The sequence below is a fragment of the Nitrospira sp. genome (assembly GCA_029194665.1).
GTDB lineage: Bacteria > Nitrospirota > Nitrospiria > Nitrospirales > Nitrospiraceae > Nitrospira_D.
Genome location: JARFXO010000001.1, coordinates 459,573 through 517,243, shown reverse-complemented (window position 1 = coordinate 517,243; position 57,671 = coordinate 459,573). Strand labels below are relative to the sequence as shown.

The 57,671-nt window shown below is 56.3% G+C and carries 46 protein-coding genes and 1 riboswitch (2 of these 47 cut by a window edge); of the genes, 33 read left to right on the top strand and 13 right to left on the bottom strand.

Annotation, left to right across the window (positions count from 1 at the left end):
• The 3 genes from P0119_02395 to P0119_02385 form a co-directional block, all read left to right on the top strand.
• Positions 1 to 2,425, top strand: the 3' portion of a protein-coding gene (locus tag P0119_02395) for a DNA translocase FtsK (GenBank protein ID MDF0664906.1). Its footprint begins 14 nt before the window's first position; the window shows 2,425 of its 2,439 coding nt (coding positions 15-2,439); its start codon lies off the left edge, out of view; its stop codon occupies positions 2,423 to 2,425.
• Positions 2,422 to 3,129 carry an outer membrane lipoprotein carrier protein LolA gene (locus tag P0119_02390; protein ID MDF0664905.1) on the top strand — a complete coding sequence of 236 codons (708 nt, stop codon included), beginning with the start codon at positions 2,422 to 2,424 and terminating at the stop codon, positions 3,127 to 3,129. Before P0119_02395 ends, P0119_02390 begins: the two co-directional genes overlap by 4 nt.
• Before the next feature lie 92 nt (positions 3,130 to 3,221).
• Positions 3,222 to 3,980: a 2OG-Fe(II) oxygenase gene (locus P0119_02385; GenBank protein ID MDF0664904.1), complete on the top strand. Its 759-nt coding sequence runs from the start codon at positions 3,222 to 3,224 to the stop codon at positions 3,978 to 3,980.
• Positions 3,981 to 4,161: 181 nt separating this feature from the next.
• Here the strand turns inward: P0119_02385 and P0119_02380 are convergent, their stop codons facing one another.
• The 7 genes from P0119_02380 to P0119_02350 form a co-directional block, all read right to left on the bottom strand.
• Complete coding sequence (locus P0119_02380; protein ID MDF0664903.1) at positions 4,162 to 4,671, bottom strand: DUF4149 domain-containing protein; 510 nt, start codon at positions 4,669 to 4,671, stop codon at positions 4,162 to 4,164.
• Positions 4,672 to 4,774: 103 nt separating this feature from the next.
• Entirely contained in the window at positions 4,775 to 6,160 is a 1,386-nt protein-coding gene (locus P0119_02375; protein MDF0664902.1) for a radical SAM protein, read from the bottom strand.
• A gap of 88 nt (positions 6,161 to 6,248) precedes the next feature.
• A complete protein-coding gene (locus tag P0119_02370; GenBank protein ID MDF0664901.1) occupies positions 6,249 to 8,315 on the bottom strand; it encodes a universal stress protein in 2,067 nt (688 codons plus the stop codon).
• 499 nt (positions 8,316 to 8,814) lie between these two features.
• Positions 8,815 to 10,071 carry an NAD(P)/FAD-dependent oxidoreductase gene (locus P0119_02365; GenBank protein MDF0664900.1) on the bottom strand — a complete coding sequence of 419 codons (1,257 nt, stop codon included), beginning with the start codon at positions 10,069 to 10,071 and terminating at the stop codon, positions 8,815 to 8,817.
• Positions 10,072 to 10,657: 586 nt separating this feature from the next.
• Positions 10,658 to 12,970, bottom strand: coding sequence for a 5-methyltetrahydropteroyltriglutamate--homocysteine S-methyltransferase (gene metE, locus P0119_02360; protein ID MDF0664899.1), 2,313 nt, complete (start codon positions 12,968 to 12,970; stop codon positions 10,658 to 10,660).
• A 68-nt stretch (positions 12,971 to 13,038) separates the two neighbouring features.
• Positions 13,039 to 14,061 (bottom strand): ribonucleotide-diphosphate reductase subunit beta, encoded by a 1,023-nt coding sequence (locus tag P0119_02355; GenBank protein ID MDF0664898.1) that lies wholly within the window; start codon positions 14,059 to 14,061, stop codon positions 13,039 to 13,041.
• Complete coding sequence (locus P0119_02350) at positions 14,058 to 16,553, bottom strand: ribonucleoside-diphosphate reductase subunit alpha (GenBank protein MDF0664897.1); 2,496 nt, start codon at positions 16,551 to 16,553, stop codon at positions 14,058 to 14,060. The genes P0119_02355 and P0119_02350 overlap by 4 nt, the downstream gene beginning before the upstream one ends.
• Before the next feature lie 253 nt (positions 16,554 to 16,806).
• A riboswitch (cobalamin riboswitch) is annotated at positions 16,807 to 17,009 on the bottom strand.
• 310 nt (positions 17,010 to 17,319) lie between these two features.
• On the opposite strand from P0119_02350, the gene P0119_02345 reads away from it, so the two are divergent.
• A complete protein-coding gene (locus P0119_02345; protein MDF0664896.1) occupies positions 17,320 to 18,318 on the top strand; it encodes a methyltransferase domain-containing protein in 999 nt (332 codons plus the stop codon).
• A gap of 73 nt (positions 18,319 to 18,391) precedes the next feature.
• Here the strand turns inward: P0119_02345 and P0119_02340 are convergent, their stop codons facing one another.
• Positions 18,392 to 19,204, bottom strand: coding sequence for a class I SAM-dependent methyltransferase (locus tag P0119_02340; protein MDF0664895.1), 813 nt, complete (start codon positions 19,202 to 19,204; stop codon positions 18,392 to 18,394).
• A gap of 290 nt (positions 19,205 to 19,494) precedes the next feature.
• Here P0119_02340 and P0119_02335 point away from each other — a divergent pair, with 290 nt between their 5' ends.
• From P0119_02335 to P0119_02220, 24 genes are all read left to right on the top strand, one after another.
• Positions 19,495 to 21,090 (top strand): ATP-binding protein, encoded by a 1,596-nt coding sequence (locus P0119_02335; GenBank protein MDF0664894.1) that lies wholly within the window; start codon positions 19,495 to 19,497, stop codon positions 21,088 to 21,090.
• Between the two features lie 34 nt (positions 21,091 to 21,124).
• On the top strand, positions 21,125 to 23,632 hold the full coding sequence (uvrA, locus tag P0119_02330) for an excinuclease ABC subunit UvrA (GenBank protein ID MDF0664893.1): 2,508 nt from the start codon (positions 21,125 to 21,127) through the stop codon (positions 23,630 to 23,632).
• A gap of 508 nt (positions 23,633 to 24,140) precedes the next feature.
• On the top strand, positions 24,141 to 24,464 hold the full coding sequence (locus P0119_02325; protein MDF0664892.1) for an SEL1-like repeat protein: 324 nt from the start codon (positions 24,141 to 24,143) through the stop codon (positions 24,462 to 24,464).
• Positions 24,465 to 25,703: 1,239 nt separating this feature from the next.
• Positions 25,704 to 27,980 carry an ATP-binding protein gene (locus P0119_02320; protein ID MDF0664891.1) on the top strand — a complete coding sequence of 759 codons (2,277 nt, stop codon included), beginning with the start codon at positions 25,704 to 25,706 and terminating at the stop codon, positions 27,978 to 27,980.
• Entirely contained in the window at positions 27,970 to 28,818 is an 849-nt protein-coding gene (locus tag P0119_02315; protein ID MDF0664890.1) for a Pvc16 family protein, read from the top strand. Before P0119_02320 ends, P0119_02315 begins: the two co-directional genes overlap by 11 nt.
• 27 nt (positions 28,819 to 28,845) lie before the next feature.
• Positions 28,846 to 30,090, top strand: a complete 1,245-nt coding sequence (locus tag P0119_02310; protein ID MDF0664889.1) for a phage tail sheath subtilisin-like domain-containing protein — start codon at positions 28,846 to 28,848, stop codon at positions 30,088 to 30,090.
• A gap of 13 nt (positions 30,091 to 30,103) precedes the next feature.
• Positions 30,104 to 31,285, top strand: coding sequence for a phage tail sheath subtilisin-like domain-containing protein (locus P0119_02305; protein MDF0664888.1), 1,182 nt, complete (start codon positions 30,104 to 30,106; stop codon positions 31,283 to 31,285).
• A 42-nt stretch (positions 31,286 to 31,327) separates the two neighbouring features.
• Entirely contained in the window at positions 31,328 to 31,762 is a 435-nt protein-coding gene (locus P0119_02300) for a phage tail protein (protein ID MDF0664887.1), read from the top strand.
• A gap of 6 nt (positions 31,763 to 31,768) precedes the next feature.
• Positions 31,769 to 32,146: a hypothetical protein gene (locus P0119_02295; GenBank protein ID MDF0664886.1), complete on the top strand. Its 378-nt coding sequence runs from the start codon at positions 31,769 to 31,771 to the stop codon at positions 32,144 to 32,146.
• Positions 32,147 to 32,163: 17 nt separating this feature from the next.
• The gene (locus tag P0119_02290) at positions 32,164 to 32,304 is read left to right on the top strand and encodes a hypothetical protein (protein MDF0664885.1); all 141 of its coding nucleotides are present in this window, start codon (positions 32,164 to 32,166) and stop codon (positions 32,302 to 32,304) included.
• Between the two features lie 42 nt (positions 32,305 to 32,346).
• Entirely contained in the window at positions 32,347 to 32,874 is a 528-nt protein-coding gene (locus P0119_02285) for a phage tail protein (protein MDF0664884.1), read from the top strand.
• 15 nt (positions 32,875 to 32,889) lie between these two features.
• Complete coding sequence (locus P0119_02280; GenBank protein MDF0664883.1) at positions 32,890 to 34,071, top strand: hypothetical protein; 1,182 nt, start codon at positions 32,890 to 32,892, stop codon at positions 34,069 to 34,071.
• A complete protein-coding gene (locus P0119_02275) occupies positions 34,062 to 34,730 on the top strand; it encodes a LysM peptidoglycan-binding domain-containing protein (GenBank protein ID MDF0664882.1) in 669 nt (222 codons plus the stop codon). The genes P0119_02280 and P0119_02275 overlap by 10 nt, the downstream gene beginning before the upstream one ends.
• A 26-nt stretch (positions 34,731 to 34,756) precedes the next feature.
• A complete protein-coding gene (locus P0119_02270) occupies positions 34,757 to 35,812 on the top strand; it encodes a contractile injection system protein, VgrG/Pvc8 family (protein MDF0664881.1) in 1,056 nt (351 codons plus the stop codon).
• Complete coding sequence (locus tag P0119_02265) at positions 35,809 to 36,456, top strand: phage baseplate assembly protein V (GenBank protein MDF0664880.1); 648 nt, start codon at positions 35,809 to 35,811, stop codon at positions 36,454 to 36,456. The genes P0119_02270 and P0119_02265 overlap by 4 nt, the downstream gene beginning before the upstream one ends.
• Before the next feature lie 3 nt (positions 36,457 to 36,459).
• Positions 36,460 to 36,858 (top strand): PAAR domain-containing protein, encoded by a 399-nt coding sequence (locus P0119_02260; GenBank protein ID MDF0664879.1) that lies wholly within the window; start codon positions 36,460 to 36,462, stop codon positions 36,856 to 36,858.
• 14 nt (positions 36,859 to 36,872) lie between these two features.
• Positions 36,873 to 37,268, top strand: a complete 396-nt coding sequence (locus tag P0119_02255) for a GPW/gp25 family protein (protein MDF0664878.1) — start codon at positions 36,873 to 36,875, stop codon at positions 37,266 to 37,268.
• A complete protein-coding gene (locus P0119_02250) occupies positions 37,268 to 40,324 on the top strand; it encodes a putative baseplate assembly protein (protein ID MDF0664877.1) in 3,057 nt (1,018 codons plus the stop codon). The genes P0119_02255 and P0119_02250 overlap by 1 nt, the downstream gene beginning before the upstream one ends.
• A gap of 21 nt (positions 40,325 to 40,345) precedes the next feature.
• The gene (locus P0119_02245; GenBank protein MDF0664876.1) at positions 40,346 to 41,581 is read left to right on the top strand and encodes a baseplate J/gp47 family protein; all 1,236 of its coding nucleotides are present in this window, start codon (positions 40,346 to 40,348) and stop codon (positions 41,579 to 41,581) included.
• Between the two features lie 8 nt (positions 41,582 to 41,589).
• Positions 41,590 to 42,276 carry a phage tail protein gene (locus P0119_02240; GenBank protein MDF0664875.1) on the top strand — a complete coding sequence of 229 codons (687 nt, stop codon included), beginning with the start codon at positions 41,590 to 41,592 and terminating at the stop codon, positions 42,274 to 42,276.
• A gap of 2 nt (positions 42,277 to 42,278) precedes the next feature.
• Complete coding sequence (locus P0119_02235) at positions 42,279 to 43,883, top strand: hypothetical protein (protein ID MDF0664874.1); 1,605 nt, start codon at positions 42,279 to 42,281, stop codon at positions 43,881 to 43,883.
• Positions 43,884 to 43,932: 49 nt separating this feature from the next.
• Positions 43,933 to 44,502: a hypothetical protein gene (locus P0119_02230; protein MDF0664873.1), complete on the top strand. Its 570-nt coding sequence runs from the start codon at positions 43,933 to 43,935 to the stop codon at positions 44,500 to 44,502.
• 53 nt (positions 44,503 to 44,555) lie between these two features.
• Positions 44,556 to 44,774, top strand: coding sequence for a hypothetical protein (locus tag P0119_02225; GenBank protein ID MDF0664872.1), 219 nt, complete (start codon positions 44,556 to 44,558; stop codon positions 44,772 to 44,774).
• 73 nt (positions 44,775 to 44,847) lie between these two features.
• A complete protein-coding gene (locus tag P0119_02220; GenBank protein MDF0664871.1) occupies positions 44,848 to 46,827 on the top strand; it encodes a DUF4157 domain-containing protein in 1,980 nt (659 codons plus the stop codon).
• Between the two features lie 267 nt (positions 46,828 to 47,094).
• Here P0119_02220 and P0119_02215 read toward each other — a convergent pair whose 3' ends face one another.
• Both P0119_02215 and P0119_02210 read right to left on the bottom strand, forming a co-directional pair.
• Positions 47,095 to 47,376: a type II toxin-antitoxin system RelE/ParE family toxin gene (locus P0119_02215; GenBank protein MDF0664870.1), complete on the bottom strand. Its 282-nt coding sequence runs from the start codon at positions 47,374 to 47,376 to the stop codon at positions 47,095 to 47,097.
• Entirely contained in the window at positions 47,369 to 47,611 is a 243-nt protein-coding gene (locus tag P0119_02210) for a YlcI/YnfO family protein (protein MDF0664869.1), read from the bottom strand. Before P0119_02210 ends, P0119_02215 begins: the two co-directional genes overlap by 8 nt.
• Before the next feature lie 279 nt (positions 47,612 to 47,890).
• Between P0119_02210 and P0119_02205 the strand changes: the two genes are divergently transcribed.
• The 5 genes from P0119_02205 (at position 47,891) to P0119_02185 (ending at position 55,445) form a co-directional block, all read left to right on the top strand.
• Positions 47,891 to 50,464 (top strand): ATP-binding protein, encoded by a 2,574-nt coding sequence (locus P0119_02205; GenBank protein MDF0664868.1) that lies wholly within the window; start codon positions 47,891 to 47,893, stop codon positions 50,462 to 50,464.
• A gap of 114 nt (positions 50,465 to 50,578) precedes the next feature.
• Positions 50,579 to 53,068, top strand: a complete 2,490-nt coding sequence (locus tag P0119_02200) for a PAS domain S-box protein (protein ID MDF0664867.1) — start codon at positions 50,579 to 50,581, stop codon at positions 53,066 to 53,068.
• Positions 53,058 to 53,699 (top strand): response regulator transcription factor, encoded by a 642-nt coding sequence (locus P0119_02195; GenBank protein ID MDF0664866.1) that lies wholly within the window; start codon positions 53,058 to 53,060, stop codon positions 53,697 to 53,699. The genes P0119_02200 and P0119_02195 overlap by 11 nt, the downstream gene beginning before the upstream one ends.
• A gap of 206 nt (positions 53,700 to 53,905) precedes the next feature.
• Positions 53,906 to 54,532: a response regulator transcription factor gene (locus tag P0119_02190; protein ID MDF0664865.1), complete on the top strand. Its 627-nt coding sequence runs from the start codon at positions 53,906 to 53,908 to the stop codon at positions 54,530 to 54,532.
• A 148-nt stretch (positions 54,533 to 54,680) separates the two neighbouring features.
• A complete protein-coding gene (locus P0119_02185) occupies positions 54,681 to 55,445 on the top strand; it encodes a response regulator transcription factor (GenBank protein ID MDF0664864.1) in 765 nt (254 codons plus the stop codon).
• A gap of 6 nt (positions 55,446 to 55,451) precedes the next feature.
• Here P0119_02185 and P0119_02180 read toward each other — a convergent pair whose 3' ends face one another.
• The 3 genes from P0119_02180 to P0119_02170 form a co-directional block, all read right to left on the bottom strand.
• Positions 55,452 to 56,027 carry a TIGR00645 family protein gene (locus P0119_02180; GenBank protein MDF0664863.1) on the bottom strand — a complete coding sequence of 192 codons (576 nt, stop codon included), beginning with the start codon at positions 56,025 to 56,027 and terminating at the stop codon, positions 55,452 to 55,454.
• Between the two features lie 208 nt (positions 56,028 to 56,235).
• Positions 56,236 to 56,970, bottom strand: a complete 735-nt coding sequence (locus tag P0119_02175) for a response regulator transcription factor (GenBank protein MDF0664862.1) — start codon at positions 56,968 to 56,970, stop codon at positions 56,236 to 56,238.
• Positions 56,957 to 57,671: the 3' end of a PAS domain S-box protein gene (locus P0119_02170; protein ID MDF0664861.1), read on the bottom strand. Its footprint extends 1,976 nt past the window's final position; 715 of the gene's 2,691 nt are visible here — the last part of the coding sequence; its start codon lies beyond the right edge, outside the window; the stop codon is at positions 56,957 to 56,959. Before P0119_02170 ends, P0119_02175 begins: the two co-directional genes overlap by 14 nt.

The following is a 57,671-nucleotide window of genomic DNA, read 5'->3' as shown; positions in this document are numbered from 1 at the left end:
GAGGGCTAAGCGGAGAGAAGCCCGCCGCGCCCCATCCCCCTCTTCTCATATGCAGCGCGAAGTGATCGGCGTGATCTTGATCGCGTTGAGCTTGCTTATGCTCTTGAGCCTTTTGTCATTTGTGCCTGGGGAGGCGAAGATTGTGGCGGCCGGTGCCTCGAACGCCGACCCGCCTCGAAACCTCATCGGTTCATTCGGAGCTCTCTTGGCCGGAGCTTTTTTTTATGGGCTCGGTGGAGCGGCCTATCTCTTTCCCGTGCTGCTGGGGCGATTGGGATTTCGCTGTTTTTCTCAGGCGCCGGTGAGTCTCAGGCTACGGACGGCCGCCAGTTCCTTAGCATCCGTATTCTTCTTGGCTGCTTTTCTGCATCTTGAAACAACGGGGGTTCCGACCCTGACCAGCGGGATGATTTCCCGTGGGATGGCTGGTGGTGTCGTCGGCCAGACGATCGCCGAGGGGCTCCGTGCCGTCTTTGCCGGAACCGGCGCTCATATCCTGATTATCACGGGATTTCTTGTGTCTCTTCTTCTGACAACGCCTCTGTCGCTGGCCGAAGCCGTGCGTCGGATGCCGGAAGGTTGGGTCGTTCTCCGCGAGGGCTTGTCCGCAGTGATGCCCGAGCGATCAATCGATGTCCAGAAGAACTCCGTCAATCGACGGCCACGGGTGAGGTCTTCGCGGCCGACCGCCGTCATCCAGGAAGAAGAATCGGCTGTTGAAAGGATCGAAGCAGCAGAACCGAGCCCAACTCCGTCCTCATCTGGTCCGGTCATCCAGCCATTCCCTGTCATCACTGCGACAATGGAAACGCAAGCGACTGAACCGGAACCGGTTGTTCCACCGGCTGAGCCCGTGGATTATCAACTGCCTGACCCTGAGATTCTGTTAAGCGATCCTTCCGGACCACTGGATCGGATGTCGGATGAAGAATTACGAGCCCAGTCCGAGGTCTTATCACGAGCGTTGATGAGTTTCGGTATCGAGGGTACCGTGACGGAAGTAAGGCCCGGTCCCGTCGTCACGATGTACGAATTTGAGCCGGCGCCCGGCACGAAGGTGGCCCGCATTGTGAATCTGGCTGATGACCTTGCGTTGGCTCTCAAGGCGACGAGTCTACGCATCGTTGCGCCGCTGCCGGGGAAATCAGTGGTTGGGATCGAGGTGCCGAACCGGTCTCGCGAGACGGTGTCGCTGAAGGAAGTCGTCATGAGCGATGCCTTTCGTCGTGCAAGGTCGAGACTGACACTGGCGTTGGGCAAGGACATCTTCGGTGCCCCGATGACGGCCGATCTGAAGACGATGCCGCATCTCTTGGTAGCCGGCGCCACCGGCGCCGGGAAGAGCGTCAGTTTGAACACGATGTTGCTCAGCATTCTCTTTTCCGCCAAGCCCAGTGAAGTGAAACTCCTGCTTATTGATCCGAAGATGCTCGAGTTTCAATCGTATGAGGGAATTCCCCATCTGTTGCGCCCGGTGATTACCGAGCCCAAATCTGCCGCGAGAGGGCTGGGTTGGGTCGTCGCTGAAATGGAACGACGGTACAAGCTGCTGGCAGAGGCTGGTGTGAGGAATGTCGATGCGTACAATCGTAAGGTCCTCGGTCTGCATGAAGCGCTTGCTGGCAATAGCCTAGCGGGCGTTGAGCAGACTGAACTCCCAATGCAGTTTCTCTCAGAAGAAGAGCGCCTCTCTGCCGGTGAAACCTCGATTCCCGAAGGTGAGCGTGGTTGCATGCAACCAAAACCGACGCCGCCGGAGCCGCTGCCTTTCATCGTTGTCATGATCGACGAGCTGGCAGATCTGATGATGGTGGCTCCGAAAGATGTGGAAGATAAGATCGCCCGGCTCGCACAGATGGCGCGGGCTTCCGGCATTCATCTGGTGCTGGCAACCCAACGCCCATCCGTCGATGTGCTGACCGGCCTGATCAAAGCAAATTTCCCTGCGCGGATCGCGTTTCAAGTCTCTTCGAAGACCGACTCGCGCACCATTCTTGATGCCAATGGAGCGGAGGCTCTCCTCGGTCGGGGCGATATGCTATACCTGGCCTCCGGCACAGGCCGCCTCGCTCGTCTGCATGGGTCTTTTGTGGCGGACGACGATGTCCGTTCAGTTGTTGAGTTTGTGAAGAAGCAAGCGCTCCCGATCTACAATCAGGAACTGCAATCCCTCAAGTCAGAAGAAGCGGCAGAGGAGGAGGCCAAGGACGAGGTGTATGAACAGGCCAAAGATCTGGTCCTGTCGACCGGACAGGCTTCGGCCTCGTTAATTCAGCGTCGACTGAGGGTCGGCTACCCACGCGCGGCCCGTATGATTGAACAAATGGAGACAGATGGCATCGTGGGGGCAGCGGGTCGCGATGGGCGTCGGGAGGTGCTTGGTCGGCGCGGTCCGGTGGGAGCGGCGGAAGCAGCGGAGGCATGATGCGTTGGTGGCTTACAGCTTCATTGAGTGTCGTGCTCGTCTTGTCGGCCTGGGCGGCAGAGGGGCCGATTGATGAAAAGGCGTTGCAGGAAGTTCGCGAAGTCGTCAAACAACTGCAAGCTCGATACGAGAAGACCAAAGATCTGCAGGCCGACTTTTCTCAGAAGACGAAGATTGAGGGGTTTGAGCGGCCCGTGACGTCAGCCGGCAAGGTATATATCAAAAAGCCGGGCCGTTTACGGTGGGACTATGTGGATCCGGCGACTGAACAAATCTATGTGAACCAGGAAGATGTGAAGGTATATGTCCCAGAACATAAGCAGGTTCTGGTCGGGAAATTGACTCAGATGGCTGCCTCGAAGGCGCCGTTGGAACTGTTGCAGGGAGCGGCCAGACTGGATGAGTCGTTTGACGTTGAACCCACCATTGGAAAAAGCAGGGGAGCTGGTGGGATGCCCCTTATCACGCTGATTCCCAAAGCCAAGGATCAGGAATCCACCCAGAATCTTCAGAAGATCATCGTCGAGGTCTTCCCCAAGACCTATTATATCCGCACGGTGTCACTCCATGAGATCAGCGGCAACGTCGCCGTCTTTGAATTTTCGAACTTGAGACCAAACCAGGGATTAGGTAATGAGGTGTTCGACTTTAAGACCCCGTCGGATGCGGAAGTCGTCAGGGCTCCGGTGTTGAACGGGCCATGAACCTGGTCACAGATCATGAATCCGCTGGGAAGCGAGCGGGTTTTCCTTAGACTGATGGCTGATGACATTTGAACACAACGGAGAGTCTTGTCGTGCAACAATTGACGAGTAGTGTGACGGACACAGTCGATCAGGCTGTCGCCTCCTTGGAATTCGATCTTCTCTACCGGGAGTATTGGGAACAGAACGAGTTCTTGGTGATCAAGCAATTCTTGCCTCGCGCCTTCGTAGAAGAAGTGTTCGTTCCTCAAGCGCAGGCTGTCAAATCGGATCTCAATCGCAATTACATTCCCGGCCATAAGAAGGGCGGGAGTGTCAGCTATTATACGGTGCAGGAGAAAGCTCCCCGCTTTCTCGACCTCTACCGCTCCGAATCCTTCAGGCGATTCTTGAACCGTCTCGTTGACGCAAAGTTGATGTACTGCCCAGACAACGATCCCCATTCCTGCGCCCTCTACTACTATACTGAACCGGGCGACCACATTGGGTTCCACTACGATACGTCCTACTATAAGGGCGCTCGGTACACGATCTTGATGGGGTTGGTTGATCGATCAACCCAGTGCAAGTTGGTGTGTGAGCTCTTCAAAGACCACCCGACCAAGCAGCCGCGCCATCTCGAGCTGATCACGGAACCCGGCGATATGGTGATTTTCAACGGGGACAAGCTCTGGCACGCGGTCACGCCGCTCGGAGAAAGTGAAGAGCGGATTGCTTTGACGATGGAGTATGTCACCAATGCGGAGATGGGCACAGTCAAGCGGCTCTATTCGAACCTCAAAGATTCCTTCGGCTATTTTGGATTCGCCACGGTCTTCAAGCGGGCGCTAGGTTTGAACCGATCGAAGTGATGGCCAGTCGCTCCTAGTTTTATCGCCGGTCCTAATTCAACTCACCGCTTAAGACGAAGCCGAGCCACTGACGCGGTGAAGTATCCCACATAACTTTCCTCGTTCTCCCGGTTTGGTCAAGCGCCTGTTTCGTTTCAGATGACGGCTCGTTATGATGTATGGCCCGAAACGCGACGCGGGATTATTGATGCAGATGCTTCATGGCTGCCGCGCAGAGGACGATGAAGAAACCCATCCAGAGGGCGGCCCGTTGGAAGGGAATGGCCTCATAGGGTTCCCCCTCGTCGGCTTCGTCATCTGACTTGAATATGACGGTGTAGAGGAACAGTGTGAGGAGACCCAGCACGAGAAGGAGTTTAATCATGAAGATCATGAGGTACTTGGAGTGATGCTGCACCCCGTTGCCTGATTGTGAAACCATGACCTGATTGACGTAGTGAAGGTTTACCCCACCGGTGAACAGCAGGACGACCAAGAGAAGGCCGGCCACCTTTTTGTAGTACTGATAGAAGATGTCCGTGATGGGCTTGATCTGATCCCTTGGAACGGCTTTTTGCAGCCCGGGTGTCACCGCCATGACGAGAAACGCCAGGCCGCCGATCCAAATGATCGCCGAGAGCAAATGAAACCAGTGGTTAACGATCGGGATCAGGATGTTAAGATCGGTGGTGATACTTTGAAGAGCGTCCATGTCCGAGGCCTCGTTAAGCGTGAATCGTTAGACGTAAACCGTGAAAAGCTAAGGAGACTGACGAACGGCTGAGTTCATGCGATTAACGAATAACGATCAACGGTTAACGTTCAAATTTAAAGACAGGCGCGTCGTTGCCGAATCGCTTCTTGCGCAGCTCCTCCATCAATTCGACGGTAATGAGGGGAACATTGTTCTCACGGGCGTGCTTTTCCACACCTTTTTTAACCATGGCGCGGAGGAAGTAGGGAATTCGGCTCAATCTCAGTGCGGACGCTTCGTCCCATGTGACGTCGGTTTCTTCAGAGACATTGAACGCCACTTTGATCTTCTCGCCGCCTTTAGGCTCGTAGAGGCACCATTGATCTTCGTCCAGCCAGTCACCGTGGTCTACATAGGGACGGGCGCGGCAGCCGCCGCAGATGTCGCTGTACTCGCAGTCGCCGCATTTCCCTTTGAGCTGAGGATACCGGAATGAATTGAAGACGTCCGAGCGTTCCCAGAGATCGACGAAACTGTGGGAACGCAAATTTCCTGCGGACAGCGGCATATAGGGACAAGGAGTCAGTTCGCCGTTAGGTGTCACCCGGGCATAGTTCGTGCCGGCCAAACATCCGCCCCCCATGTATCCGGTCGCCTTCGTGATCGGTGAGTTGGGATCCCTTTCATAAGCCAACCGTTTGAAGTGCGGAGCGCAGCGGGCTCTGACCAGCATGCCTTTGTAATTATCCTGGCATTCAACGAGGTACCCAAGCACCTCTTCATATTGAGCGGGGGTGATGTCCGTCAATTCTTCTCCCCGTCCAGTGCAAACCATAAAGAAGACATTCAATACACGGGCTCCCAGTTGGTGTGCCCAGGCGACGACCTCAGGCAGTTCTTTGTAGTTCATCGGCTGGGCACTGAAATGCACCTGAAATTGCAGGCCATTGCGCTTGCTGGCTTCAATGCCGGCGACCGCCGCTTCCCAGGCCCCCGGTACTCCGCGAAAAGCGTCGTGCTTGGCGGCCTCCAATGAATCAATACTGATACCCACGCCCATCACACCGATCTCCACAAGAGTCTTGGCCAGTCGATCATCGATCAGCATCCCGTTTGTTCCGAAGACGACCATAAAGCCGAGTTCGACCGCGTAGCGAGCAATGTCGAGAATGTCAGGTCGCACGAGCGGTTCGCCCCCTGTGATGACGAGGAGGCAGCCCTTATTCACTTCGGCGATCTGCTTAATCACTCGGTTGCATTCTTCGGTACTCAGCTCATCGTCCCCACCGGCTGCTTTGGTGGTCGCATCAAGATAACAGTGATCGCATTTGAGGTTGCAGCGTTTGGTCAGGTTCAGCGCAACGAGGTAGGGCTTGAAGTCGTCAACCGTCCGACCGTCGAAGGGCCGGTCCACTTTGGGAGTGGAGGGGAAGAACTGGGTCATTTGCTGCTGCAAGGAGCCCAGGATCCCGGAAGGGCCGTTGAAGATAGGAAGAGATTTACCCATGAGAGTTTTGAATGGTGAGGTTTTAACGCTTAATTCCGGTTCTAGGAGAGCGGCTGCAACTCACAACTCAAGATTCACAACTCAAAACTTACGTCGAAGACTTGCCGGTGAGGTCGGCGATCATGTCTTTGAGATTCCCGGTCTTCATAGCTTCCGCCATGTACCCCTTCGCCTGTTCGATGCCTTCATTCGCGACTTCGAGCGTGATCACGGTCGCTCCCATTTTCTCGGCATGCTTGAGAATGAGCGCTCTTGTGCAATCGCGCATGAAGCCTTCGGGAGCCCGATCCAATCTGGCCTGCGCGTCGCTAGTCCAGGTGTACGGTGAGGCCGGTTCGACATGACCATTCGAGCCATTCCCATTCGTAGCGGCAAGCCCGGTTTCCGCTGCCGGCGATGTGCCGGTGCCCTTGTTGGAAAAAATGGGAGTATAGTCTTCAGACGCGGCTTCCTTGATCATCGGCGCCGCATATTCAAGCGTGATGGTCGTCATTCCCAGCTTACGCGCGCTCTTTTCAATTCTAGCCTTTGCCCGCCTCCGCTGGAATCCGGCCGGCACGGCACGGATCGCCTCTTTCGCATCCTTGGTCCACTGTATCGGCACATCGTCGTACGCAACGTCCGTTTCCAGTTCACCTTCAGCTTTTGCCGCCACCTCAAAGACTTTCTTGTCGACCTGTTTGAATCTCGTCCCATCTGAACTGCAGACCGGACATTTGACAGGAGTATCCCCCTTCCCGATATAGCCACACCCGTCACAGACGAAATAACTTTGACTCATGCGGTCCAGATAGGCCTGTGTCGAAGCATCGACCGATTTCGGCTTCTCCTCGACGATCTGCGTCATGATTCCACTCAAGGTCTCGCCCATAAGATCTTTCGTTACGGCCTGGTCGGCCTGCATCTTGTCGCGGTCTATACCGGCAGCATCCAGACTTCCACCCAGTGCACGCATGGCGTCCATGGCGCCTTTGGGGAGGATGTGACCTACCGCTGCATCCACAACGGTGTTACTGATGATCGTATGGCCTTTTTCAATGGCGTACCGATGAATGGCGGTCTTCGCCACGCCTCGTGCAAAGACCGGAATCTTTTCCATCCGTCGCAAAGCCTCTTCCGTCCAAGCGATCGTGTACTCAGCCTGGGTATCGATCGGAGGAACATATTTGCGATTCGAAACCAGCACATTACAGGGGGCGCTCCGGAGCAGATTTTCCGTATTGCTGCCGACATCCATGTCGTCGTCGCTGTGAACGCCGATGCGTCCGACGATCAATAATGCCGGGACGTCTTTGCGGACATATTGAATGATTTTTTCGAAGGCCTTGCCGTCCAGCAACGTTGTTTTCACATCCGTTTGCTCGGCTTGTGCGATTTCCCGGGAAATGTCCAGATGGGACTGATAGATCTTCGCCAAGCCGCTGTCGATGATTTCCTCGTGCAGCTTTTCCTGTTCCTTGAAACGAAACACCTTGCCAGCTTCTTCGTTGAGGACCCCGGAAATGCTGTGGAATGCCGCGTAGTGGAAATAGGGATCGAACGCCGAAATCGCCTCCACCGGCATGTCAAACGCCTTGCCGAGGGCCAGGCCGGTCATCAGTCCGCCGAATGAGTAGGGGCTGCCGTCAACGGCGACGACAATCTTGCCGCTCTTCAACGGCTGGATGTTCTTAATAATCAGCATATCGGAGTTTCGGACTCGGCGGACCACGCGCTCGGTGTTGCTGCCGATCACGCTGTCTTTAACCGCTCCGACCCCCAATGCTCCCATGATGACGAGCTCATAGCCGTTGGTGTTAATATCCTCGGCCAGAACCTTCCAGTTTCTCCCTTCGAGCGATCGCCGCTCGATTGGAAGATTGGCTTCGTTACATTTCTTGTCGACGTAGTCGAGATAGGAGTCGGTGATGATTTGGAGACCACGGGTGATCAGCGAATCATGGATCTGTCGTTGCCGGTCGAGCTCCTTTTCATCGTGGTATTCCTCCGGCAATCCGGCTTCCATCTGTTTGAAGCGTTTGTCATGCATTTTTGCGGCATAGACATGGCTCCCCACAATTTTCGAGCCGAAAGTTTTGGCCAGCTCGACACCAACATCCACCGCAGTATTGGAATGGTCAGAGTTATCGACCGGAATATAGATAGTCTTATACATTGAGGCGCCTCCTTAAGGCGCGAGTGAACGAAAAGTATCTGAGAAGGACTGTAATTATCTGAAAAACCAGATGGTTGACGTACTATCCAACTTCTCTAACACGAATAAATGTTAGCATCGGCTTAAACCCGAATGCAAGGTGTTGCAGAAGCAAGAGTATGGGTTCATACGTGATTTGGATGTATACCGAAGAGAAATTAACCGGCCGAAGCTCTTGGCTCAGGCGTCTGAGAAGGGGATGGAACCGGTCGGCGCGAACGAAGGATTTCTTCGAGTGAAAGGAGCGCATCCCGCCCCGAATTGCCCTCAATACCACGGCTGAGGTTTTGGTCGGCATAGGTGGGGGATTCCGAAGTTTGGGACAGAGATCCGGTCCATCGACGAGGATCACGGCTCCCTTGCTTCCGTTCCCAGGCTCGGAGAGAAAATTGTAGTGGGCACGCGCTTCTTCCGGTGTCATGGGACGTTATTCCAGACTAAGCTCTCACGACGAGATCGACTATTGAGATCGTTCATGCGACCGGATATCGGGAAATAACCCCGCCGCAATTATCCGATCGATCCCGCTAAATGGCGACACGGTTCGTAACCCCGCCGTCGTCGATAGGACCTGATGACGTAGCCGTGCGTTTCGATCTAGTGTCTGAAACACACGATCACGGATGAAGGCCACCACCGGATTCCCCGTATCCCAATAGAACACTTGTTGATCGGCCAAGTGTTGGAGCATGTTCACTTGCGGTCGCCTGGCACGTTCAAATGCACTCAATCTGGCAGCCGAATAGTCCTTGTCGGCGAGACAACTTGGTATGAGATCGGATAGCGCGATGGCATCGACCATCGCCTGCATGCGCCCCTGCGATGCGTGGGGATTCATCGCATGGGCAGCGTCACCGATCAGGACAGCTCCATTTGCCACCCATCTCGGCGTGCGCACCCGACCCGTCGGCAGATATGCGACCTGACTCCAATCATGCAGATTCCGAAAGAGCCGGGTAAACGGCGGTGCGATCCAGCTCCATGTCTGCTGGAGCGCAGGGATTCCCTGCCGCTTCACGGCTTCCAGCGAATCTCTGGGAATCATGTAGAGAATGTAAACCTTCTTTCCCGTCACCGGAAACAGTCCCAAGATGGTCTTGTGTCCAACGTAGAAGAACGATTCCGCTATTTGCTCGTCCGACTCCAGTGCCGCAATCAGATATCCATCACGATAGAGATGCAGATCGACGGGAATCTTGAGGGCTTCACGCACTTTCGAAAATGCTCCGTCAGCACCGACGACAATCTTTGCACGGATCGTGAGTGGGCCATCTTGTCCTTTTGTCGATAATCCAACAACCCGATCGTCCTCGAGGATGAGTCCTGTGAAGGAGGTTCCGTAGTGAAGTGTCACGCTCTTCTGTTGCTGTATCGCCGCGATGATTGCATGGTGGGCCACGTTGGCGAGGGTCACGATGGCACGGTTGTACGGTGCCGGCAAGTCGCCATAATCGAAGGTGCAAAGACGCCTGCCCCCGGCCCGGCAAAAATGAAAATGCCGCACGGACAGCGTGGCATCGGCCGGCAATGAGGATAAGACGCCCAAGCGGTCAAGGACTGCTTGCCCGTTCGGTTGGATAATCTCACCCCGCAAACTTTTAGACGGACTGCCTGCCTGATCTACTACCAGTGTACGAATGTTTTGTTTGGCCAATGCCAGGGCTAAGACGGCACCGCCGCCGCCCGCGCCGACAATCGCTACGTCGGTTTCGATCATTCCCTTGTTCATTGGCTAGATGACGTTCACCGACCGGAACTCGACATCGTTCTCGTTTCTCATGGCAACAGGGTTTCGGGAACAGCTATCAAATAGCCCATTCCGAATACCCTGCGCAAGGTCTGGCCAATATTTGAGGCTGCCGGCCGAGACATACCGGTCGAACCGATCGGTCTCGTAGGGGATCTGCTCCGAATCCCCGAGGGCGAATGTGCAGGCCGTTCAAGTCGAGCTTGGCCTCGCATCCGCTCAGTCCAGAACAGTGATTGATGTAGGTGTCATAGACCATCAACAGGAACCGGTAGAACCCATAAGCGGCTCGTTTGCGGTGCACCAATGGCAGCGCTGCTACCTCCCTGCTCGAATACATTCGCGAATCTTCTTCAGGGGCCTCACTGGTTGGCGCAAGTCCGACAGGCACTCTCGGCACAGGCACGCCAGATCCGTCGTCTCAGGCGGTATCCGGTCGAGACAGTCCGACGGCGTGGGTGACTCAAAGCACCAGCAGTCTCCGGTACCGTCGGCCATGCCGCACCGTTCGGTTGCATACAGAGCGGGCAACGGGACGGATCAAACGCCGATCCGATCATGACGTTGCGCCGACGAACCGTTTGCGAGCCAGCCGAGCCGCGTCAACCATGTTGGCGAGCGCCGCCTCGACTTCCGGCCAGCCGCGCGTTTTGAGTCCGCAATCGGGGTTCACCCAGAGACGCGCGGCCGGCAAGACCATTCCGGCACGAAGAAGGAGCTCCGCCATTTCTTCGCCCATCGGCACACGCGGTGAGTGAATGTCGTACACGCCGGGGCCGATTTCGTTCGGATAACGGAAGCGAGCAAAATCGGCCAGCAGCTCCATCTTCGAACGAGACGTTTCGATGGACATGACGTCGGCATCCATTTCGGCGATGGCCTCCAGGATGTCCCCGAACTCCGAATAACACATGTGGGTATGGATCTGCGTCTCGTCCAGGACTCCGCTCGTGGCGAGTTTGAAGGCGTCGACCGCCCAGCGCAGATAGGCCTTCCAATCCCGACGCCGGAGCGGAAGCCCTTCGCGAATCGCCGGTTCGTCCACCTGGATCATTCCGATGCCCGCCCGTTCCAAGTCGGCAACCTCTCCGCGAAGCGCAAGGGCGATCTGGAGACAGGTATCCTTGCGCGGCTGATCGTCACGGACGAACGACCACTGGAGGATGGTGACCGGCCCCGTGAGCATGCCCTTCATCGGACGCCGTGTGAGCTGTTGGGCGTAGGTCGACCACTCCACGGTCATCGGGTGCCGCCGCGAAACATCGCCGAAAATGATAGGCGGCTTCACACAACGCGATCCATAGCTCTGGACCCAGCCCTTCTCGGTGAAGGCGAAGCCGTCGAGCTGTTCGCCGAAATACTCCACCATGTCAGTGCGCTCGAATTCACCGTGTACCAAGACATCGAGCCCAAGCGCTTCTTGCTTCTGGATACAGCGGCGTGTCTCGGCTTGCAGAAATTCCTTATAGCCCTGCGCCGTCATATGCCCCGCTCGCCAGGCGGCGCGTGCACCACGAACATCGCCGGTCTGAGGGAAGGAACCGATGGTCGTCGTCGGAAAAGCCGGCAGGTTGAACCGAGTACGCTGCTTCTTGATGCGTTCCTGGAATGGTGAGGTCCGGCGGAACATCGTGTCGGTCACCGCTTGTACGCAATCTCGCACGGCAGAGTTGCGAACTCTCGAGGACGCCTGTCTGGTTGATCGTGCGGCCCGCGCATCCATGAAGCGCCCGTCAGCCGGCGTATCCATCTCCGCCGTGTCGGCCAACACACGAAGCTCATGGAGCTTTTGTGCCGCGAAGGCCAACCAACTCTTGAGCTCTGTGTCGATCTTCTGTTCGCCGGCCAGGTCGACCGGCACGTGGAGGAGCGAGCATGAGGGCGCAACGAGGACATACTCTCGTCCTAAGGCCAGCACGGCCCGCCGCACGATCGCATGGGCCGCATCGAGGTCCGTGCGCCAGACGTTCCGACCGTCGACAACCCCGAGAGACAATCGCATTGGCGATCGAACCGCCTTGAGCACCGCGTCGAGTTGTTCGGAGGCGCGCACCAGATCGACATGCAAGGCATCACAACGGGATCCCACGGCAATCGGGAGGTTGTCCGCAAGTCGACCGAAGTAGGTCGTCAGCATGAGGCGAGGCCGATTCTCCAGGTTCGTCAGACGTGCCAGGGCAAGCCGATACGCCGCTTTCGCGCGGTCATCGAGATCGAGCGTGAGACAGGGCTCGTCGAGTTGAATCCACCCCACGCGCCGCTTCGCCAGTTCGATTACAAGCTGCTCATAGACGGGAAGGAGCTTGTCGAGCAGATCGAGCGTGGCAGTGCCCTTCGCGTCGCCTGCCATTTTCGAGAGGAGCAGAAACGTGACGGGGCCGGTGATGACTGGTCGAGGATCGATACCGAGGATCCGTCTTGCTTCATCGATTTCGGATAAAAGTTTCGATGCATTGAGCACGAACGGCTTGTTGGGATCAATCTCAGGAACGATATAGTGGTAGTTCGTATCGAACCACTTCGTCATCTCCAATGCAGGCACATCGATACCTGCCTCGAGGTCCTGTAGACCACGAGCCATGGCGAAATATCTGATAAGAGGATCTTGTATGCCTTGATATCGTTCCGGCACGGCGCCGACGGCCACGGCCATGTCCAGCATGTGATCATAGAGCGAAAAATCCCCCACCGGGATATGGTCGATGCCGGCCTGTTTCATGGCACACCAATTTCTACTCCGCAGTTCGGCGGCGGTGTACTGAAGATCGACCGCCGTGCTCTTGCCCGACCAAAACGATTCGAGCGCTTTCTTCAGCTTACGCGTGGCGCCGATACGCGGATACCCCAAACACGTTGCGACCACAGCCATGGTGACTCCTTTTTTGCTGAACGAGTGAGACCACCCTCGTTTTCATCGTGTGACACAAATCCGGATTTTCAGAATGCCGCATCAAAGGCCACGTCTCCTGTCACCCCCACTTGGTAGGCGGATACACGCCGTTCGAAGAAATTGGCGACTTCTTGGACGTCTTGGAGGTCCATGAATGCGAAAGGATTCTTCGCTCCGTATCGCTTCTGGAGACCAAGCGTCGTCAGCCGTTGGTCCGCTACAAACTCCAGGTATCGCCGCACATCGCGCAGCGAAAGCCCTGCCACGCCGCCGCCGAGCAAATCTTCCGCGAACGCGCTCTCGCAGGCGACCGCGTCGTCCATCATCCGACCGACATGGGCTTCGAATGTTTCGTCAAACAGATCCGGCTCTTCGCGCCGTACCTGGTTCACGACTTCGAATGCAAAGGCCATGTGGGCGCTCTCGTCGCGAAACACCCAATTGGTGCCGCTCGCGAGTCCGTGCAGAAGTCCGCGCGAGCGGAGAAAGTACACATAGGCAAATGCGGCGAAGAAAAAGAGTCCCTCGATACAGGCGGCGAAGCACACGAGGTTGTGCAAGAACCGGCTGCGATTTTCGCGAGAATCCAGCGCATCGAGCCGTTGAATGGAGTCCATCCAGGTGAAACAAAAGTCCGCTTTCCTGCGGATGGACGGAATGGTTTCCACGGCGGCAAACGCTGAGAACCGTTCGTCGGGATCGGGCACGTAGGTATCGAGCAGCGTCACGTAGAACTGGACGTGCAGAGCTTCTTCATAGAGTTGACGCGACAAGTACATCCGCGCTTCGGGTGCGTTGATGTGTTTGTAGAGATTGAGCACGAGGTTGTTCGACACGATGGAATCGCCGGTGGCAAAGAAGGCCACGAGCCGCTGTACCAGGTGACGCTCGGCGGTACTCATCTTCGTGCGCAGGTCGCCGACGTCCGTGGAGAAATCCACCTCTTCCACGGTCCAGGTGTTCTTGATGGCGGCGCGGTACATCTCGAAAAACACCGGATAGGCCATGGGACGCAGTGTCAGACACATACCGGGATCGAGGAGGCGAGCAGGCCGTTTGACATGGCTCATTGGCAGGCCTCGCAAATCCCAGGATTTTCAAGCGAGCACGTCACGTCGTCCACTCCTCCGTCGCGCGGCGTCGCAGGGGTCCATGTGGAGTCCCCGGCAGGCCGCCCGCCGCCTCGTGGCGAGGCCTGATCGGCGGAATCGACCGTCGCCTTCGCAATGCGGGTCGCCGGGCGGGAGCGCAGGTAATAGGTCGTCTTCAGTCCTTTCTTCCACGCATAGAAGTACATACTCGAGAGCTGCCCGATGTTGGGATTCTCGATAACCAGATTCAACGACTGGCTCTGATCGATGAACGCGCCACGGTCGGCCGCCATATCGATGAGGGAACGCATGGGAATCTCCCACACGGTCCGGTAGCCGGCGCGTAGATCGGCCGGCAACTCATTGAGCCCTTGCACGGACCCCTCAGCGATTTTGAGGCGCGTGCGGATCTCGTCGTTCCAAAGACCGAGCTTTTTGAGATCCGCCACCAGATAGCGATCGACCTGCAAAAAATCGCCGGAAAGGGTTTCGCGCTTGAACAGATTGGACACCTGGGGTTCGATGCATTCATAGCACCCCGCAATCGAGGCGATAGTCGCCGTCGGCGCAATGGCGACGAGCAATGAGTTTCGTAGTCCGTGCGTTTGGATCCTGGCTCTCAGGTCATCCCAACGTTTTGAGTCTTTCGGTTCGACCCCCCAGGCGTCAAACTGCAACTCCCCTCGTGCAGCCCTCGTTTCCTCGAATGCCGGATGGCGTCCCTTCGTGATGGCCAAGTCCACCGATGCGGACAGTGCGTGGAAGTAGATATCCTCGACGATCCGCGCCGACAGTGCGCGCGCATCCGGTGCGTCGAAGGGCAACCGCATCTGAAAGAAGACATCCTGTAAGCCCATGAGCCCGAGGCCCACCGGTCGCCACAGGCGATTCGATGATCCTGCTGCGGCGAGGGGATAGTAGTTGAGATCGATGACTCGATCGAGTTGATGGACGGCCGTCCGCACGGTTCGCGCGAGTTTGTCGAAGTCGAATGACAGGCTTCCGTCGGATTCAGTCATTGTATGACGGGCGAGATTGATCGAGCCAAGGTTGCAGACAGCCGTCTCGTCGCGCGACGTGACTTCGAGGATCTCGGTGCAGAGATTGGAAAGATGGACCGTCCGCCCCGGCATGGCAGTTTGGTTGCAGGCGCGGTTGGACTTGTCTTTGAAGGTCATCCATCCGTTGCCGGTCTGCGCCAGTGTGCGCATCATCCGCGCGTAAACATCACGGGCCTTGACGGTTTTCGATGCAAGCCCGGCCTGCTCCGCCTGTTCATACGCCCGCTCGAAATCTTCTCCATAGAGATCGGGCAAGTCCGGCGTGACCTTTGGATCGAAGAGGCTCCACTCGCCGTCGGCCTCCACACGTTTCATGAAGAGATCGGGAATCCAATTGGCGAGGTTCAGGTTATGGGCCCTGCAGGCCTCGTCGCCCGTGTTGTCACGCAGTTCGAGAAACTCTTCGACATCGGCATGCCACGGCTCCAGATAGACACAGCAGGCTCCCTTGCGTTTTCCACCCTGGTTGACGGCAGCAACGGACGCGTCGAGCGTCTTCAACCAGGGGATGATCCCATTCGAATGTCCATTCGTACTTTCGATCAGGGACCCACGCGACCGGACACGATGGTAGGCGAGGCCGATTCCTCCGGAAAACTTCGACAACATCGCAACGTCCGTGTACCGCTGATAGATGTGTTCCAGATGGTCATCCGGCGAATCGAGCAAAAAGCAGCTCGAGAGTTGCTCGTGTTTTGTTCCAGCGTTGAAGAGCGTCGGTGAGCTGGGCAAATACTCCAACGACGAAAGCAGTCGATATAGTTCGACCGCATCCGTGACCGTCTCGGCGAGGGCACAGGCAATGCGAAGAAAGAATTGCTGCGGCGTCTCGATGACCTGCCGGGTCACCGGGTGCTTGAGCAGATAGCGGTCATAGATGGTGCGAAGGCCGAAATACTCGAACTCCCTGTCGCGCTTCGAATCAAGTGCGTCGTTCAACTTACGGCCATTTTGCGAGACGAATTCGTGCACGCGCTCGTTGATCAATCCCAGTCGCCGTCCTGCCGCGATGGACTGAGAGAACGCGTGAATTTCCTGGTTCCGAACTTCCTTGTCGATATAGGTGGCGAGCAGGCGTGCCGCCAACCGGGCATACTGAGGCTCTTCCACGATGAGCGCGGCGGCTGTCTGGATCGAGAGCCGGTCGAGCTCGCGGGTCGTCGCCCCATTGTAAAGACCGCTGATGGTCTTGGTCGCGATGCGGAGCGGATCGATGTCGGAAAGTCCTCCACAACACCGCTCCACGGCGCGGACAATCTTCATGACGTCGACCGGCTCTGTCGAGCCATTGCGTTTATTCACCCGCATCGTGTGTTGGGAGGAATCGTCATAGGTTGTACTGTCTTCGGAGATAAGCGTTTCAGATGCGACGGCAGGGCTATCGATGCTCTCGACTGATTCACTGGCCATGAATGTCCTCCTCGCTCACTGGTTGCGCAAAGGATCATCCTTTGCGGAAAGATCGCGAGGAGTGAGTGTCAGCCGAGACGCGTGAGAGAGTTCAGCGCGATTCTTGGCCCGACCACCACCCCCGCGGGCGATAACAGCACACTGTTGGGAGAAGTTGGTCGTGAACCAGGAACGGAAGGAAGGAAGAAAATCCGAACCAGCTCAGACCTACGGTCCTCCCTCGAGGCTCCAGGTCGAACCGGTTTCGGTTGTCTCTCCGTCACCGGGTGCTGGCAGGTCTTCGGGCTCGCGAGCGTTTCGGCTGTCGCCGGCTTCCTCTCTCCACCGCTTCCCGGCCGGAATGGCCAGTGCTTTTTGTGGAGTCGTTCTCGCTTACCGCTGCGGGGCAGCCCCGGATTTCCACCGGGTTCCCTTTTGCTCACTGGAATTCAGTGAACCAGCACGGGCGGGAGTCTATAGTCGAATCGTATGAGTGTCAAGAGCGTCGGGTTGGTGGTTTAGAGTAAGTACATGCTTACCATCCAATAGTGATGGCCAGAACCGGGAAAAGGAGAAAGCTCATATCACTCTCCCCAAAAATGAAGGTTCGCCTGAGACTCCCATCCCCTTCGCATTGACTTAGCAGCATTTCCGAGGCTAATCTACGCCACTTTTCACCTCTGTAGGCGCATCAGAGCGTGGGGTGAGTGTTTTCTAGATTACTCGTCTCACGTTCTTTGTAGTGTCCATACATGTTAATGAAATCACGTTAATCCAGGCATTCGATATGATGAACATTTTCATAGTGGCGATTGTCCTTCTCCTGGTCTTACCGCTGATTGGATTAGTGCTGTACTTGCTCTTTCCCCGCAAATATCAGTCTGCCGATTCTGTCGCCAATTCCTATGATGACTGGACGAATGACGGCATTCTAGAGTTCTACTGGGGCGAACATATTCATCTGGGACACTACGGCTCTCCACCCCGTAAAAAGGATTTTCGCAAAGCCAAGTCAGACTTTGTGCATGAAATGGTGCGTTGGGGTGGGTTAGACAAGCTTCCTTCCGGTACGACGGTTTTAGATGTGGGCTGTGGCATCGGCGGCAGCAGTCGTATTCTGGCTCGGGATTATGGCTTTGCTGTCACAGGAATCACCCTCAGCCCTCAGCAAGTCAGACGTGCTCAAGAACTGACCTCCCCAGAGGTGAATGCTCACTTTCAGGTCGATGATGCGCTGGCACTGTCGTTCCCCGATGCCAGTTTTGATGTGGTCTGGTCGGTCGAGGCAGGACCGCACATGCCGGATAAGGCACAATTTGCCAGAGAGCTCATGCGCGTTCTGAAACCGGGTGGAATTCTGGTTGTTGCCGATTGGAATCAGCGGGACGATCGCCGGGTCCCACTCAATTTTTGGGAAAAGCCAGTGATGCGACAACTTCTGGATCAGTGGTCTCATCCAGCATTTGCCAGCATTGAAGAGTTTTCAGAATTACTGGAGGCAACCGGACTGGTGGCGGGTGAAGTGACCACAGCGGATTGGACTGCCGAAACTTTACCCTCGTGGTTCGATTCCATCTGGCAGGGAATGGTCCGTCCAGATGGGATTGTTCGGTTTGGCGTGATCGGGTTCATTAAATCATTGCGGGAAGTGCCCACGTTCCTGTTAATGCATCTGGCATTTGGGGCAGGGCTGTGTCGCTTTGGCATGTTTCGGGCCGTGCATGCCGATGTCCCTACGAGTGAGATGTTGTCTGCGCAGACGGATGACAGGCTTGTGCGATCCTGAGTGCCAGTGATGCTCTAGCTCCCCAGAATGCCGACTATGATGTCGTCATTGTCGGCGGTGGACTTGAGCACTGTTATTTGGTCGCTACATGAATAGCGACAATTCCACCGCTGAGGTTCTTGTACGACACCTGACGAAACCCTGCATCGCGTAGGATCTGGCACAACCGTTCTTGGTCGGGAAACGTCCGGATCGACGCTGGAAGGTACTCGTAGACGCCGGTGCGGTCGCGGGCGACCATGGTGCCGATCCAGGGCAGCAGTTTGAAGGAATACCAATCGTAGAGCGTTCGCAACCAACCGAACACCGGACGCGAAAATTCCAGACACACGAAGCGGCCGCCGGGTTTCATCACACGGCGGATCTCCTTCACGGCTCCCGGCAAATCTCCGACGTTCCGCATGCAGAAACCGGTGGTGACCGCGTCGAAGGTGTTGTCTCCAAATCCCAAATGTTCCGCGCTTGCCTGGAGGCAGGTGATCTTGTCGGTGAGGCCTTTACCCCCGATCTTCTTGAAACCCTCCACCAGCATGGCGTGGTTCAGATCTGATGCGATCACGCGCCCCTTGGGTCCCATGCGCGATTCGACAAGGAGGGCGAGGTCGGCTGTTCCGGATCCCACATCGAGCGCCGTTCCTCGTCCCACCGGAGTAATGAAGGAGGCGGTCATTTTCTTCCAATGGTAATGCAGACCGAAACTCAACAGCGTGTTATTCAGGTCGTAGACCCGCGCAATGGCGGTGAACATCCGCTGCACCGCATCCTCGCGAGCCTGGCCGGACCATGTCGAGACGACCTTGGCTGGCGTCTGGGACTCTTTGGCCAATGGAGGATGGTCGGTTTTCACCATGCGATCGTGGTAGCACCCGGTTTCAAGCTTTGTCAAGGTAAGACAGCCCTGGGCTTCCGTGGTATGCTCGACACCTCAGTTCGTCTCCCGAATCGAAGCGTAGCGGAATGGAGCAATTGCTCGCGACGATATTTCAGCAACCTCTCTCAGAGCGCCGGCTTCCTAAGTTCTTCCGGCCATGACCAATCCGTACACAACTTGAGAAAGTAGTCGCGCAATAATTCTGCCTCGCAACGGCAGTGCTGACGATGCACCCTTGACGTGATGCCCATTCCCTCCGATACTGCCCCTTCCGTCACTCCGCTCTTCTGAGAAAGGACCAGGGTTTGGGCGAAACACGCGTTGACCTCCAACATCTCCTCGAAGACCTGCGCGATGCCTATCCCGGCGCGCTCGAAGAAACCATCCTCACTGAAGTGGTGGCCAATTCACTCGACTCCGGCGCCACCTGCCTCCATTTGAAGACGGACCCGGCGTCATCAACTCTGACCATCGTGGATGACGGATCGGGGATGAGACGAAGAGACCTTGTACGTTACCACGATCTGGCCGCCAGCACGAAGACACGGGGGCATGGCATCGGCTTCGCCGGAGTCGGAATCAAGCTTGGTCTGTTGGTCTGTGAAGACGTCGTTACCGAAACCAGGCGCGGCAAGGAACATGTGGCGAGCCTCTGGCACTTGGCTGGACGGCACAAGGCGCCGTGGAAATGGATTCCTCCGCCGGGGTTGGTGCACGATCGCGGCACGGCGGTACAGCTGAAACTGCACAACGCGCTCTCGCCGCTTCTGGACGAAGGCTATCTCGAAGGGACGCTGCGGCGGCAGTACCAACCGTTGCTTGAGCCGGAGTTCGACGAGATTCTGAGCCAACATTATCCGAAAGGGTTTCACTTCGAGGTCAACGGTCGAGTGTTGGCGCGCCATCATGCCCGTGGCGTCGAGGTATCGCGAATTGCCGTGTGTTTGGCGCGCAAACGCAGGCCGACCGCAGTCGGCTACCTGACGCGGCACGAGACACCGGTCCCGGATGACCAGCGCGGCATGGCGATTAGTACGTTCGGCAAGGTCATTAAGCGCGGATGGGATTGGCTTGGCCTCACGCCGGCTGCGCCAGACAGAATGGCCGGGATGATCGAAGCGCCGGCCCTCGCCGCCGCCCTCACGCTTAACAAGGGAGACTTCGTCCGCGTCGGCTCGCGGGGCGCTCTGTACCTGGGGTATCGCAAGGCGATTCAGGAGGCGGTCTCGCAGCAACTGGCTCATTGGGGCGATATCAGGGAATCCGCTGATAAGGCGAACCGGCGAGCCGTACGGCCGATGGAACGAGACCTGGAAACCGTCTTGGTGGAGCTGGCGGAAGAATTTCCGCTGCTGGCGTCGCTGGTCGAGCGACGAGCCGGAGGTCAGAAGCGATTGCCTATCGAGCAATCGGACTCCGCCGAAGACGGGCAGGCACTGCTTGCACTATCGGTTATGACTCAGGCCGAAGTCCCAGTGGAGGCTATTTCCCCTGATGAGGCACTCCAGGAACCGACTGAAATCCAAGCGCCGGTCGAAGAGGTGAATGATGAACCGCTCCCTCAACAGGAACCTTCTCCGGGCGTCGCCGTCGTTCCGGGAGCCAAGGGACGCTCTCGGCCCGGCCGTTATGGACTCAGCATCCGATTCGAATCATTGGAGGGAGATCTGGACCTCGGGCGTCTTGTCGAATCGACCGTCGTCATCAACGATACCCATCCTGCCTATCGCCGAGCCGTCGCGTCCCGCTCCGAGGGGTACCACATCGCGCTGACCGTGTCGTTGGCCTTGGCGAGATTGGCTGTACCGCCGGCTGAAGAACATGAGTTCGTGACGGCATTTCTGACTCACTGGGGTGAAGCGCTCGATCGGACTCCTCGCAGATCGCGCAAGCGTCGGTAGCCGTCCGAAGTCGCATGCTATAATCCATTTCCCCATGGGCAACTCCATCATCATCAAGGGCGCGCGAGAACACAATCTCAAGAATATCGACGTGGAGATTCCGCGCGACAAGCTGGTGGTCATCACCGGTTTGAGTGGGTCGGGGAAATCCTCCCTCGCCTTCGACACCATCTATGCGGAGGGTCAGCGGCGGTACGTCGAGTCATTGTCAGCCTATGCTCGGCAATTCCTCGAACAGATGGGCAAGCCTGATGTCGATTCCATCGAAGGCCTGTCTCCCGCGATCTCCATCGAACAGAAAAGCACGAGCCATAATCCCCGTTCTACCGTCGGCACCGTCACGGAAATCTACGACTATCTTCGGCTGCTCTTTGCCCGCGTCGGGCACCCCTACTGTTTCCAATGCGGAGAAGAGATCACCGCGCAGACCGTCCAGCAAATGGTCGATGCGATTGCCTCGCTGCCGGAAGGGGAAAAGTTTCAGATTCTGGCGCCGATCGTGCGTGGGCGAAAGGGCGAATACAGGAAGGAACTGCTGGAGATGCGAAAGGCGGGCTATGTCCGCGCTCGCGTCGATGGCAAGATTGTCGATCTGGGCGAAGACATTGCCCTTGATAAACAGAAGAAACACACGATCGAAATCATCGTCGATCGGCTAGTGATGAAACCAGGCGATGCTCTCATGCGGCGACTGGCCGATTCCGTCGAAACGTCGGTCAAGCTGACCGGGGGCTTGGTCGGGGTCCTAACGGAAGACGCTCGAACGAGGCTCTACAGTGACAAGCTGGCCTGTATCAACTGCGGTGTGAGCTATCCGGAAGTCACCCCACGGATATTTTCCTTCAATAGCCCACACGGAGCTTGTCCGGCTTGCGATGGGATCGGCTCTGCCATGATGCCGGGTGATCAAGAGGAAGAGGATTTCACGCTATTGGAACCTTGTCAGGTCTGCCATGGGGCAAGACTGAGGCCGGAAAGTCTGTCGATTAAACTCGCCAAGCAGTCGATCGCTGAAGTGACCAGGCTTTCGGTTCGTGCTGCGGCGGAGTTTTTCCTGTCGCTGAAGTTTACCGATCGAGAACTGGTCATCGCGCATCGGATTCTGAAAGAGATACGCGAACGGCTCGGCTTTCTCGTCAATGTGGGGTTGGACTATCTGACGCTCGATCGAGCTGCGGCGACCTTATCCGGAGGCGAAGGGCAGCGGATCCGCTTAGCGACGCAGATTGGGTCCGGCTTGGTCGGCGTGTTGTACATCCTGGACGAGCCCTCGATCGGACTTCATCAGCGCGACAATCGCCGGTTGTTGCAGACGTTGCTGAGACTACGGGATCTCGGCAACACGGTGGTGGTTGTTGAGCATGATGCGGAGACGATGCAGGCCGCCGATCATCTTCTCGACATGGGACCCGGCGCCGGCTCGCATGGCGGCCATGTGATCGCGCAAGGGACGCCTCAACAGATCATGGGCGATCCCAATTCGCTGACGGGCCAGTACCTGCGTGGCGTTCAGACTGTGTCAGTGCCGCAACGACAACGGAAAGAGCGGGGGACGCTGTCGATAGTTGGAGCACAGAAGCATAATCTGAAAAATGTGACCGCGCGCATTCCGCTGGGACTCTTCACCTGTGTGACCGGGGTGTCCGGATCAGGGAAGAGCACACTCGTGCTCGAGGTCCTGTTCCACTCACTCTCGCAGCTGCTGTACCACAAGAAACCGAAGATCGATGGGTGCAAAGAATTGAAAGGCGTCGGCGCGCTCGACAAAGTGATCGATATCGATCAATCGCCGATCGGCCGGACGCCGAGGTCGAATCCCGCAACCTACACGGGCTTGTTCGGGTACATCCGTGATCTTTATTCGAATCTTCCGGAATCACGTGTTCGTGGCTATAAGCCGGGGCGCTACAGCTTCAACGTAAAAGGGGGGCGGTGCGAGGCTTGTCAGGGCGACGGACTCATCAAGATCGAGATGCATTTCCTGCCGGATGTCTATGTGACCTGCGAGGTCTGCAAGGGGCAACGATACAACCGCGAAACACTTGAAATCCTCCATAAGGGGAAAAGCATTGCCGATGTGCTGAATATGACGGTGGACGATGCGTTGGAGTTCTTCGAACATATCCCGTTGATCAAGGCGAAACTTCAGACTCTACACGATGTCGGTCTGCACTATGTGAAGCTCGGCCAGTCGGCGACAACACTTTCCGGCGGCGAAGCGCAGCGGGTTAAACTTTCGCGCGAACTCTCCAAGCGAGCAACAGGTCGCACGATGTATATCCTCGATGAGCCGACGACTGGTCTGCATTTCGCCGATGTGCAGCGGCTGCTGGATGTGCTGGATCGGCTCGTCGAAGCAGGAAATACCGTGCTGGTGATTGAGCACAATCTAGACGTGATCAAAAATGCCGACTGGATCATCGACCTGGGGCCGGAAGGTGGAGATCGCGGCGGTGAGATTGTGGTGGAGGGACCGCCGAGAGAAATTGCCAAGTCGAAGCGGTCGTATACGGGCCAAGTGTTGAAGGAAGCAGGCGTGTAGGGGGCTGGCTCCGCCACCAGGCGGTGCCTGTCCCCGTTATCGGACGAGCGGTGATTATAGAAGGGATAAGCGTTGTCAGTTTGCCGTAATGCGATGAATCCTGGCGCTAGCCGAATCGGTACCCCTGGCTGCGTGCGACCATAACGCGCGATATGAATCGCATGCCGCCACCCACGGCACCTTCTCCAGCTGTATCTCACTGCTTTCGCCATGACGACTTCCGAAAGCTCAATCCTATCCACCCCCACTGACACTTGGCTTTCCAGCACACCGAACAAATGATCTCGCAAGCTATTGCTTAAAAGCTCGCCCGCCTTGCGTACTATCTGCAATCAGCTATCAGTAGGCTTGAACAAAGCACTGGTAAAGTTTGAATGTTTTTTGCATCAAGCTTCGCAACGAGTAAGACAAATTTTACCAGTGTCTTGAATAAGCAGATGAGGTGCTTTTGAATTTTCTACAAGAGCTATGCGCGTTTGATTTTTCTGCAACAGCTATGGAGGCTGCCATGACAAACATTAAGACGATCTCGCTGGTAGCGCTATCCGCTCTACTAATGGGCGGAGGTCTCTGCAATGTACGGGCACAGATGCAACGGCCATTGAATCCTCAAGCCGCTCAGGACTATGCGTCGGACTCAGAGAAAGCCGAAGAGGGAGATGGCGAAGCTGCGTACCGCGTAGGGAAAGCTCTTGAATCTGGCCGTTTGGGAGGGCTAAAGGATCTGAAGAAGGCGCTCGCGTTTTACAGGCTCGCGGCGCAGGAGGGTCATCAGGAAGCAGCCGAGAGGGTGGCCAAAATTGAGGCCGAACTGAGCCAGAGCCAAGAGTAACAGGAAACATCGCTTCCCTCTCTCGGATACTAACCACTCAGAGACAGCGGTGACGTCTATCCATAAAGATGGACCATCCCTGAAAGATCGTCATAAGGACGATTTAGGAGCAACAGCGGGCGAATTGGCCACCCGTCTGCCTCAACTATAAATATCAAACGATACTTTTCTCGCCGACGGCGAACGCCACGCGCCAGAAGCATCATTCGAAGTGCGGTCGCATCAAGATCACTCCCGCCCACACGGTGATGGGATGATCGGCCAACGTCAAGCCGACCTTCGGGCCGAGCGGCGATCCGGGGTGACGATGGCCTCGCATGCCAATTCTCCTATGCCCCTACGATAATTGAGCCTTCTACTCGACCACTCTACCCATCTACCCATCAACTGTGGAATCCAGGATTATTGCCATCGATGATGTCCAATACCATCATGTCAGGGGAATGGATGACTTTCGCATTCAGAACCTACAGGGACATAGTGTTGTGATCACCTCAAGGAAGGCCAGATCTCCTGTGACAGTGCTTTGATTCCTGCCGGTGTCGAAATAATCGATCTTCTGAAACAAGTGAATGCGCGTCGGACCTTGCCGAAAGCACAGATGCAGAATCGAGCGGGCATCGGCTTTGATTTTACTTCGGCGGCCAGGAGAGAAATTGCGTCTGGTGCGTGCATCTAAGTATTCCCCGAGTACGAGCGATTACGCACACAACGCCCTTGCGAATTAGCTCGGGTCAAGACCAATACCAGGATCCCGCATGTCATTTGTGATCTTGTGATAGGGCATTCATGCACTGCGCGTGCGGCGATCGATGGGAGAGGCGAAGGTTGGTACTAAGAGTACGGCTGGCACTGAATGTGCTGTCAAGGAAAAGAAATGTGGATCAGGTGTTCTGAGCCATCGACGTGTACGATAGACCACTTATAAGAGTGTGCCATTACGATAATATATGAGAGGCACAATTTATGGGATTCAGGCTCAGTTCGAGAGGCGCTGTGCGAAGTGCTTCGAGATCGGCCATGGGGCCTTCGATTTCCTGCTCCATAATAACCTGCGTGCTCAGGAATGGAGCGAAGGTGCGGCCTCGGTTATTTCATGCATGGCACAGATGATCCGTAACGATTCCGAAAGTGAGCCTTCTTGTCTCAAGGCCCTCCGGGTGACCAACCGGCACGGAAATGACGAGGTTCAACGGAGTGGCGCACAGGATGTTGAGGAATCAATATGGGAGCGAATCAGTGGGCAGGTTATCAGTCGTTAGGCCGAGAATGAGCGCCGGCGAGTCGAACACCCAGGCCGTAGGATTCAAGGAAACCGCCGGTTCAAACCGGTCTTCGATAAATAAGTCGGAAGCCATCTCTCAGCTGCTCCCATGGCTCAATTGGGTGGACGAACGCATTCGGTGCGCGCTGTCGGCCGGACAGGGGGTCGACGGAACGGAATCAGCCAACGACTCCTTCCGGGGTCTTTACATCACGCCGCGTGACGTTGATCTACTCCTTGCCCAACCACCCAGCCAGCCGCTGTTCGGGCACAACAGGCCTCAGACGCTTCCAGAGCATTTGCCGCTGCCTTCCGGTTTCTCTCGATTAGCGAAAGCCTGTCGCCTCTCCCCCTTCGATATCGCCGTCCTGTTTATCGCGTTGGCGCCGGAGTTCGACCTGCGTTACGAGAAACTATACGCCTATCTGCAGGACGACATCAGTCGACGTCGGCCGACCGTTGATCTGGCGCTGAATCTCCTCTGTGTCACCGTCCAAGACAAGCTCGAGCGGCGGGAGCATTTCTCATCTACCGCTCCGCTGCTCCACCACAATCTACTCCGATTGATCCCTGATCCGAATCAACCTCAGCCGCCGTTGCTGAGCCACTACCTGACAGTCGACGAGCAGGTCACCAATTTCTTGCTGGGGCAAGAGCGCCTGGACTCACGGCTGGTCCCCTATTGTCGAATTCTCACAGAGAGAGCCTTTCGAGCCGGTTCACAGGCGGATATGCAGGAAGAGGCCGCATATCAACAGACGCTCTTGACGGTGATTCGCCGATCGCTCGATGTCCAGCGGTCCGTCACACTCTATTTCCATGGACCAGGCAGTGCCTGGACGCTTCACACGGTTGAAGTCTTGGTCGGTTGCATGGGGGCATCGTTGTTGGTGCTGGATGTGGCGCGGGCTCTGGGCTCTGGAGCGGATCTTGAACAACTGTTCAAACTGGCGTTGCGCGACGCGATGCTGCACGAGGCGATTCTCTGCATTCACGGTGTAGATGTACTCTGCGCGCCTGACCGGATCCTTCAGTACCAGCGATTTGTGGAGGTGCTTGCCCAAGCTGAAGGCCTGACAATCCTAACGGGAGGCGAACCCTGGATACCTTCCGGGAGCGGCCCAGCCGGTGTGATCGCTGTCCCCGTCGGAATGCCGGACTTTGCCCAACGCCGTGCCCATTGGAGCCACAATCTGGAGATCGCAGGCATCCCACTCGGTGTCTCTGATGTGGACGCGCTGGCGAGCCGGTTCCGGTTGATGCCGGATCAAATCTCGGACGCAGTGGTAGCGGCTTCCAATGCCGCCCAGTGGCGGACCGATGTCCGATCCGACGATGCCCCGCCTTCTTCCGCTAGGTCCCACGCTACGGTGGAGGAGGTCTTTGCCGCCGCCTGCGCGCAGTCCGGGCGGGATTTGTCGAAGTTGGTGCGGAAGGTCGATGTGAAACACACCTTGGACGACATTGTGTTGCCGCCGGATCAACTGGCGCAATTGAAAGAAATTTCCGAGCAGGGTCGGCACCGGCATATCGTCTTTGGCGAGTGGGGGTTCGATCGCAAGCTTTCGATGGGTAAGGGGCTGAATGTCATGTTCTCAGGCCCGCCGGGAACAGGGAAAACAATGGCGGCAGAAATCATCGCGAGGGAACTCCATTTCCCCTTATACAAGATCGATCTTTCACAAGTGGTCAGCAAATATATCGGAGAAACGGAAAAACACCTCGATCGGATTTTTGCCGCCGCCCAACGCACCAATGCGATCTTGTTTTTCGATGAAGCAGACGCGCTTTTCGGCAAACGAACGGAAGTCCGGGATGCTCACGATCGGTATGCCAATATTGAAGTCGGGTATCTCCTGCAAAAAATGGAAGAATACGAAGGTGTCGCCGTCCTTGCAACCAATGTGCGTCAACATATGGACGAGGCCTTTGTCCGACGAATGCAGGTGATCGTGGAATTTCCCTTTCCCGATGAGATGCATCGCCGACACATCTGGGAAATCATGTTCCCGCGCGAAGCGCCGTTGGCAAGTGACGTGGACTTGTTCTTGCTGGCGCGCGAGGTCAGGTTGGCGGGCGGGAATATTAAGAATATCTCGCTGGCCGCCGCCTTCTATGCCGCAGGCGACGGTGGGATGATCAGGATGTCTCACCTTATACAGGCGGCCCGGCGTGAGCATCAAAAGTTAGGTCGAACGTGGAATGATGCAGTGTGGAGTCAGGCAGGAGTCGCATCGCGGCATGATTCGTGATTTGAGTCTGACATTGAAAAAGATCTTGGAAGATTCGAAGCTTCCGGACCCCTTAAAGACGGCACGAATCGTCTTCGACCACCCAGCGGCGCCGTTTGCTCCCACGCAGCTGACGGTGGATGTCTTTCTCTACGATATTCGCGAGAACCTGGAGCTGCGGAGTAACGAACCGATCATTGAGCGGAACAAGGGACAAGCGACCATGGTCCGATCACCTAAGCGCGTGGCCTGTTCCTACCTCATCACGGCATGGCCCGTCGGGGGAGAAGAACCGGCGCTGCAGGAGCAGCGGATACTCAGCCAGGTATTGATGGCGCTTTCACAATATCCAACGATTCCAGCCTCTTTCTTGCAGGGAAGTCTTGTCGGGCAAGAGCCACCGCTACCGATGATCACTGCACAATCCGACGGGTTGAAGGACCCTCATGAATTTTGGGCAGCTATTGGGAACCATCTCCGGCCATCCATCACGGTGACGGTCACGATTGCAATGCAATCGTTCATGCCGGTAACCGCCCCCCTTGTGATGACCGAAGTGCTTCACGTGGGTGAGCGGACCTCACTCGAAGCAGAGGAAATGAAGCCGGCCACTCGGCTCGAACTCTTCAGTATCAGCGGGCGGGTCACAGATGCGACAGGAGGCCCTGCGACTGACGCGACGATCGTACTCGTCGAAAGTAATATGGCCGCGACCACAGATGTCGACGGACGCTATCACATCAGAATGATGCGGGCGGGTGCGTATACCTTGCGCGTTCAAAAAGATGCGGCAATAAAACAAGTCGGTATTACGGTTCCAGCATCGGCTCAAGACAATTACGACGTGCGGTTGCCCTAGTTACCAGCCCTACAAGGAGGACGACCTATGCCAAGCTATCTCTCACCAGGTGTGTATGTTGAAGAAGTGCCGTCGGCCATTAAGGCAATCGCCGGTGTGAGCACAAGTACGGCCGGTTTTATCGGGATCGTGCCGGACAAGATTCATCTCGTCGCCGAAGACGAAGCGCCCGCCACCAAGTTCGTTGACTTCTCTTTGCCGACGTTGAGCAAGATGCCGAGGCTGATTACCAACTGGACGCAGTTCACACAAGCGTTCGGCGGTCTGGTGGGTGATTCAGCTGGTCCCAAAACCGCCGATCCAAGTCCTGCGATTGACGAAGGACACCGCCGTTTGGCTCACGCGGTGTACGGGTTTTTCAACAACGGGGGGAGTCGCTGCTTTGTCGTGCGGATCAAGGATAGTGCGGAACTGGATGATGCGCTGCGGGCTTTTTCGGCGATTGATGAAATCGCACTTGTCGCTGCTCCCGGTGTAACCGACGATGCCTCACGCGACATGATCGTCTCACACTGTTTCCAAACAGCTGATCGGTTTGCCATTCTCGACGGTCCGTCGACCACCGATGATTTAACGAAGTTGACGAAGACAGCTGCTGATGCCGGCCTGATGCCCAAGAAGACCGATTTTGCGGCCTGGTATTTCCCTTGGATTCAGGCGTTCGATCCTGCCACCAAATTGCAGAAGCCTAATGAGGATGGAGCCTTGGCAGTTCCTCCCAGCGGGCATTTGGCGGGTATCTATGCGCGTGTGGATACGCAACGTGGTGTCCACAAGACACCGGCCAATGAGGCCATTCTCGGCGTGCTCAACGTCACACAACCATTGAGCAAAGCCGATCAAGACGGGCTGAATCCCAAGGGCGTCAATTGCATTCGCTCGCTCAACGACAACATTTTGGTATGGGGAGGGCGAACGGTCGGCGGAGACGCGAATGCGGACCTTAAGTATATCAGTGTGCGGCGAACCTTGTTGTTCCTGCGAAAGTCCATCGGTGAGGGGACGCAATGGGTTGTGTTTGAGCCGAACACCACTGCGGTGTGGCAGAAAATCATCCGGAATGTCTCAGCCTTTTTAACGAATGTTTGGCGTTCAGGGGCGCTGTTCGGAACGACACCGGAGCAAGCATTTTATGTCAAATGCGATGCGGAGACCAACCCCCCCGAGCTGCGTGAACTGGGTCAAGTGGTGACGGAAATCGGTGTGGCCATTGTCCGTCCGGCGGAGTTTGTGATTTTCCGTATCAGCCAGGCCGTGGCTCAAGGCAAGTAAGGCGGAATCCCGGATGGCATCGCTCTATCAAAGTCCTGGGGTCTATCGGGAAGAGGTCTTCCTTAAGCCGGAAGCGAAACTGCCGACCGGCGTCCCGGGGTTTGTCGGCTTTGCGGATGACCGGGTGAAGAAGGAAATCACCATCAATATTCCCTTCTCCATCCACCGCCAGGCTGAATTCGTCACGCGGCCTGACGGCCGAGCCGGCGGCTATTTAGCTGATGCCGTGTCGGGGTTCTTTCAAAACGGAGGCCTTCGTTGCTATGTGGTGCTCGCGGACCCCGATCTGAAAAAAGATCGGGAGGCATCGTTGAAGGATGCAATCAAGGCGTTGGGACCGTTGAACGATCTCGATCTCGTCGCAGTGCCCGATGCCATGCTCTTGCAACAGCCGAATGCCAGGCTGGACACGCAGGCCGTGATGCGGGTTCAATCCGACGCGTTGATTCACTGCGCGACGCACGGCAACCGACTGGCGCTGTTGGATGCGTTACAGGATGGGGCGACGGACGTCCCGGTACTCGCCCAACGACACACTCTTGGCCTGGGGCAGGCAGAACCGATCAACGGAGCTTTGTACTATCCCTGGCTCAAAACATCGGATGGACGGTTTGTGCCTCCTTGTGGTCACGTTGCGGGCATTGTGGCGCAGACTGATGCCAAAGTCGGAGTGTTCAAGGCGCCGGCGAACGAGGAACTATTGGGTGTGCTGGACGTGGAAGTTTCCGTGGACAACCGGATGCAAGGTGAACTCAATCCAGAAGGCATCAATGTCATGCGGGCATTTCCGGGACGGGGGATTCGTGTCTGGGGTGCGCGCACACTCAGCCGTGATCCCAATTGGCGGTATATCAACGTGCGCAGGCTGATTCTCACCGTGCGTCGCTGGATCGATCAGAATATGACATGGGCCACGTTTGAAACCAACGACCGGCGTTTGTGGGTGCGTATAGGGCGGGAGCTCGGAACCTATTTGGTCGGTTTATGGCGTGCCGGTGGACTTCGAGGACAAACGGTGGAAGAAGCCTTCTATATCAAATGTGATGAGGAAACCAACCCACCCGATGTTCGTGAAGCGGGAATGGTCGTCACAGAAATGGGCTTGGCTCCGAGGTCTCCCGCTGAGTTTGTCGTCCTGCGGATCATTCATCGTCTTGGGAGCAGAGAGCTGCCGAGAGATATCGAGCTTACGTAGCGGCGGTCGGCGACCGCAATCAACCGGATAAGGAGGGTGCTTATGGCGACAGGAGCAAGAACAGATCCCTATCGTGACTTTAATTTCATGGTCGAGATCGACGGGATTACCCAAGCGGGCTTTCAGGAGTGTAGCGGCTTGGATTCCAGCACGGACCCCGTCGATTATCGCGAAGGTACCGATCCTAATCATGTGCGAAAGTTGAGCGGACTGCATAAATATACCGCCCTCACGCTCAAACGTGGGATCACGGACTCCGATGAGTTGTGGAAATGGCGCAAGACCGTTGTCGACGGCAAGACGGAACGAAAGAACGGATCGATCATTCTGCTGAACGAAGCCGGTGTCGAGAAGGTTCGTTGGAATTTTTTGGGAGGATGGCCGTCAAAATGGACCGGTCCATCGTTGAATGCGACCGGGACAGCGGTGGCTGTTGAAACCTTGGAAATCACTCATGAGGAGCTGAAGAAAGCGTAGACCCCAATGGTACAGACCGAATTTCCATTCACGTTACCGGTCGGCTATGTGGATGCCGCCGGAGGAATGCATAAAGAAGGAGTGATGCGTCTGGCCACAGCCTACGACGAAATTATTCCATTGAAAGACCCGCGAGTGCATGCGAATCCGGGGTATCTGTTGATCATCCTGCTTTCCCGGGTGGTGACCAGGCTCGGGACGCTCGACCATATCAATCCAAAAATGATGGAAGGGTTGTTTGCCGCCGATTTGGCATATTTGCAGGATCTCTATCGGCGAATCAATGAAAGCGGTGGCAGCCACGTCCGCACTCAATGTCCGCACTGTGAAAAGCAGTTTTCCGTGGAGCTGAGCACCGTGGGGGAATTTGGCGCTACCCCTTAGAGCGGCTGTACGAGGAGGTGGCGTATATTTCGTATCATTTTCACTGGCCGCATGAGCAGATCGTCTGGTTCGATCATCTCGAACGCCGGCGATGGGTGGCGGAAATCGCCAAGATCAATCAACGGCTCAACGAACAAGGGGAAACGCTGAGGGGATAAGGAAATATCTCCAAGCTAAGCTGGAAGAGGAAAAAAAGACCCATGCCGTCCTTCGGACTCAATGGCGCCGCCGCTCTGACGAGCAATCTACTGGGGGTGCGTCTCGATCCGTACCAGTCGCACAATTTTCTTGTCGAAGTGGAAGGGATTCTGGTCGGCAGTTTTTCCGAATGCAGCGGGCTGCAAGTAGAGACTGAAACGACTCCTTATCGGGAAGGCGGCCTGAATGAATATGAGCACCATTTCGCCGGCCCGACCAAATATCCATCGTTGATTCTCAAACATGGACTGACGCAACTGTTCGGGCTTTGGAATTGGCATCAGGACGTGGCGAAGGGAAAGATCCAACGCAGAAACGGAACGATCTATCTTCTGGATAAGCAAGCGATTCCCGTGATCTGGTGGAATTTTACCGATGCCTTCCCCGTGAAATGGACCGGCCCCGATTTTCGCGCCGGTTCCGCGGAAGTGGCATTCGAAAGTGTTGAACTCGTTCATCGCGGTCTGAGTCGGCCGACCTTGGCTGCGCTGGCCGCAGGCATCGGCGCCGCAACGGCCAGACTGTTGTAAAGGAACTCTGCCGGCATGGATGAGTCGCAGGATGCAGTACCTATCGGAGCGAATGAGACGGATCGGAGGGGAGATCAGTCTTCTCCTCTCGCATCGCGTTTGATTCGGCGGATCACACAGCCGATCGGTGTGGTCGACGTGCGGCATCCGGAGGAAATCTATGAACGCACGACCACGTGGCTGAGCAAACGGTTCCCCCTTCTGGAGTCGATGATGGCCCGCTGCCGAAACAGCGACGATGTCGCTTTCGAATCCAGCGGGTCTGTGTTGAGGATGGCCGGGATGGATGGAGCTGGAAATGAGGAAGAACGTGTCGCACCACCTCCTGTGACCGTCTTGCCGCGTCTAACCGCATCCTCTTTTTCGTCGCCCTCGGGCTCTGTCACCGGTGAACCGCTCCCCTCCTCTTCTCCAACATTGTTCCGCGTCAGTCGGAGACCGCATCGTGGCGTCGCTCCCTCATCAGCAAGCGGGACTTCGAAACTGAGCGCTGAAACCGGCGAGAAGATGCCGCGAGCGAGCCACCCGGTTCATCGCGTCGAAGAAAAGGCGGACCTGTCGGTCGGATCAGCGATGGGAGGACGGAGCGGGGCGTCTCAACCGGTGACTCACCGACAGGGTCCCGTTCAGTTGCGCGAGTCATCCAACATACGAGCGGCGGAACTGCTTGCTTCTGATGGCGGATCAGCTGGTACGGAAGAGAGGTTGGTTCTTCAGAAAGCGGTGCCTGAGCAGGAACAGCCGCGAGGAGACGCCGGTCCGGCGCCTCCTTTCACTCATCATGAAAAGCGTTCCGGTCCGTTCGTCATGACGGAGCGAGTGGGAGGACAAGTTGAACGGATGCCGTGGCTGTCGAGCCGTATGCAAACGAGCGGGCAACATTCTCGTGTGTCTCCTTCTTCCGAAGAAGCGAACGTCAATCCGATGGTGTGGAAGACGCGGGCACGCTCGATAGAGAACGTAGAAGAGGCATTGCACAATCTCAATTGCCGGGTCATGCAGCGCCAGGAGCATGAAGCCGGACCGGCTGAAGCGGTACCGAGCCTCGTCACGCAAGCTCACACGACACCGCAGTCTGCGACGAGTCCGCAGGAGGCGAAGGTTGATATCGGCGCCCTCGCCGAAACAGTGAGTCGCGTGATTGCTCGTCAACTGATTGCCGAGCGTGAGCGACGAGGAGTGGATGGATGGCGTTAGAAAAAATCAAACTGACTCCGTTGGACGCAAAGGGGCATCCGGTTGAAAGCCGATCCTTCCATGTGCTGTTCAATCCCAACACCTATTCGATTTCTAAGTCCGTGACATGGAACGGGTCTCCGGATAGAGCGCTGAATGCGCCGCCGTTGACATTCGGCGGCGGCGACAGTCGTGTCCTCACGCTGAATCTTTTTTATGATGTCACCGATCCATCGGCTTTAGGGGGAAAACCGATCAAGGATGTCCGTCAAGAAACGAACAAAATGGTCGCTCTGACTCAAATCGAGCGCAAACGCGACCGTCCTCCAGCCGTCATGGTCTTGTGGGGAGGCGCTCCACCCCATAATTCTGATTTCCCGTTTATCGGAGTGGTCACTCAGTTGTCACAGACATTCAAGTTGTTTACGAACGAGGGAGTTCCGGTGCGGGCGGAATTGTCCGTGATTTTTAAGGAATACAAAGACCCGAAAAAAGATAAGCAGGAGACTGATCCCGACTTCACGACAAGGTTGGTCAAACGAGGCGATACCTTGAGCAGCATTGCGGCGGAACTGTACGGCGATCCTAGGACGTGGCGGAGAATTGCAGACGCCAATTCTCTGGACGACCCACGACGGCTTGAAATCGGTCGCCGGTTGTCCATTCCAGGCACGAATTGAAGGCGTTACTGAGCGGGGGGACATAAATGCCGGATTCAGGTCTGCTCGTTCCGGTGGTGGATGTTTTTACGAATGGGCGACCACTGGCTCCCGAAGTCGAACTGATGAGCGTCACCGTTGATGACACTGTGGATCTCCCCGGCATGTTTGTCATGGAAATCCTCAACTCAGACGCGGCGTCCGGGGAGTGGATCCTCGATCAACAACAATTTGCCGTCGGGAATGAGGTAGAAATCAAGCTTGGGTATGCAGATGGAGGGAATCTCGCCTCCGTCATGAAGGGTGAAATCACGGGAATGGAGGTGGAGTTCACCTGGTCTACTTTGCCGAAGGTGACGGTGCGGGGATACGATCGCCGGCATCGTCTCCAACGCGGTCGGAAGTCCCGCACGTTTGTTAAGCAGACGGACAGCGACATTGCCAAAACAATTGCGCAGGAAGCGGGACTTTCAGCGAACACGAAGGACAGCCGTGTGCAATATGATTATGTGCTCCAGGCGAATCAAACCGATATGGAATTTTTGCTCGAGCGAGCCGGACGGATCCAATACGACCTCACAATCGACGACGAGACGCTGAATTTCCTTCCGGTCGCCAATGCGGAGGGGAGTCTTCTCACCCTGACGCTGAAAGATGATTTGATGGAATTTTCCTCACGATTGTCTTCGATCGGACAGGTTGATCAAAGGATCATCCGGGGATGGGATCCTAAACAGAAAAAGTCGTTGGTCGGCGTGGGACGAGAAGCCAATGTCACGACCAAAATGGGGGGGGCAAGGAGCGGGGCTGCGGTGGCGACACGGGCATTCGGCGCCGCGACAGGGACGACGACGGATAGTCCTGTGATGACCCAGGCGGAGGCGGATGCAGTCGCCAAGGCCGCCATCAATGCATCGGTCTTGGGATTTATTACCGGAGAAGGCCTGTGCGCGGGGCGGACCGACCTGCGGGCCGGGAAGGTGATTACGCTCGGCGGTTTGGGGAAACAGTTCAGCGGGCAATATTATGTCACGGCAGTCAGTCATCGGTGTAGAGAAGGCGGGTATACCACCCGCTTTACGGTTCGGAGGAATGCGGTATGAATTTGTACGACCTTCTCAGTGATCCAGAAGGACCGAAAGCCGTGACGTCAAAAATAATCGGCGTCGTAGTGGGACTTGTGACCAACAATCAGGATCCCGACAAAATGGGCCGGGTGAAACTCACATTTCCATGGCTGAGCGATGAAGAGGAAGGCTATTGGGCGCGCATGGCGGTTCCGATGGCAGGGAATGAGCGGGGGATATATTTTCTCCCGGAAGTGAATGATGAAGTGCTCGTCGCCTTCGAGCAGGGCGATGCGCGGTTTCCCTATGTAGTCGGCGCGCTCTGGAACGGGAGAGACGCGCCGCCGGCTGAAAACGGCGACGGGAAAAACAATGTTCGCGTCATCAAGTCGCGCAGCGGCCACGTCATCCGACTGACCGACGAAGACGGCAAAGAAAAAATAGAACTTGTGGACAAGAGCGGGAACAATTCGGTGGTCTTCGATACAGCCGAGAATACGATTACGATCACGGCTGACAAAGATATCGTCCTGTCGGCGTCAAAGGGAAGTATCAAGCTGAACGCCCGGCAAATAGAGGTCACATCCTCGGCTGATGCCAAGATCGAAGCCAAAGCGGGAGTGGATGTGAAGGCCGGGGCGACGATGAACATCAAAGGACAAGTCGTGAACATTAATTGAACTATGGGACAACCTGCGGCCAAAAGAAACGACCGGATTATTGCGGTCGATACCCATATCGTCATGGTCCCGACGCCGACGGGTCCTCAGCCAACGCCGCTGCCTCATCCATTTATGGGTATCATCAACGGTAATCTCAGCAACAATGTCAACATCATGGGTCAGCCGGCCGCCACCGTCGACAGCACGGCGGATAATACACCGGCTCATATTCCGACACCGCCTGGCACCGCGTTTCAAAATCCGCCGGCGAACAAGGCGACCATCAAGCTTGGAAGCCCAACGGTGAGGATCAACGGCAAAATGGTCGCGCGGAACGGTGATATGGCGATGACATGCAACGATCCCGCGGATATGTTGGTCGGTCAGGTCATTGCCGTCGGCACGGTGTTGATCGGATAGAAGGAGGGACAAGCATGTCCAGGCCGCTGCTTGGTATCGGCATGGGGTATCCGGTTTCAGTGGATGAACAGGGATCGTTCGCCCTTGCGGCCTATGAGGAAAGCGTTCGTCAATCTGTGTGGATCATATTGGGAACAGCGAAAGGCGAGCGGGTCATGCGTCCGGACTTCGGATGCGGCATTTATGATTTGGTCTTCGACATCAATAGCGCCGCAACCGCAGGCACTGCGGCGCAAGCCGTACGTGACGCTTTGTTGGCGTTCGAGCCCCGCATCGATGTGGTGGAGGTGAATGTCGCGCCGGATGACGGGGGAGCGGCCTTGGTGATCAGTGTCGACTATCAGGTTCGCGCGACGAATAACGCGTTCAATTTGGTGTATCCATTCTATCTCGAAAGGAGCGCGGTGTGATGTCCGGCCAGGCCCCTCTCATCGATCAACGGACGGCCTCGCACATCGCGATGCAGGTGCGCAAGTTAGTGAAGACCTACACGGTGGGCTATCCGGAAGCGAATCCGGCCGAAGGTGTCGGCGCGGCGTTGGTCGGCATCGTCGGGCGATTTTCGGAAATTATCCTCCAGCGACTCAATAAGGTACCGGAGAAAAATCTCCTTGCCTTCCTGGATTTGCTCGGCGCGTCGCTGACTCCTCCGCAATCAGCGCGTGTGCCGCTTACGTTCTCATTAGCTCAAGGGAGCATCATAGACGGGGTGGTTCCTCAAGGGACTCAGGTCTCGGCTCCTCCGGCTGAAGGGAAACAAGAACCGGTCGTGTTTGAGACGGAGCGGGAACTGGTGGTCACGGCGGCGCAGTTAACCTCGATCCTCGTCCGCGAACCGGCGTACGACCGGTACGATGATTTCAGCGGACTCAGTTCCGCCCCTGTGGATGCCGGCGTGCCGGCGTTTCGAGGCAGTCGTCCGATCGAGCACCTCACATATTTAGGGCAGGATGAGGCGTTAGGGGTGTCCAATTTGAGGACTGTGACGTTGAGCATCGTGCTGGATCAGGCCATCGAAAACCCAGATCCACGAAAGATCATATGGGAGAGTTGGGACGGGGCGGCAGGAATTCCTCTCTCCCCTAACGATGGGACGGCCGATCTGACAAAAAGCGGCGAGATTGTGTTTACGACAGGGTTGTCTTCTTTCTCCAGGCAGGTCGTAGGGGAAAAGGCCGGCCGATGGATTCGGGGTCGATTGGTCACGCCGATTTCGCCGGCCGGGCAAGCCCAAAGTGGGATGGTGCGCGCCGATCAGTTGCCGCGAGTGACGTCGATGACGATGCAGACCACCGTCGGGAAAGACGGACTAGCCGTGGATCACGCCTTCGCCGGCTCGGCTCCGGTGGATACCACCAAGGATTTCTATCCATTCGGAGAAAAGCCGAGATTCAGCGATGCATGGTACATAGCCGGCAAAGATGCCTTCTCGCAGGCCGGCGCGAAGGTCACGCTGACCATCACCCTGACGGATCCGGCATCCGGGATTCCGGCTCCGAGGACCGATGGAAATCCGAAGTTGGTGTGGGAATGTTGGGACGGCACAACCTGGGTTGGGATAGGAACGGCTACCGCAGGCAGTGAAACGACAACGACCACATTTTCAGATACAACACGCGGCTTCACTCAATCCGGCATTGTCGCGCTGACGTTGCCGACGACGGTCAGGCCGACGACGGTCAATGGAGCCGAGAACTACTGGTTACGTGTGCGACTGGCATCGGGTAACTACGGGACCGAGGCTCGCTTCGAACTGATCGATCCGACTCACCCCGAGAAGGGGTATAAGCTTATCCCAGCAACGTTCGCTCCGCCATCGATCGGCCGATTGACCGTGGGATATAGCTTGACGACGGTGGCAACTCCGCTGAGCGCCGTGGTGACCTACAATGATTTCTCGTATGAGGATGTCACGGGTAAGGCGTTTGCGCCGTTTCGACCGGTACAAGACTCGCATCCGACATTGTACTTCGGATTGACTCGTCCTCCAGCCAGGGCGACGTTCCCTAATAATACGCTGAGCCTGTACGTCCGCATTCGTGAAACGATCTATGGCGCGACGCCGGATAACCCTTCTCCGGCGTCGTCACCGCGTCTGGTGTGGCAAATGAAGGACGGACAAGGTTGGCAAAAGATCGGCGTGAGCGATGACACACAAGATCTGACGAGACCGGGATTGGTGGAGTTCTTGCCTCCAGCGGGGCTTGTACCGGGATCGGCTTTTGGAGTCGAGCGGTACTGGCTTCGCGCGCAGTGGGAATCCGGTGACTATCGATTCCTGCCGAAAATACGGCAGGTCGCTCTCAATACCGTAATGGCGTCGCAACTGATATCTGTAACCAGTGAAATCCTTGGGTCTGGAAACGCGGCTGAGAATCAGCGGTTTTCGACGGCGCACGCTCCGGTGTTGGCCGGTCAGCGGCTGGAAGTACGTGAGCCGGAGATGGCGACCGCCGCAGAGCGAGCGACTCTTGAACGGGAAGAGGGAGCGGACGCCGTTTCTGTGTTGCTCGATCCGACCGGATGTCCGGAGGAGATTTGGGTGCGGTGGCATGAAGTGCCCGATTTCTACGGCTCGGGTCCGCGCGATCGGCATTATGTGATGAACCACTCGACGGGGGAAATTCGTTTCGGCAATGGAGTCAATGGCTTGGCTCCTCCGACCGGCATCGGGAATATCAGAATGGCGTGGTATCAAACCGGCGGCGGCGCAGCAGGCAATAGACCGGCCGGCACGATCGTTCAACTCAACCGGACGATTCCCTATGTCGATAAGGTGACGAATCTCGACGCCTCATCTGGAGGAGCTGAAGCTGAACTTCCGGCGGACCTCTTGAATCGCGCTCCACGTGCCATCCGTCATCGTGGGCGGGCCGTGACATTGGAAGATTATGAAGATTTGGCCGTTCTGGCGTCTCCCGATGTCGCCAGAGCCAAATGTGTGCCGTTGCGTGATCTAATCGATGATCCGCTCGATACGAAACCCAGAGCGCCGGGAGCCGTCAGTGTCGTGATCGTGCCGTGTTCGAGTGAAGCGAAGCCTCTACCGAGTCTGGAACTCACGACCCGCGTTCAAAGCTATCTGGAGCGGTACAGCGTGCCGACGGCGACCGTGGCAGTGGTCGGGCCACTCTATGTGAAGGTCAATATTACCGTGGAAATCGCTCTCGTTTCCTTGGACAGAGCAGGCCCTGTCGAGCAGGCTGCGCAAGATCGGCTTGCCGCATTTTTGCATCCTCTGGTCGGAGGCCAGGACGGGAATGGGTGGGCATTTGGCCGTGTACCAAGCAAATCGGATATCTATGCCACACTCGGAACGATCTCCGGCCTGGATCATGTTCGATCGTTGAGGCTGGAGCTCGTCGTCGATTTGCCGGATGTGGACCTGCAAGCGGTCACAGCCACCGGGCGATTCTTAGTTTATTCGGGCCTGCATCGGATTGCGTCTATTTCTGAAGAGACGTGATGAAGAACAAGTGGAGCCGCCATGCCGATACAACTCCCCAATCTCGATGACCGAACGTACAGCGAGCTGGTTGAAGAAGCGCGCAGGTTGATTCCGACATACGCGCCGGAATGGACCAATCATAATCCGTCTGATCCCGGCATCACGTTGATCGAGCTGTTCGCGTCCATTACCGAGATGCTGATGTATCGGGTGAACCGCGTGACAGATGCCAATAGGTTGGCCTTCTTGAAGTTGCTGAACGGTCCAAGCTGGGAGGCGCCGGACCAGACGGATCCGCTCTTCAAAACGAAGATGGCCGATGCAGTCCGAGAGACGGTGTCGGCCTTTCGTGAGTCCAATCGCGCCGTGACGCGCGAGGATTTTGAGCGATCGGCATTGAAGGCAGATGCCACGATTGCGCGAACGCGATGTCTGCCTCGGCGCAATCTGGAATCGGGCAATGCTCGTGCCGGTGAGATCGATGAGCCGGGTCATGTCAGCGTCGTGATCGTTCCGGCCGGTCAGGGAAACACCCCACAGCCGACGCGCGAGTTGATGCAGAAGGTGGCGGCCGACCTGGAGCCACGCCGATTATTGACGACCCGCGTTCATGTCGTTGGACCGACCTATGTGACGATTCGTGTGCGGCTGACCGCGGTGCTTACGCCGGATGCGATCGAAGATCGTTTTCGATTCAGCCTTCCATCCGCCGTTCAAGCGGATTTGGATGGCCGAACCCTGTCCGGTGAGTTGCGGAGCCGTTTCGAGGCGGTGGGGATGACGTTATCCCCACAGACAACCATCTCGGTCCAAACGGCGCAGAGCCGGTGGCTGATCACGGACGGCATGACCTTGCGATCCTACACAGTCAGAAAAGAGGTGGAGGCAAGTCGACAACAGCTCAATGTCTACGAAGATGTCGGACGGGACCAGGTCGTCAAGAGTCTCAGGCAGTTTATGCATCCTTTGTCCGGAGGTCGTGATGGACAGGGGTGGCCGTTCGGTCGAAACGTCTATGTTTCCGACATCTACGCGTTGCTCGACACGTTGCCGGGTATCGATGTCGTGACCAAAACCGTCGATCCCAATACAAAGAACGCGCTCGACGAATTCATCGTCGGTGTCGGTGATAGGGACAGGTTGCAATACAATGAAACCGGGGATTTGAGTGCCGTCGAAATTCGCTCTCACGAATTGGTCAATGCCGATGTGGTGCCGGACGATATTACGTTGGTTCTTCCGAAAGGAGCAGAGCCGGTAACGACGCATGAGTAAGGAGGGTCATGGCCACGCAGACCACACAGTCGGCAAGCAGCCTCGTGCAGTCTCTGCCGGCGATCTACCAGGAAGATCCCTATCTCGGCCAATGGTTGCTTGCCGTTGAGAAAATTCTGCTTGGTCGGCAAGACGGCGTAAAGTTTCCGGAAACGGGGGTTCCGTTTCCAGCTCAAGGGATAGAAGAAAACATTGCAGGAGTCGCGAAATATTTCGATCCCTATCAGACACCGGAAGAATTCTTATCATGGCTGGCAAGCTGGACGGCCTTTAGCCTACGTGCCGATGTCGGTGTGATCGAGCAACGCGAGTTTATCGCCAGGATTGCGCAGTTGTACCGGTGGCGAGGAACCAAGAAGAATTTACAGGATCTCCTGTCGATTTTTACCGTCAGTGTTCCGACCGTGGTTGAAGAGGAGGACGAAGGCGTACAAATCGGGGTTCGATCGACCATCGGTAAGGATATGTATTTGGGCGGCGAAAAGCCTCATTTTTTTCGGGTCAAGATTTCGTTGCCGCGGGTGTCGCCGACGGTACAAGAGCGGCAAATGGAGATTGCCCGCGCACTGATCGATCTGGAGAAGCCGGCGCACACGTTTTACGAACTCATCCCGATGTTCCCAAGCATGCAAATCGGACGGCACTCTACGGTCGGCGTTGATACTCTGTTAGGGACGGCTCAAGGGGAGGATTGACTATGGCGGATGTCAAGCGGCTGAATTATTTTACTTCGCAGTTTCTTGTCGAGAAGGATTTTACGGATGAGCAGGGGTATCTCATGAATATGCGGCGACGGCATAATCAGTTGCTGCACACCTGGGGGATCGCGGACGGAGGACTTCAGGTGACCAAGTCCGCCGACAAGATCATCGGCATCAGTTCAGGAATGGCGGTCGATAAAGACGGGCGGGAGCTTGTGCTCTTGGATGCCCGATCAGAAGACCTTACAAAGTTCGGATCGAATGCGGATGTGTATATTACGGCCAAATATGAAGAGGTCTTCGACCCGGGAGACCATTACACGGTAGGTGGAATCGATAACTATACGCGTACGACGGAACGCCCCCTGGTGGAAGCAGGAACAACAGTCCCGGTGAACGACGGCTCCGTCATTGTGCTCGCGAAGGTGAAGTTGGACGGCGGTGGAACCATCAGCACTGTCGACAGCACCGTTCGAAAAATTGCCGGCAGCGCTATCGATCCGACGGTCAACCTTGCGGCAAACAGTTTGAGCGTCACGGGAAATGCGACGGTGGGCGGCAACATCGGCATTGGAACGACAAGCCCGAGCCATAAGTTTCACGTGGTTGCAGCGGACGCGGTCGGTTTGTTCGAGTCATCGGGTGGGCAAGCCTACTTACGGCTTTCGACGAACGAAGGGTTGGGGAATAGAGTGGAGATTACCAATCGTCCAGGAGGACGATTGAGTTTGTGGACGGCCGGAGGAGGCGATGTCTTTAATATCACCAAAGACGGCAAGGTCGGCATCGGAACGGTCGCACCTCAGGGAAAGTTAGAGGTTGTTGGCGATATTCGAGCCGGCAATTCAGATCTGTATTTTACGAAAGTCGACCATCAGCATACGGGATTTGGGAATACTCTTGGCTATGCCGCAATCGAAAATGATGGCACTCAGTACGGTGCGTTGATGATCCTTGGAAGAACGGTTAAGACGACAAGTACAACCTTACGCGTGGTGAAGTTGTATGATTACTTGCAAATCAACGGTGACCTGGAAGTAACCGCAAACATCGGAACGCATGGGTTTTCTGCTAAACCCAAGACAGCGGGCTGGGCCGGTGGCGTTCACACATGGGATGTCGAGGCGGAGGGGACGATTTGGGCTCGAAATGGGTCCCAAAGTGGTCCACGAGACTTGGCCGAAAATTATTACTCCGATGTGACGCTTGATCCAGGGGACGTGGCCTGTCTCGATAGGAAAGAAGATCGAATCGTGAAGTCCGAACGCGCGAATGATGATTTGATCATCGGTGTGATTTCGACATTGCCTGGTTTCTTGTTGGGTGCCGAACATGGCGAGGATGAGAAACGGCACGACGGCAAACGCGCATATCCCGTTGCTCTGAGTGGTCGTGTGCCTTGTAACGTGACGGATGAAAATGGACCGATCAATCGGGGGGATTTATTAACCTCATCATCAACGATTGGACATGCCATGAAAGCGACGCCTCGTGTTGTGGGAGGAGTCGAAATCTTTGCTCCGGGTACGATTATTGGGAAAGCTCTTGAATCACTCCATTCAGGAACAGGCGTGATCGAGGTGTTTGTGACGTTGAGGTGATGCTCGGACTGGACAGCAAGCATCGGCCGAGGAGAAAGGAACGCGACAGATGAACGTCACGCAGTTTCTCAATAACATCGGAGACTCCCTTGAGCCCGGAGATGTTCTGGTGATTGCTGATGAGCAATCATCTAAGCCTTCCGGATCGCCCTCAATCCTTGTCCCGGAAGTTGATCTAACAGACCGCAGCTATGACACGCGTGTGTGCGGGGTCGTGTCGCATGTAAGCGTCCGGCTTACACCATCCGTCTCAGGTCAGGAAGGCCTTGATTCCAAGGGAAAACAGTCTGCAAAAGCCAAAGCAGGAAAGGATGCGGACAAGAATAGGGACACGCGTCACGTACAGTGTACAGCCGAGGAGTTGGCCGATCTCAATCAGCGTAGAATTGATCATGGGAAAATCGGGTTGATGGTGACTCTTGGCGTCTTCGCCGAGTGTAAAGTGGATGCGGATATTGCACCGATCAAAGTCGGCGATCTGCTCACGACCAGCCACACGAAAGGACACGCACAGAAAGTGATCGATCCCAGCAAGGCCGTGGGGGCTATCGTGGGGAAGGCATTGGGCAGCTTAAAAAAAGGGAAAGGTAAGGTTCCCGTGCTGGTGATGTTGCAGTAAGGACGACATCCTGGGGAACGACGGCACTGATGGTTGGAGAAAGGGTCAACACCATGCAACAAGCTGTACAAAGTCGCATCGCATCCTTAAAAAAAGAGCTGGAGGCGGGTCAAGGACGCCTTCAGGAGTTAGAACGACAGCAGATGTATCTGCGGGATACACTGCTGCGCATCAGCGGCGCTATTCAGGTATTGGAGGAAGTGCTGAAGGAGTCATCTGTGGAAGAGAGCAACGGCAACCGTCCACGAGAAGAACCCGTGGTCTCGTCCTAGAATAACGGTATCAGGCACCCTTCGTCACCATGCCTGACACCGATCCGAATCGTTGTCGAGGAGGAACAGATCCATGAAGCAGCACCTCGTAGATAAAGCCGCCACAGTGGAGCCCGGTCGAGCGCGACGGGGGTCAGGACCGGCGCTATCCGAGACACAACCCGGTGCAACGCGCCATCCAATCCTCCAGTTGCAAGGCACCATCGGAAATCAAGCCGTGAATCGGCTCCTGCAATCAGGCAAGCTCCAGACCAAACGCACGTTCAGACGGCCGGGTGACACACCGATGCAACGTCAGGAATCTGACGAAGAAGAACTTCTCCAAGGGAAGTTTCCCTCAGCGCAGCGCAACGATCCGCATGAAGCGCTCCAAAAGCAGCCGGGGGCTCCCTCTGCACCACTGGCTCACCATCCGAACCGAACCGGCCTGCCGGATCATTTGAAAGCCGGTATCGAATCCCTCTCCGACCTGTCGATGGACAATGTCAATGTTCACTACAACTCCTCCCAACCAGCACGGCTCAACGCCTTGGCCTATACGCAGGGCACCGAGATTCACGTCGCGCCAGGGCAGGAGCAACACCTGCCGCACGAAGCCTGGCATGTGGTGCAACAGGCACAGGGGAGAGTCCAGCCGACAATGCAGCTGAAGGACGGCGTACCGGTCAACGATGATCAGGGGCTGGAGCAGGAGGCGGATGTCATGGGGGGGAGAGCGCTGTCTGTTCCCGGTGAAACACAGAGGACGGCAACCAGACAGCCGATCCAGCGGAAGTTTGCAACCCTTGGATCAGCAAACAGCAATGGGCATGTCGTCCAACGACGATTCGGATTTGAGATTGAGGTTCCGATCTTTTTCACATCAGACTATGGTCATCATGATGGTACCCGGCGGGACCCCGGCAAGAAGAAATTTGACTACGGCGGCTTTGAGATCAAGGTGGATCACAACGATGAACTCATACCTCTTGTGAAGTATGCCAACGAGTATCAAAACGGTAACCGGCAGGGTTTCTCGAACGGCCCATCCATCATCGAGATGGTCACGAAGCCAATGGATGAATTCCAATTGAGCGAGGCCGAGGTAGGTGATCGGGCCAATGCCATGGCCCACTGGATTCAAGCTATTTACGGTCAGATAAGGAGGGGTGAGGTAGTTCTCCAGGGAGACTGTTTTGTCGGCAGTGACGCGCCGGCTCGCACCCTACAAAGTACCCGGGGGTATTTCCAGGCCACATATGGTATCAAACTGTCCAAGGTGCCGAAGGTGTTCAAACAAACAGCCGAACGAGGGAAGCAGAACTCCAGTGATGATGCTGGCGTGAAAGCGGCGAACCAGCTCATCAGGGCCGCAAAAGCAGGTGATGAAGTCGTAACTCCATTCAAGAAATTCCCGCTCTATCCAGGAATGACCGTCCAGAAGCTGGCTACCAAGAAAGAACTGGGAATTCTGAAAGGATACACGGTGCTCTTAGCCAACTACCTCTGCGCGGATACCGAGCTTCTTAAAGGCACTGGCCTGGCAAAAAACCAGCTAGGCGATTACTTCTATAAGACCGACCTAGGGGACCTGTCTGAAACCCTGCCGAACAATATCAAGGCGGCTCTCAGGGGTTTCCCTCTAGCCTTAACGTTCTTCACCCAAAAACTCGCCCAGGCTTGTGGCCGGAACGTGAACGACAAGCTGGCGGTCGACCTGACTGTGACGGATTGGGTGCACCGCGTGGTAAACGGTGGAACGGACCTCTTCTTGGAAGGCATGAAGAACCCCGACAGCGCCATCCTCGACTCGGAGGCCGTCGGCCCGACGGTGAGCAAGGAAATGGGCGTCATCATGGAGAACCGTGAGCCGCAGAAACTCGACAAAGGAAGCAAAGCCAAGAGTTCAGCGAGCAAGGCCGAATGGAAGGAGTACCTCAAAACTCCCCACACTACCAAGGACGAGTTGGAATCGTTCCTGAGCACCCAAACCGATCCAAAGAAATACGACCCGATGGAATGGGCCACGATGATGAAACTGGTCTACAACTTTCTGCGAAAGCTCAACGGCTAAGTGGGAGAGTGCTTCATCGAGGAGTGAGGTCACAGGGGAACGCTTACGATCACACTGGGACGAACTTTGATGGTCAACAAAGGGGGTCGGGAGTCTTTATTTGGAGCATGCACCGTGAATTTGCGGTACCTCCAGTCGCTCACACGAGGCCGCACGTGGGTAGCCGGACCTGTTCGCGCCCAAGTCAGGGACATCTGCCGGCAATAAGCGGAGTAACAAAGAAGCCCACAAACAGTTGACAGGTTGTTGTGGGGTGAGGGAATACAGCTATCGATACGCTTCCCTTCGGTGATCAGCCGTAATCATGTAGACGCGTTTCTCCCTCTCATTGATTTCGTAAAAGAATCGCCACGCACCAACGCGGTAACGCCAGGTCGGCGGTTCCCAGTTCTTCAGTCGCTTGATATTGAGGCCGTGATGTGGATCGGCTCTCAGCCGAGGATAGATATAGGTTTCTAGCTTTTCCTGAATCCGTCTCAAACCGGCTCGGTCGAGTTTGGCAAGATCTTCCTTGAACGCAGATGTTTCGAAGATCTGAAACTTACCCAATGACGACGCCTTTTCGGGCTCGCGCGTCTTTTGACCCTTGCCGGAGACGTTTCACCAGGTGTTCATTTGAGAGAATGTCGGCCATTTCCACATCGTCTAGAAATGCAGATTCCTGGATATGCGCCTTCACGGCTGTTTCGACAAAATTGGCGAGCGAGCGGTTTTCTGTCTTCGCCTGTTTGGCAATCGCTGAGTACGTTTTATCATCAATGCGAAGCGTCAACGTCTTGGCCATGCCTTGTTTCCCCAGAGAGATGTTGAGACATTCTCATTTATCCATGCCGAATAATCAAGACTGCATGGGGAAACGCACAAGTCGTGAATGGGGTCAAACCTTGTCCTGTACATTCCCTTGTCCTGTGCATTCCACTGTCCAATGATCTTCCGGGCATTGCCTTTCCCGTCACAATCGATACGTCATTCCACGCCCACTTGGCCCGCTTGCAGCGCATCTTTTAGACCACTACAATACCTCGACCTCACCTCCGACCCATGAGCGAAGGGAGCCGTTGTTATGCCGAAGGCGAGAAAGCCCGATTCTGCTGCAAAGACCCAGAGCGCCCCGAAGAAATCCAGCCCATCACCCTCGCCTACTCCCTCGACGGCTGAAGATTTTGAAAAGCTCGGCGTGTTTTATATGGGGCGACCGTATGATCTGGCCACCAAGCAGGCTAAGCCGGGATGGTTGCTGTATGACTCGAAAGATCTGGTGACGCACGCCGTCTGCGTCGGCATGACCGGTAGCGGCAAGACTGGTCTCTGTCTGGCGCTCCTCGAAGAAGCCGCCATCGACAACATTCCCGCCATCATCATCGATCCGAAGGGCGACCTCGGCAATTTGATGCTGACGTTCCCGTCTCTCAAGGGAGAAGACTTTCAGCCTTGGATCAATGAGGACGATGCGCGCAAGAAAGGCTTGTCCTCGGTTGATTATGCCCAGGCGCAGGCCGAACTGTGGACAAAAGGGTTGGCAAGTTGGCAACAGGACGGCGCGCGGATTCAACGACTACGGGATGCGGCGGATGTTGCGATCTACACGCCGGGAAGCAACGCCGGCATGCCGGTTTCCATCCTCAAATCGTTCGCCGCACCGGCTGCCGATGTGCGTGAAGATGAGGAGTTGCTGCGCGAGCGGATCAGTACGACCGTCACGAGTTTGCTTGTCCTGCTTGGCATCGAGGCCGATCCGATCCAGAGCCGTGAGCACATTCTCCTCTCGACGATCCTCGATCGGACGTGGAAGAAGGAAGAAGATCTCGACCTTGCATCACTGATTCAGGCCATACAATCGCCGCCGCTCTCGAAGGTCGGCGTGATGGATGTGGAGTCCTTCTTTCCGTCGAATGATCGCTTCGCTCTCGCGATGAAACTGAACAATCTGCTCGCTGCTCCAGGATTTCAGGCCTGGATGGAAGGAGAGGCACTCGACATTCAATCCTTGCTCTATACGTCGGCAGGAAAGCCACGTCTCGCGATCTTTTCCATCGCCCATCTCAATGATGCCGAGCGCATGTTCTTCGTGACGCTCTTGCTCAGTCAAATGGTCGGGTGGATGAGGGCACAATCTGGTACGACGAGCCTGCGAGCATTGCTCTACATGGACGAAATCTTCGGCTACTTTCCGCCGGTAGCGAATCCTCCCTCGAAGTTGCCGTTGATGACCTTGCTCAAGCAAGCTCGCGCGTTCGGATTGGGTGTCGTGCTTGCCACGCAAAACCCGGTGGATCTCGACTACAAGGGCTTGGCCAACACCGGCACCTGGTTCATTGGGCGACTGCAGACTGAACGAGATAAGGCCCGTGTTCTGGAAGGTCTGGAAGGAGCTGCGACGGGCGCCGGGCAAAAATTCGACCGAGGCCGTATGGAGCAAATATTGGCTGGGCTCGGCAATCGAATCTTCCTGATGAACAACGTGCATGAGAACGAACCGGTTGTCTTTGAGACGCGCTGGTGTCTTTCCTATCTGCGCGGACCTCTCACTAGGACACAGATCAAAACGTTGATGGAATCCCGCAGGATTGAGCACCGAGGACTGACGACTGAGACTTCTCGCTCAACCCCCAGCCCGCTTGGCCCGCCTCGCAGACCCATCGACGCGGGCCCACTCAGTGAGGCGAGTCCGTCCTCAGCATTGAAGTCCCGCCCCCTGCTCTCGCCGCATGTTGCAGAGCATTTTGTGCCGTTGCGCGGTAGTAAGCCGGAGGGAAGCGAATTGGTCTATGCCCCGATGCTGCTGGGCTGGTCGCACATCCGCTTCTCTGATTCAAAGAGTGGGATCGACAGCACGCAGGACGCGACGATATTGGCAACTATTGCGGATGGTCCCGTAGGAGTTGACTGGGACAAGGCGACAGCGGCGGATGTGGCGGTAGCCGATCTTGAACAGAATCCAGAAGGTGGAGCTCAGTTTCTGACGCTGCCGGCAATCGCCTGCAAGGCCAAGAGCTACGCCGATTGGAACAAGGATTTCGGCGGCTGGCTCTTCCGAACGCAGAAAGTGGAGTTGTTCAGGAGTCCCAGTACGAAGGAAGTATCGAAGCCGGGGGAATCCGAGCGCGATTTCCGCGTACGGTTACAGCAGACCGGACGGGAACAACGCGACAAGGGCGCTGAAGCGCTACGCCAGAAATATGCGTCGAAGATCGCGACGTTTCAGGAACGCATCAGACGGGCGGAACTGACGAAGGAAAGACAGCAGGCCGAATCCCGCTCAAGCCAAGTGCAGGCTGCGATTTCTGTCGGAGCCTCCATCCTCGGGGCGTTTCTCGGACGGAAGACGATCAGTGCCGCGAACATCGGTCGGGCCACGACGGCGATCCGGGGTGCCGGCCGGGTGATGAAAGAGTCTCAGGATGTCGGGGTCGCGGAAGAAAATGTGGCAGCGCTACAAAAACAGTTGGGCGATCTCGAAGCACAATTCAAGACTGAAAGCGATATCCTAACCGCTGCGACCGATCCCGTGAATGAGAAGCTCGAAACGGTTTCAATCAAGCCCACCAAAGCCAACATTGCCGTGAAGTTGGTGACCCTCGCCTGGACCCCGCACTGGCGGGATGCCGAGGGGGTCCTCTCATCAGCCTGGTCCTAGGCCTTAGGGCAATTTCTGCTAAGCACCACTCGTGTTTCCTGGGGCCTTGGGCGTAAAATGGCCCGGCTCGGTCACGTTCTGGTGGTTTTTTGCCATGCTGTTATGGAGCCGGCCATGACCCCACCCTCGAAGAGTGAAGACCCGACTTCCCATCATGTCGTGGCCGCTGTTCTGTCTGCGAGGCCGGAACAACTATTCAACAGCCTCCTCGAACAATCTGCTGTCGCGGTTGCTCTCATCGAGACTGCAACGGGCCGAATTGTCGCAGCCAACCGGCGGTGCGAAGACATTACAGGGTTGCCACAGGCGGATCTGATTGCGACACCTCTCCATGCCATCATCCACCCTCAAGATGTGCCGACGATTCTCCATCAGATGGAGACACTGAAAACCGGGCGGATTCGAACAGTGTCTTTGGAACACCGGTGCTTCAAGCCTGACGGCTCCATTGTATGGGTGGCGCTTTGGCTGTCGTCTCCATGTGACATCGGACAATCGCCGACCGTCTACCTCGCGATCATCGAAGACATCACTGAGCGCAAGCAGATCGAGGAGGCATTACGCTCCAGCGAGCTCAGGTTCCGCGCCTTGAGCGAGGCGACGACGACGGCCATCTTTGTGTATCAACACGACAGGTTTCTCTATGCCAATCCCGCCGCCCTGGCGATTTCCCGATTTACCCTTGAGGAATTGTTGACGATGTCGTTATGGCACATCATTCACCCGGAGTTTCGGGACTGGGCCAGAGCACGACTGGCGGCTGTCGAGCTGGGCGACCAGGATCCCTCACGTCTGGAACTCCCGATCCTTCGTAAAGACGGGGAAACTCGGTGGCTGGATTTCAGCGCGGCGACGATCCTGATCGACGGCCGGCCTGCAAGAATCGGTTCGGCCTACGATATTACGGAACAGAGGCTTGCGGAGGCGCGCGAGCGAGCCAGGCTTGAGCTGGTTATCCGGCTCCAAGAAGGACAGCTGAAGTTGGCTCGGCTTGCGCATGGCGATCTGACGCCGGATCTGCGCACCATCATTAGAATAGCGGCGGAGACCATCGGAGTCGAACGGGTCGGACTCTGGCTCTTCAACGAAGACCGTTCCGCGCTCGTCTGTCGCGAACTCTACCGACGCAGCCTCGGGACATACGAGACCGAACCGGCGTTGGAGGTCTCGCGTTATCCAGCCTATTTCGAGGCGCTTCAGCGAACGTTGAGCGTGGAAGCCACCAGTACGAGCAGCGATGCTGTGACGAAAGAACTCGCCGAACCCTATTTGCGACCGCTCGGCATCGCGTCGATGCTGGATGTGCCGATCAGACGTGCCGGAAAACTGGTCGGAGTGTTGTGCTGCGAGCATGTCGGTGAGCAGCGGGTCTGGTCCGCGGAGGAAACTTCGTTTGTGGCGGCTGTCGCCGACCATGTCGTGCTGAGTTTCGCTGTGGAAGAGCGCAGAAATGCGATGGAGGCACTGCGGGCGAGCGAGGCGCGGTTCGCATTGGCGGCTCAGGGGGCGAACGACGGGCTCTGGGATTGGAACATGGCGACCGGTGAAGTCTATCTCTCGCCGCGCTGGAAGCATCTTCTCGGGTTCGAAGACGAAGAGCTGCCAAACCGCCTCCCGTCTTTTTTTGACCGGCTGCATCCTGACGATCAATCACAGGCGAAGGATGCCCTCCTCGTTCATCTGGAACGGCGGGCTCCGTATGATCTCGAGTTTCGATTGCGATGCAAGGATGGATCGTACCGTTGGTTCCGATCTCGAGGGCAAGCACAGTGGGACGAAAACGGCCGTCCATACCGGATGGCCGGGTCGATTACCGACATCACGGACAGGCGACAGGCCTTCGACGCTCTGAATGACGCCTATCGCTCCCTTCAATCGATGAGCCGCGAGGTGCAGGTGGCCCAGGAGCGGGAACGCACCAGGCTGTCACGGGAGCTGCATGATGAGTTCGGTCAGTCACTCGGCGCGCTCCAGTTCGAGTTGGCCCGCCTGGCTGAGAGCGATTCCGAGAACTCTCCTCCTTCCGAGTCCGTGGGCCGGCTCGCCACGTCGGCCCTGGCAACGGTGAAGCAATTGTTCGTATCGCTACGGGAGATGATCGAAGGCCTGCGGCCCGCACTGTTGGAAGAGTTGGGGCTGGTCGCCGCGATTGAATCGATGGCGGTCAAACTGGGGCAACAGTCGATGCTCAGTTGTCGGGTCCTTGCGGATCCCGAAATGCGCTCGTCCCTTGGTAGCGCGGAACTCGAAGGTGCCCTCTATCGCATCATCCAGGAGTTGCTGACGAACATTGTCCGCCACGCCAAGGCTACATCTGCGACCGTCTCTCTCCGCTGTGTCGAGGGATGGGTGCAGCTCACGGTGCAGGACGACGGCCGAGGGTTTCAGATCGACAAGGCGTTGCGTAAAGGCCATCACGGGCTTCAGGGTATTCGAGAGCGGGCAGAATTGTTGGGAGGGACGGTCGAGGTCCAGTCCGTGCCGTCCAAGGGCTCCTGCGTGACAGTGTCCATTCCGATCGATCCCAAGAATCTGGACAACAGCCGTACACCACCGCCGGTGCCGGCACCGATCGGTAAGGAGGGCCGGCGCGATGAGGCATGAGTATAGGTGTTTGGTCGTCGACGACCATCCGCTCATGCGCCAAGGAGTCAAGGACTTGTTGCTTGGAAAGGGGCTTTGTCATGCCGTCGTAGAAGCAGGTTCTGCCGAAGAGGCGCTGACCGCAGTTCGCCGAGAATCTTGGGATCTGCTGATCCTTGATGTGGCGCTTCCCGACAAACATGGCCTCGAGGTCCTGAAAGAGGTCAAGCTCTTACAACCTTCCCTGCGGGTGATTATGTTGAGCCTGTATCCTGAACGAGAGTTTGCCTTGCGCGCGATCAAAGCCGGCGCGTCCGGCTATCTCACGAAGGATCGACCGCCCTCTGAACTCATGAAAGCGGTTGAGGAAGTCGTCGCTGGACGACGGTACATCACCCCCTCGCTGGCCGACCAGATGGCGGATTTGTTGGATCACAGGCAACCAGAGACGCTGCATGCACGATTGTCCGACCGAGAGATGCAAGTCCTTCGACTTCTGGGACAGGGCAAAGCCGTCTCGATCATTGCCGAGGAATTGGCCCTGAGCGTAAAGACGGTCAGCACCTATCGCGGTAGGTTGTTGGAAAAACTCAAGCTGGCCACTACAGCGGACCTCATAAAGTATGCGATCGAACAGCACCTGACAACTTGACCTGTCCATCAAACCCCTCCCTGATCTGTTGCCCATCGCTTGCGAAAGATCCACGGAGATCGATTCGTAGTCCGGCAATACGGTGGTCGTCCTGACTAGGATTGCCGTGCCTGTAGGACGGCCACGGACATCCAGGTCAGTTCCTGTCTGCTAGATCTCATTTGCTTGTACCAGTATGGTTTTGCGTAAGAGGCTCATGGTTGCCCATGCTTGTCCTACTCGTCGACGATCATCCTCTTTTTCGCCTGGCCGTCAGGGGAGTGGTAGAAAGCCACTTCCCTTCGGTGGTGGTGTGGGATGCGTCTACCGGGGAGGACACGATTCGGATCGTGCTGGCGGAGCCCGTGGAGCTGGTGATTCTGGAGCTCCGGCTACCGGATATCAGCGGCTTGACGGTGTTGAGGCGAATGAAACAATTGTGCCCCCCCCTCAGGTGTTTGGTGCTGACCATGTACGACAATGCGCAGTATGCACGCCTCGCGATGGCCTACGGGGCCTCCGGTTATCTCACCAAAGGGGCGACCGCGCGGGAACTGTCCGATGCCATTCGGACCATCCTTTCCGGACGCCAAGTGGTGATGGAACCGTTCCGTGAACTGATCGACAACCCCGCGACGGACGATGATGAGACATGGCCTAATGAAGCCCTTTCCGTTCGTGAGATGGAAGTCTTATCTCTGTTCGCTAAAGGCTTCACAGTCTCACAGATTGCGACGCGATTGAAGCTGACCGTCAAGACCGTGAGCACCTATCGGACCAAGTTACTCGAAAAGCTGCGCCTCGGAACGACCGCCGAGCTCATCCGTTACGCCGTCCTTCATCGGCTTGCGTGACAGAGAATCGGTGAATTCCATGATTCCATGTAGGACAAATCACGATATCCAATTCAGAGTCGAGCTGATATTGGTGCGCAGCATTTGTTGCTAGCCTTAACACAGAATCGAGTTCGTGCTGCGGGTTGTCAGAGAGGAGGGTGTTTCGATGCGACACAAAACTCAAAACTATCGACGAGCGCGACAGAACAAGAAGTGGATCGTCCCTGCCTCCTCAAGTATCATCTCTTCGCCCTCGCGCCGGATCCGTATTTTCCTCGCAGATGGCTGCGAAATCGTCAGGGCTGGGGTGCGGGCGCTGTTGGAAGGGCAACGGGACCTCAATGTTCTCGGTGCGGCCGACAATGCAGAGGACGTGCTTTCCCAATCGCGACGAACCAAGCCGGATGTGGTCTTACTCGAATCCGGCCTCTCAGGCCGTTCGGAGTCTGAGTTCTACAAGACCCTCCGTCAGGTCCTTCCATCAGTTCGGATCATCAGTTTGATGATGGACGGTGACGCCGAAGCATTCCGCAACGCAATCGAGGCTGGGGCACAAGGGTTTCTGCGGAAGAGTACCGGCCGTATCGAGCTGGTCGGAGCGATTCGTACAGTCGCTAGGGGTGGTTCCTACCTCGGTTCGGAAGAAGCCGACCAGACCTTCCACCTCTTGAGACGGCAGCAGGATACGATGTGCGCCCGGTCCTCGTTGCATATCCTGTCACCGCAAGAACGGCGCATTATCGCGCTCATTGCCGAGGGAAACACCAATAAAGAGATCGCCGCGAAACTGGTGCTGTCGGATAAGACAGTGAAAAACTACATCGGAAACATGTTTGCCAAACTTGAGATCGAACGCCGCACCCAAGCGGCTACGCTGTACATGAAGGCGCAGCAACATCAACACTCAATGTGCGAGGAGATCTCTGCGTAGAGTTTTTCAATGTTTTTTGTCCTTCTGCATGATCTTGTCGGTCCAGGCCAGTAAGATGGCAGAAGCCAAAAATGTCATGTGAATAAAGATCTTCCACTTGATATGCTCAGGGTTCTCGTTTGCCACGTCGACGAAAGCTTTAAGGAGATGGATGCTGGAGATCCCTATCAGCGAGGCCGCGAGTTTGATCTTGATCGTCCCGGGATCGACGTGGGTGAGCCAATCAGGTCGGTCCGGGTGTTGGTCCAAGTCCAGCTTGCTCACAAAGGTGGCGTACCCCCCTATCACGACCATGGTCAGCAGATTGGCGACCATCGTGACATCGATCAGTCCCAGAACTCCCAGCATGAACACCGTCTCCTCCACCTGGTGGACATGCGCCACCATGTGCCATAGCTCGATGAGAAATTTGTAGGCGTAGAGTAGCTCCGCCACGATGAGGCCTGCATAGAGCGGAGCCTGAATCCATCGACTGGCGAAGACGACCACCTCGAAAACCGCCTCGACTTGATTGCCGGCCGAGTGAGACGGTTTTGGTGATCTCTGGGCCTCTCGGGACTCGAGCGAATGCGAATCGGACATGAACACCTCCTCACAATGGAACGATGACCTGTCGTCAGTGACGAATCGACAGCGAGGCGTATCCTATTCAGTGAGTGCAACACTGTCAATGCAATGCGCCGCCACGTTCCTGTGTTTCGTGAGTGAGGTAGAGAGAGATTGATATTTGGACGGATGGAGATTTGATCTACAATCGGGCTGCGCCTTTCCTCACAGTACCCGGGGAGCATCAACAAGAGTTGAGATGGGGAGTCGTCCTTTCACGGTCAGATTTGATCGGTTCGGCGAGTCTCGATGGGTAAAGTGCCCCTGAGCCTTTAAAGCTCCCGGCATAGATGGCCGCAATCTGGGATCGACGCCCGATATTCAGTTTCGAATAGATATTCGCAAGATAGTTCTTCACGGTCTTTGTGCTTAACCTCAGCTGATGGGCGATCTCTTTGTTCGTCAGGCCCTTGGCCACCAACGGCAGAAGGCGTTGCTCCTGTGGCGTAAGAAGAGAGCGTTTTGAGTGCCCCGGCTCACTCGACATATGATTCAGCCAATCCACTGTCTGTTTCGTCAAGCGAGGGTCGATGAGCGCTTCACCGGAGACTACGGTCCGAATGGCACGGATCAGAGCCTCGGACGCAATGTCCTTCAGAATGTAGCCCTGTGCGCCGGAAAGCACAGCCTCGATCACGGTATGATCGTCGGCGAAGCTCGTCAAGAACAATACCCGAGTCTTGGGGCACTTCACGAGAATCTCGCGCGCGGCATCTACCCCACTGCCGTCCGGCAGTCGGATATCCAGTAATATGAGATCCGGTTTAAGGCGATAACAGAGTTGCTTCGCCTCTTCCATCCGCCCAGCTTGCCCCACAACCTTGAACCCGGGTGTCAAATTGAGGACCGCAGAGAGTCCGATACGCACGACCTCATGATCGTCTACCAGAACGAGCCGGATGGGTCTAGACTTCTTCATACACAGTTCCCTTCTTCAGCGGAACATCGACCAGGACCGTGGTTCCCTTCCCCGGCGCGCTCTCCAGCGTGAAGGCGGCGGAGATTTGCTTGGCTCGGGCTGCCATATTGCCTAATCCACTACCGCCTCGACGTTTGCGCTTGGAGGACAATCCGACCCCATTGTCGCCGACGATCAAGTGGATCGTGTTATCCGCCAGCCTAAGTCGAACCCACCGACGGGACGCGCGAGCATGACGAGTGCTGTTGCTGAGAGCTTCTCGTACGATATTGAGTAACTGCTCTCCCAGCTTGGGAGTGATGAAGGACAGGACCGGGTTGGTGATGTCCAGCTCAGGTGCGGATTGGCCGGCGCCCGTCATCGAAGCGATGAGCTGCCGGAGAACCTGCCCAAAATCCGGCTGCTTGGTGGTTCGGTGCGTCAGCAAGGCAATGAACCGCCGAACATCGACCATCAGATTATTCAACTGGTCAACGGCTTGCGTCATATGGATTTTGGATTGTCGGGATGAATTTCTCAATGCCAGCTTGCCGGCTTCCAACTGCATACCGACGGCGTAGAGGGCTTGTAAAATATTGTCGTGCAGGTCTCGGCTCAAGCGCTCGCGTTCCTCCATCGCCAGTTTGCGCTCGGTAACGTCCTGAACCGCGGCAAGAAGGAGAGGCTCGGCATGGCCTGCTAATTCAACGCGAGTCGCTTTG

Excerpts from the sequence above, each read along its gene's own strand:
- P0119_02205 (MDF0664868.1), top strand. The coding sequence starts at position 47,891 with ATGCCGAAGGCGAGAAAGCCCGATTCTGCTGCAAAGACCCAGAGCGCC.
- P0119_02260 (MDF0664879.1), top strand. The coding sequence starts at position 36,460 with ATGGGACAACCTGCGGCCAAAAGAAACGACCGGATTATTGCGGTCGAT.
- P0119_02345 (MDF0664896.1), top strand. The coding sequence starts at position 17,320 with ATGATGAACATTTTCATAGTGGCGATTGTCCTTCTCCTGGTCTTACCG.
- P0119_02175 (MDF0664862.1), bottom strand. The coding sequence starts at position 56,970 with ATGAAGAAGTCTAGACCCATCCGGCTCGTTCTGGTAGACGATCATGAG.
- P0119_02220 (MDF0664871.1), top strand. The coding sequence starts at position 44,848 with ATGAAGCAGCACCTCGTAGATAAAGCCGCCACAGTGGAGCCCGGTCGA.
- P0119_02305 (MDF0664888.1), top strand. The coding sequence starts at position 30,104 with ATGGCATCGCTCTATCAAAGTCCTGGGGTCTATCGGGAAGAGGTCTTC.
- P0119_02380 (MDF0664903.1), bottom strand. The coding sequence starts at position 4,671 with ATGGACGCTCTTCAAAGTATCACCACCGATCTTAACATCCTGATCCCG.
- P0119_02195 (MDF0664866.1), top strand. The coding sequence starts at position 53,058 with ATGAGGCATGAGTATAGGTGTTTGGTCGTCGACGACCATCCGCTCATG.
- P0119_02180 (MDF0664863.1), bottom strand. The coding sequence starts at position 56,027 with ATGTCCGATTCGCATTCGCTCGAGTCCCGAGAGGCCCAGAGATCACCA.
- P0119_02365 (MDF0664900.1), bottom strand. The coding sequence starts at position 10,071 with ATGATCGAAACCGACGTAGCGATTGTCGGCGCGGGCGGCGGCGGTGCC.
- P0119_02295 (MDF0664886.1), top strand. The coding sequence starts at position 31,769 with ATGGTACAGACCGAATTTCCATTCACGTTACCGGTCGGCTATGTGGAT.
- P0119_02310 (MDF0664889.1), top strand. The coding sequence starts at position 28,846 with ATGCCAAGCTATCTCTCACCAGGTGTGTATGTTGAAGAAGTGCCGTCG.
- P0119_02190 (MDF0664865.1), top strand. The coding sequence starts at position 53,906 with ATGCTTGTCCTACTCGTCGACGATCATCCTCTTTTTCGCCTGGCCGTC.
- P0119_02245 (MDF0664876.1), top strand. The coding sequence starts at position 40,346 with ATGCCGATACAACTCCCCAATCTCGATGACCGAACGTACAGCGAGCTG.
- P0119_02390 (MDF0664905.1), top strand. The coding sequence starts at position 2,422 with ATGATGCGTTGGTGGCTTACAGCTTCATTGAGTGTCGTGCTCGTCTTG.
- P0119_02275 (MDF0664882.1), top strand. The coding sequence starts at position 34,062 with ATGGCGTTAGAAAAAATCAAACTGACTCCGTTGGACGCAAAGGGGCAT.
- uvrA (MDF0664893.1), top strand. The coding sequence starts at position 21,125 with ATGGGCAACTCCATCATCATCAAGGGCGCGCGAGAACACAATCTCAAG.
- P0119_02200 (MDF0664867.1), top strand. The coding sequence starts at position 50,579 with ATGACCCCACCCTCGAAGAGTGAAGACCCGACTTCCCATCATGTCGTG.
- P0119_02210 (MDF0664869.1), bottom strand. The coding sequence starts at position 47,611 with ATGGCCAAGACGTTGACGCTTCGCATTGATGATAAAACGTACTCAGCG.
- P0119_02355 (MDF0664898.1), bottom strand. The coding sequence starts at position 14,061 with ATGAGCCATGTCAAACGGCCTGCTCGCCTCCTCGATCCCGGTATGTGT.
- P0119_02235 (MDF0664874.1), top strand. The coding sequence starts at position 42,279 with ATGGCGGATGTCAAGCGGCTGAATTATTTTACTTCGCAGTTTCTTGTC.
- metE (MDF0664899.1), bottom strand. The coding sequence starts at position 12,970 with ATGGCTGTGGTCGCAACGTGTTTGGGGTATCCGCGTATCGGCGCCACG.
- P0119_02350 (MDF0664897.1), bottom strand. The coding sequence starts at position 16,553 with ATGGCCAGTGAATCAGTCGAGAGCATCGATAGCCCTGCCGTCGCATCT.
- P0119_02230 (MDF0664873.1), top strand. The coding sequence starts at position 43,933 with ATGAACGTCACGCAGTTTCTCAATAACATCGGAGACTCCCTTGAGCCC.
- P0119_02315 (MDF0664890.1), top strand. The coding sequence starts at position 27,970 with ATGATTCGTGATTTGAGTCTGACATTGAAAAAGATCTTGGAAGATTCG.
- P0119_02285 (MDF0664884.1), top strand. The coding sequence starts at position 32,347 with ATGCCGTCCTTCGGACTCAATGGCGCCGCCGCTCTGACGAGCAATCTA.
- P0119_02325 (MDF0664892.1), top strand. The coding sequence starts at position 24,141 with ATGACAAACATTAAGACGATCTCGCTGGTAGCGCTATCCGCTCTACTA.
- P0119_02240 (MDF0664875.1), top strand. The coding sequence starts at position 41,590 with ATGGCCACGCAGACCACACAGTCGGCAAGCAGCCTCGTGCAGTCTCTG.
- P0119_02280 (MDF0664883.1), top strand. The coding sequence starts at position 32,890 with ATGGATGAGTCGCAGGATGCAGTACCTATCGGAGCGAATGAGACGGAT.
- P0119_02265 (MDF0664880.1), top strand. The coding sequence starts at position 35,809 with ATGAATTTGTACGACCTTCTCAGTGATCCAGAAGGACCGAAAGCCGTG.
- P0119_02185 (MDF0664864.1), top strand. The coding sequence starts at position 54,681 with ATGCGACACAAAACTCAAAACTATCGACGAGCGCGACAGAACAAGAAG.
- P0119_02225 (MDF0664872.1), top strand. The coding sequence starts at position 44,556 with ATGCAACAAGCTGTACAAAGTCGCATCGCATCCTTAAAAAAAGAGCTG.
- P0119_02250 (MDF0664877.1), top strand. The coding sequence starts at position 37,268 with ATGTCCGGCCAGGCCCCTCTCATCGATCAACGGACGGCCTCGCACATC.
- P0119_02255 (MDF0664878.1), top strand. The coding sequence starts at position 36,873 with ATGTCCAGGCCGCTGCTTGGTATCGGCATGGGGTATCCGGTTTCAGTG.
- P0119_02375 (MDF0664902.1), bottom strand. The coding sequence starts at position 6,160 with ATGGGTAAATCTCTTCCTATCTTCAACGGCCCTTCCGGGATCCTGGGC.
- P0119_02300 (MDF0664887.1), top strand. The coding sequence starts at position 31,328 with ATGGCGACAGGAGCAAGAACAGATCCCTATCGTGACTTTAATTTCATG.
- P0119_02370 (MDF0664901.1), bottom strand. The coding sequence starts at position 8,315 with ATGTATAAGACTATCTATATTCCGGTCGATAACTCTGACCATTCCAAT.
- P0119_02270 (MDF0664881.1), top strand. The coding sequence starts at position 34,757 with ATGCCGGATTCAGGTCTGCTCGTTCCGGTGGTGGATGTTTTTACGAAT.